We start from the raw sequence: 42760 nt of genomic DNA, 5'->3' as shown, positions 1-42760 counted from the left end.
GAAGCGGGCCACCCGGCCACCGGTGTCGAGAATCTTCTGCTTACCGGTGTAGAAGGGGTGGCACTGCGAGCAGACGTCGGCGTGGATCACGCCGTTCTCCGCGGTGGAGCGCGTCTGGAACGTGGCGCCACAGGTGCAGGTCACCGTGGTGTCGACGTACGTCGGGTGGATGTCGCTCTTCAAAGGGATCTCCTAGGTTCAGGTGCCCCGGGTCGCCCGCGGGCGCGAGCGTGAACCGGAACCGACCAACCAGTTTGCCACCGGACGGCGGCAAACTGGTAATCGAGTGCTTCTCAGTTGCCGTCGTCGGTGGAGCGGCCGCCCGCCGACGGGGTGGTCTTGTTGACCTGCAGCAGGAACTCGATGTTCGACTTGCTCTCCTTGAGCTTGCCGATCAGCAGCTCCAGCGCCGCCTGGCCGTCGAGGGCGCTCAGCACCCGGCGGAGCTTCCAGACCACGCCGGTCTCGTCCTTCGACATCAGCAGTTCCTCGCGGCGGGTGCCGGAGGCGACGACGTCGATGGCCGGGAAGATGCGCCGGTCGGCGAACTCGCGGCGCAGCCGCAGCTCCATGTTGCCGGTGCCCTTGAACTCCTCGAAGATCACCTCGTCCATCTTCGAGCCGGTCTCGATCAGCGCGGTGGCCAGGATGGTCAGCGAGCCGCCGTCCTCGATGTTGCGGGCCGCACCGAAGAACCGCTTCGGCGGGTAGAGCGCCGACGAGTCGACACCACCGGACAGGATCCGGCCGCTGGCGGGCGCCGCGATGTTGTACGCGCGGCCCAGCCGGGTGATCGAGTCGAGCAGGACGACCACGTCGTGGCCGAGCTCGACCAGCCGCTTGGCCCGCTCGATCGCCAGCTCCGCGACCGTGGTGTGGTCGTCGGCCGGGCGGTCGAACGTCGAGGCGATGACCTCGCCCTTGACGGTGCGCTGCATGTCGGTGACCTCTTCAGGCCGCTCGTCCACCAGCACGACCATCAGGTGCACTTCGGGGTTGTTCGTGGTGATCGCGTTCGCCAGCGCCTGCAGCACCATCGTCTTACCGGCCTTCGGCGGCGAGACGATCAGGCCGCGCTGGCCCTTGCCGATCGGGCTGACGATGTCGACGATCCGGGTGGTGAGCACGCCGGGGTCGGTCTCCAGCCGCAGCCGCTCGGTCGCGTACAGCGGGGTCAGCTTGTTGAAGTCCTGCCGCTGCTTGGCGATCTCCGGGTCCGCACCGTTGACGGTGTCGATCCGGACCAGCGGGTTGAACTTCTCCTTGCGCTCACCCTCCTGCGGCTGCTTGACCGCACCGGTGATCGCGTCACCCTTGCGCAGGCCGTACCGCTTCACCATCGAGAGGGCGACGTACACGTCGTTCGGGCCGGGCAGGTAGCCGCTGGTCCGGACGAACGCGTAGTTGTCCAGTACGTCGAGGATGCCGGCGGCCGGGACGAGGACATCGTCCTCGCTGATCGTCGGCTCCGGGTCGAACCGCTCGCCGCGGCCCCGGTTCCGGCTGGTGCTGCTGTCGCGGCCGGTCTGGCTGCCGTCGCGGGTGTTGCGGTCGCGGTCGCGACCCCGGCGGCGCCGGCGACGGCCGTCGCCTTCCTCACCGCGGTCGTTCTGGTCCTGCCGGTTCCGCTGGTTGTCACCGCGGTTGTCGCGGTTGCCGTCGCGGTTCTGGTTGTCCCGGGTGTCACGGTTGCCGTCGCGGCCCTGCGAGTCGCGGCCCTGGTTGTCGCGCTGGCCGTCCCGCTGGTTGTCGCGCTGACTGTCACGGTTGCGGTCGCGGTTCTGGCTGCCGTCGCGGGCGTCCCGATTCGCGTCCCGGCCCTGACCTTCGCGGGCCTGGTCCCGCTGGCTGTCGCGGTTGCGGTCGCGGTTCTGGCTGCCCTCGCGGGTGTCCCGCTGGCTGTCGCGGTTGCGATCGTCGCCGCGGTTGTCCGCGCCCTGCTCGAGCTGCGGCTCGGCGGTCGCGGTGCCGTTCTGGGCGGCGGTGGTCCCGTTCTGGGCAGTCGTCCCGTGCTCGGCAGTGGTCCCGTTCTGGGAGGCGGCCGGCACCTCGACGGCAGCGGCGGCCTCAGGGGCCGCGCCGTTCTGCGCGGCGGTGGTCTCGCTCTGGGCCGCGGCACGGGTCCGGCGGCTGCCGCCCTCGCGCTTGGCCGGAGCGGCCTTGGCCGCGGGCGCCTCGGTGGCACCTTCGTCCAGCGTCGGCTGGGTGACCTTGGCGCGGGCACCACCCGCGGGGCCGCCGGCCTGAGCGGCCTTGATCGCCTCGATCAGCTGGCCCTTGCGCAGTGCGCCGGTGCCCTTGATGCCGAGCGTCCCGGCGAGCTGCTTGAGCTCGGGGAGCAGCATGCCCTCGAGGCCGCCTCCGGCCTTCCGGCGACGCGTCGCGGTGGTGGCCGCAGCGTCGGTTCCCGGGGCCGACGTGGTGCCGGCTCCGCTGGAGGCTTCAACAGTTTCTGTCACGTGAGGTCCTTCCCACACGGATCATCGATGTCCCAGAGGGCACATCGATCAATTTCATCACCCACGACCGACGAAACGGCGACGCGGGACAAGAGGCTCTCGCTCGATCTGAGTCCCCCCGGACATCTCCAACGCAGGCGGCGCAAGGTCAAATCCACAGGAGAGTCGCCACACAACACAGGGTGCCGGGAGCACAGCCCGGATCGTGACGAGAGTTCACCGATCACCTGGAGGGGATCGGGTGAGTCGAGACTAGCACCACTACGGGTCGTTCTGCTGACTCGAGGGGTACAACGCGTGTCAGTTCCGGATCATTCCCCGGCCCGCGCACGACCTACCCCGCTTCCAGGGACCAGACCTGTACGCCGACTGGATCGATAGCCAGCTCGTACCGCGTCCAGCCGTCCGGTGGCAGCGGTGCCAGCCGGGTCGTCACTGGGCTGCCCAGGACGAGCACGGTCGGACCCGCGCCGCTGACCACGGCCGGCAGCCCACTCCCCCGGAGCTTGTGCACAAGCGCAAGGCTCTCCGGCATCGCGGGCTCGCGATAGTCCTGGTGCAGCCGGTCCTCGGTGGCGGTCATCAGCAGCTCCGGGCGCCCGGTGAGGGCCGCGACGAGCAGCGCGGCACGACCCGCGTTCGCCGCCGCGTCCGCATGCGGTACGGCGTTCGGCAGCAAGCCGCGCGCCTGTTTCGTCAGCACCCGGTTGTCTGGTACGTAAACCACCGCGACCAGCGGCTGCGCCGGTTCGAGCCGGACCGCTTTGCCGCTGCCGCCATCGGTCCACGCGATCGTGAAACCACCGAGCGCACACGCCGCGACGTTGTCGGGATGCCCCTCGATCTCGGTCGCGAGCTCGACGATCCGATCGCGGTCGAGCTGCACGCCGGCCAGCCCGTACGCCGCCGCGAGACCACCGACGATCGCCGCGGACGACGAACCGAGTCCACGCCCATGCGGAACGCGGTTCTCACACAACAGCGAGTAGCCCGGTACGTCGGCTCCGAGCGCGGCCAGGCCGGCCTGGATCGACCGCACCACCAGGTGTGACTCGTCCAGCGGCACCTCGCCCTCACCCGGACCGACCACCTCAACCCGGACCCCGGAACCACCCGGGGTCACGATCAGTTCGTCGTACAGCGTCAACGCCAAGCCGAACGCGTCGAAACCCGGGCCGAGGTTGGCGCTGGTAGCGGGGACGCGGACCCGCACCTGGTCGCAGGGGCGGCGGTCGCTCGTCTCCACCTGCTGCCCCATCAGGCCAGGCCGGCGACGCGCGCGACCGCGTCGGTGTCGGCCGGGGTGACCGGGGACTCGTTCACCTGGGCGTGATCGAGCGCGGTGTCGATGTCCTTCAGACCATGGCCTGTGACAGTGATCACGACGGTCGAGCCGCCCGGCAGCCAGCCCTGAGCCTTCGCGTGCAGCAGCCCGGCCACTCCGGCGGCCGACGCCGGCTCCACGAATACGCCTTCGCGGGCGGCGAGCTCACCCTGCGCGGTCAGGATCTGTTCGTCCGTGACCATCTCGATCCGGCCGCCGGACTCGTCCCGCGCGGCCTCGGCCAGCGTCCAGGACGCCGGGTTCCCGACCCGGATCGCAGTCGCGGCCGTGTCCGGCTTCTCGACGATTGCGCCACGCACGATCGGTGCCGCGCCCTCGGCCTGGAATCCCCACATCTGCGGCGTTTTCGAGGCGAGCTTGTCCTTCGCGTACTCCTGATAGCCCTTCCAGTAGGCCGCGATATTGCCCGCGTTGCCGACCGGGAGCAGATGCAGGTCGGGGGCGTCGCCGAGCGCGTCGCACACCTCGAACGCAGCGGTCTTCTGGCCTTCCAGGCGGACCGGGTTGACCGAGTTCACCAGGGCGACCGGGTAGTGCTTGCCGAGCTCGCGCACGATCCGCAGGCAGTCGTCGAAGCCACCGTCGATCGAGACCAGCTTGGCGCCGTGGACGACGGCCTGGGCGAGCTTGCCCTTCGCGATCCGGCCGGCCGGGATCAGCACGAGCGGGAGCAGTCCGGCGCGGACGGCGTACGCCGCGGCCGACGCCGAAGTGTTGCCGGTCGAGGCGCAGACGACCGCCTTGTCACCGGCCTGCGCCGCGAGCGAGATCGCCACCGTCATCCCGCGGTCCTTGAACGAGCCGGTCGGGTTGTTGCCCTCGACCTTGAGCCAGACCTCGCACCCGGTCTGCTCGCTGAGCCACTGCGCGGCCACCAGCGGCGTCCCGCCCTCGCCGAGCGTGACCACGGGGGTGTCCGCCGAAACAGGCAGTCGGTCCCGGTATTCCTCGATCACGCCTTGCCACTGGTGAGCCATTGATCTACTCGCCTTCTACCCGCATCACACTGCTGACTTCACGAACGATGTCCATGTCACGCAGGGTCTCCACGGTCGCGGACAACGCGGCGTCGGTCGCGGTGTGAGTGACCACCACCAGCTGCGCGTCACTGCCCCGGCCCTCCTGGCGGACGGTCTGGATCGACACGTCGTGCTCGGAGAACGCGTGGGCCACCGCCGCCAGCACACCGGCCTTGTCGGCCACGTCCAGCGATACGTGGTAGCGGGTCATCGCGTCACCCATCGGCCGCACGGCTCGCTGGGTGTACGACGACTCGCCGACCCCCGGCACTCCCTTGAGCCGGTTGCGCGCGGCGGACACGAGATCCCCGAGGACAGCACTGGCCGTCGGGGCGCCGCCGGCACCACGACCATAGAACATCAGCTGGCCCGCCGCTTTGCTTTCCACGAACACGGCGTTGTACGCGTCCCGAACACTGGCCAACGGATGCGTGGCCGGGATCATCGCCGGATACACCCGGGCGCTGACCGAATCGGTCGCCTCGTCCAGCTCGCAGATCGCCAGCGACTTCACCACGCAGCCCATCTCGCGGGCCGAGGCGATGTCGGTCGCGCTCACCTCGGTGATGCCCTCGCGGTGCACGTCGGCGATGGAAACCCTGGTGTGGAAGGCCAAACTCGCCAGCAGCGCCGCCTTGGCGGCCGCGTCGAACCCCTCGATGTCCGCTGTCGGGTCGGCCTCGGCGTACCCGAGGGCCTGGGCCTCCTCGAGCGCCTCGTCGAAGCCGGCGCCGGTGCTGTCCATCTTGTCGAGGATGTAGTTCGTGGTGCCGTTGACGATGCCCATCACCCGGGTCACGTCGTCACCGGCGAGCGACTCGCGCAGCGGCCGCAGGATCGGGATCGCGCCGGCCACGGCGGCCTCGAAGTAGAGGTCGCGCTCGTACTTCTCCGCGGCCGCGAACAGCGTCGGGCCGTCCTCGGCCAGCAGCGCCTTGTTCGCCGTGACCACGGACGCGCCGTGCTCGAGGGCGGACAGGATCAGGCTGCGGGCCGGCTCCAGTCCGCCGATCACCTCGATGACCAGGTCCAGGTCACCACGGGAGACGAGCGCCTGCGCGTCGGTGGTGACGAGCGACGGGTCGACGGCGATGTCGCGCTCGCGTCCGGCCCGGCGTACGGCGATGCCGGCGATCTCGAGCCGGGCTCCGACGCGGGCGGCAAGGTGGTCAGCCTGCTCGGTCAGGATCCGCACCACCTCGGTGCCGACCACGCCACAACCGAGCAGGCCTACCTTCAAGGGTTTCTCGTTCACTCCGCCCCCATGTCCAGTGCCAGCAGGTCGTCTTCGGTTTCCCGGCGTACGACGATCCGCGTTCGACCGTCCTTGACCGCGATCACCGGTGGCCGCGGCACGTGGTTGTAGTTGCTCGCCATCGACCGGCAGTACGCGCCGGTACCGGGGACGGCGATCAGGTCACCGGGCTGCACGTCCGACGGGACGAACTCGTCCTTCACGACGATGTCCCCGGCCTCGCAGTGTTTGCCGACCACCCGGGCCAGCGTCGGCTCGGTGTCGGAGTACCGGTTGGCGAGCGTGCAGGAGTAGTCGGCGTCGTAGAGCGCGGCGCGGATGTTGTCGCTCATGCCGCCGTCCACCGACACGTACGTCCGCGCGGCGCCGGCGTCGAGCTCGACCTCCTTGACCGTGCCGACCGAATAGACCGTGCACACGGCCGGGCCGACGATCGCGCGACCGGGCTCGATCGACACCTTGGGGACGTCGACCTGGAAGGCACGGCACTCGTGCTCGACGATCTTGCCCATCTCGGTGGCGAGCTGTGCGGGGTCGGACGGGTCGTCCTGCGTGGTGTACGCGATCCCGAAGCCACCACCGAGGTCGAGCTCCGGCATGTCCACGCCGAGCTCCTCGGAAACCCTTGCGTGCAAGGCGATCACGCGCTTCGCGGCAACCTCGAACCCGGACGAGTCGAAGATCTGCGACCCGATGTGCGAGTGCAGCCCGAGCAGCTCCAGCTCCGGCGCTTCGTTGACTCGGGCAACGGCTTCGAAGGCGGCGCCGGAGGTGATCGAGAAGCCGAACTTCTGATCCTCGTGCGCGGTCGCGATGTACTCGTGGGTGTGCGCCTCGACGCCGGCGGTGACCCGGATCATCACCGGTGCGACCGTGTTGCGCTCACCGGCGAGCTGGATCAGCCGGGTGATCTCGTGCTGGGAGTCGACGATGATCCGGCCGACGCCCGCGTCGAGTGCGCGGGCCAGCTCCTGCTCGGACTTGTTGTTGCCGTGGAACCCCAGGCGCTTCGGGTCGGCCCCGGCACGCAAGGCGACGGCCAGCTCTCCCCCGCTGCAGATGTCGAGGTTCAGGCCTTCTTCCATCACCCAGCGGACGATCGTCGTACACAGGAAGGCCTTGCCTGCGTAGTAGACGTCGAAGTCCTTGAACGCGTGCTTGAACGCGCGGGCCCGGGCACGGAAGTCGTCCTCGTCCAGCACGTACGCCGGGCTGCCGTGCTCGGCGACCAGGTCCCGCAGGTCGACGCCGCCGACCTCGAGGGCGCCTTCACCGTTCTTCTTCGCGGTGTTCGACCAGAGCGCGGTGACCAGGTCGTTGGGGTCCCGCGGCGCGCGCAGCCACGGCGGTGCCTTGTGGCCGATGTCGGCGTGCAGCGCGCCCGCCTCGTGCGCCCTCACATCCGCTCCGGAGCGGAGACGCCGAGCAGGTCCAGCCCGTTGGCGAACACGGTCCTCGTCGCGGAGACCAGGGTCAGGCGAGCCTTGTGCACCGGCTCCACCTCCTCGTCGCCGCGCGGGAGCACGCGGCAACTGTCGTAGAACTTGTGGAACGTCGCCGCGGTGTCCTCCAGATAGCGGGCGATCCGGTGCGGCTCGCGCAACTCGGCGGCGGTGGCGACGACCCGCGGGAACTCGGCCAGCGCGCGGAGCAGGTCGCCCTCGCGCTCATGGTTGAGCAGGCCCGGGTCGAACTCGTCCAGCTTGATGCCGAGTTCGTCAGCGTTCCGCAGGATCGACGCGAGCCGGGCGTGCGCGTACTGCACGTAGTAGACCGGGTTCTCACTCGCCTGGCGGGTCATCTCCTCGATGTCGAGCGTCAGCGGGGAGTCGGCCGGGTAGCGGCAGAGCGTGTACCGAAGCGGGTCGACGCCGCCCTCCTCGACCAGCTCGGCCAGCGTGACGATGGTGCCGGCTCGCTTGGACAGCCGCATCTCCTCGCCGCCCTTGAGGATCTTCACCAGCTGACCGATCAGGATCTGGATGTTCTGCTCGGGGTCGTCGCCGGCGCAGGCCGCGATCGCCTTCAGCCGGTTCACGTAGCCGTGGTGGTCGGCGCCGAGCAGGTAGATACAGAGGTCGAAACCCCGCTCGCGCTTGTTCACGTAGTACGCCGCGTCGGAGGCGAAGTACGTCGGTTCACCGTTGGAGCGGATCAGGACCCGGTCCTTGTCGTCGGTGAAGTCCGTGGTCCGCATCCACAGCGCGTCGTCGGCGTCGTACAGATGACCTTGCTCGCGGAGCTTCTCGATCGCGTGGCCGACACCGTCCTGCTCATGCAGGCTGCGCTCGGAGAACCACACGTCGAAGTGCGTGCGGAAGTGCTCGAGCTGACCCTGCTGCTCCTTGAGCTGACGCTCGTACCCGGCCTCGCGGAAGGCGACGAGCTGCTCGGACTCCGGCAGGTCGGTGATGCCGGGGACCTCCGCGACGATCTGCTTGGCGAGGTCGAGGATGTACTCGCCGTGGTAGCCGTCCTCGGGGACCGGCTGACCGTTCGCCGCGGCCTGCAGGCTGGCGCCGAACTTGTCCATCTGAGCGCCGCGGTCGTTGATGTAGAACTCGCGGCTGACCTTCGCGCCGGCGGCGGTGAGCACCCGGGCGAGGGCGTCGCCGACGGCGGCCCAGCGGGTGTGGCCGAGGTGCAGCGGGCCGGTCGGGTTGGCGGAGATGAACTCCAGGTTCACCGTCTGGCCGTGCAGGCTGTCACTCGTGCCGTAGCTCACTCCGGCGTCCAGAATGGACTGGGCGATCTTGCCCTGGGCGTCCGCGGCGACCCGGAGGTTGATGAAGCCGGGGCCGGCGATCTCGACCGCGGTGATGGCTTCGTCGCCCTGCAGCTTGGCGGCCAGCAGCTCGGCGAACTGGCGCGGGTTCATCCCGGCGCGCTTGCCGAGCTGCATGGCGACGTTCGTGGCGTAGTCCCCGTGCTCGGGGTTCTTGGGGCGCTCGACCTTCAGCTCGCGCGGCAGCCCGCCCTCGACGGTGATGGCGCCGTCGTCGGCGAGCGCGGCCAGGGCCTGCAGGATCTTCTCAGCGAGCTGTTCCGGAGTCACCGCCTCAGCCTAATGGCCCGCGCCCCGATCCCTTGACTCAGCATCCACAGCCCGGTACGGGGTCAGCGCCGGGCACTCACCGTGATGTGCGCGTTGCGGGTCAGCGGGGTGTCCCAGGGGGCAGCTTTGCCGTCGACGGTGACCGTGAGGGACTTGCAGGCGTCCGCCAGGCAGCCGGCGTCGTACTTGAGGCCCCAGAGGGTGAAGAACTGGGCCAGGGTGGGCTGTTCGGAGGTGGTTTTGGCTTCGACGTAGATCAGGCCGTCGGTGGTGTGGGTGTGGATGGCGGCCTGCTCGGCGCGGAGGCGGTCGATGCCGACCCCGGCGGGGACCTGGACGGGCTTGCCGTCGACGGTCACTTTCAGCGTCACGGTGTACGGCGAGGGGCCGGAAAAGTCGAGCGGGAGTCGCTCGAAACCGGCCTTGTCGATGTACGAGACCGCGTCGCGGGGTGCATCCCACGGTGGCGGACCGGTGCGGAGGTCAGCAGCTGCGGGCGGTGCGGGACCTACCTGGCAGCCGCCCGTCACGATGCTCATGAGGAGCAGGGCGGCTGCCGTCACGCCCGCCCGGCGCCACCTGCCTGCTCTCATGGAGAGCCAGGTTGCCATGCGGGCGCGGGCGGGCTGCCGGAGGGTCAGCCCTCCGAGGGCATCAGCACCCAGAGCACGATGTAGATGAGGAACTGCGGACCGGGCAGCAGGCAGCTGACGACGAAGATCAGGCGCATCGTGTTCGCCGAGATGCCGAACCGGCGGGCCAGTCCGGCACAGACACCGCCGATCCAGCGACCGTTGGACGGGCGGACCAGAGTGGTAGCCATGGGTACCGATTTCCTTTCCTTGACGGGCTTACATCCACTATGACGCCGCGTCACCGAAAGTCGATCCCGCCGCACCGCCCTTCCAGGGTCCGCTCAGGGGTCCCCCGGGCACCCTCCTCGGTGAGCCACCCGATTCGGGGAATGCCATAACCTCCTGCTACTGTTCTGCACGTTCCTGAGCCCCCGTAGCTCAGGGGATAGAGCACCGCCCTCCGGAGGCGGGTGCGCAGGTTCGAATCCTGCCGGGGGCGCGGACGATCTGGGCGATCCTTGCTCGCGGAAAGCGCGAGCCTTGGATCGCCCGTCGTGTTTTGTGGGGGTGCGACCCCCACGCCCCGCCCGGAGGGGCTTCGCCCCCGGACCCCCCGGGTTGGCTGTGGTTGCCGTTTGCGGTTGCGCCTGGGAGAGGTGGCTGTTTCAGGTTCGCGTTGTTCGGTCTGCGGCGGGGGTCCGGCCGAAGGCTTGGTGGTAGGCGCGGGTGAAGTGGGCGGGGCTGGTGTAGCCGACCTGGTAGCCGACTTCGGCCGCGGTGCCTGCCTGCGTCCGGAGCAGGACCCTGGCCTCCTGCAGGCGGATCTGCTTCTGGAACTGGATCGGCGTCATCGAGGTCGCCGCACGGAAGTGGCGGTGGAAGGTCGAGGGACTCATGCCGGCCAGATCGGCCAGGTCGGCTACCCGGATCGGTTTGCTGTGATGGCGGCGGATCCAGCGGATCGCTTGCGAGATGTGGGCGAGCATTCCGTCGGCCAGCCCGATCTGCCGGACCAGCGCTCCCTGTTCGCCGGTCAGCAACCGCCACAGGATCTCCCGCCGGATCCCCGGCACCAGCACGCGGACGTCGGCGGGCCGGTCCACGATCCGCAGCAGCCGTACGACGGGATCGAGCAACTCGGGTGTCGCGTCGCTGACCACGAGACCGGCGTACTGGGCCGGCATGGCCGGTGTCTCCAGCAGCAGTGGCGCGATCTCCACCGGATCGAGCCGCAGGCTGACCACGGCGAACGGCTCGTCCCGGCTCGCCTTCAGCGCCTGGCCGATCACCGGAAGGTCCACCGAGGTCACCAAGAACTGCCCGGCGCGGTACTCGTAGGCCACACCGTTGAGCAGCGTCCGTTTGACGCCCGAGGCAACGATCGCGACCGACGGCCTGGCCACTCCGGCGCTCGGCTCGGTCGGTTCGTCGACCCTGCTGACCTGCACCCCGTCGATCAACTGCCGGCTGTGCCCGCGCTGTCCGACGGCGTGCCGGGTGATGAGAGTCCCGAGCTCGGGCAAGAGGTCCACTTCCCCAGTGAACCAAGTCGGCAGGATCGCGCAAGCCGGCGCCAGGATCACGCTCACGCTCGAGGGCTCCGCGGTGCTGTGATCGAGAGGTCAGAGCAATCACGAGAAAGGCACCATGACCGTGCAACGCAGAACCCTCGGCGCCACCGGTATCTCGGTCAGCGACGTCGCCCTCGGCGCAATGATGTTCGGCGCGATGGGCAACCCGGACCACGAGGACTCGGTCCGGATCATCCACCGCGCGCTCGACGCGGGCATCAACCTGATCGACACGGCCGACGTCTACTCCGGCGGGGAGTCCGAGGAGATCGTCGGTACGGCGATCAGGACGCGACGCGACGACGTCGTACTGGCGAGCAAGTTCGGCCTGCCGATGGGCGACGACCCGAACCAGCGCGGCGCTTCCCGCCGGTGGATCATCCGGTCGGTCGAGCACAGCCTGCGCCGGCTCGGCACCGACCACCTCGATCTGTACCAGCTGCATCGCCCGGACCACGACACGGACCCGGCCGAGACGTTGTCCGCATTGTCCGACCTCGTGCAGGCCGGGAAGATCCGCGCGTTCGGTTCGTCGATGTTCCCGGCGGAGACCATCGTCGAGGCACAGTGGACGGCAGAGCGTCGTGGCACGCACCGGTTCCTGTCCGAGCAATGCATGTACTCGATCCTGACCCGCCGGCCGGAGGCGTCCGTCTTCCCGGTGGTCCAGCGGCACGGACTCGGCGTACTCACGTTCAGCCCGCTGAACGGTGGTTGGCTGTCCGGCCGGGCGAACCTGGCGTCGTCACACCGAGCGTCGACTCGGCCGTCCAGCTACGACCCGTCGAGTCCGACCGGTCAGGCGAAGACCGCGGCGGTGGCGAAGCTCACCGCGCTCGCCGGTGAGGCCGGGATGACGCTGCCGCAGTTGGCCACGGCCTTCGTCCGGGCGCACCCGGCGGTGACGTCGGTCCTGATCGGCCCGCGAACCCAGGAGCAACTCGACAGCCTGCTGCCCGCCGCCGAGATCGACCTGCCCGCCGACCTCCTCGACCAGATCGACGAGATCGTCCCGCCCGGCACCGAACTGGACCCGGCCGACAACTACAACGCCACTCCCCCGGCAATCGAGCACACCAACCTCCGCCGTCGCTGAGCCGCCACCGCCATGGTCTGGTAATTCCCCGGTCACGGTTCGAAACTGAGGCTGGGGGTGGGTTCGGATGGACGTGGTGGGGGCCGTGTCCCGGGATGCCGTGATCGTGATCCCGGGCATCATGGGGAGTTCGCTCGTCGATGTCGAGTCGCGCGATGTCCTGTGGGGCCTCGACGACGCGCGTTGGTGGGTCAGTGCGTGGACCACGGGTACGGCGCTCAAACGCTTGGCGGTCACAGACGACGAGCGGGCCGGCCGGACCGACCGTATCCAGGCCACCGGACTGCTGCGATTCCCGGCGTTCGCGCCCGTACTGAAGGGCTTCGAGCCGTATACGAAGTTGCTGACCGGCATCGGACGGGTGCTCGCACATCCGGACGCGCTGCGCGAGTTCCCGTACGACTGGCGTCTGTCCGTGGAACACAACGCGGGTGAACTCGGCCGACTGGTCGACCAGCACCTGTCCAGGTGGCGTGCGCACCCCGCGGGCAGTGCGGACGCCAAGGTTGTGCTGGTCGCGCACTCCATGGGCGGACTGGTCGCCCGGTACTTCACGCAGGTGCTCGGCGGAGCGTCCGACGTACGTACGACGATCACCCTCGGGACGCCGTACTACGGAGCCGTGAAGGCGGCGTACATCCTGAGTTCGGGACGCGGTGTGCCGGTTCCGCGCAAGCGACTCCGCAAGCTGGTCCAGCACATGCCGGGGCTTTACGACCTGCTGCCGTTCTACCGGTGCGTCGACGAAGGTGAGACAGCACGGTGGCTACAGCCCGAGGACATCGCGGGTCTCGAGGGCGACCGGGAACTCGCGAGCGAGTCCTTCGAGCGGCACAAGAGACTGATGGCAGGCGACGCCGGCAGTTTGCGACTGCTCATCGGCGTCGAACAGCCGACGATGCAGAGCCTGTCGGTGCGCGACGGCGTACTGACGCCTCTCAGGCACACGTGCATCACCGATCAGGCCGGAGTGATCAAGGAGCGGCTGGATCTGGCCGGCGACGGCACTGTGTTCCGCCGGTCCGCCGCCGGGTTCGGCCTGTCCCCCGGCACACTCCCGCAGTCCCATGGCGCCGTTGCCGCGACTGAGGAGGCCATCTCGCATGTGCGCGACGTACTGACCAACGACACCGCCGGTCCGCCGCTCGGACCCGGGGAGATCGGGATCGACGTACCCGACGTCGTATCTGCGGCCGAGCCGCTCACCATCACGGTGACCGGTGCGGACGCGACCGGTACCTCGTGCCGGGTCGTCGACGCCTTCACCCGCTGGCAGGTCGCTGTGCCTCCGTTACAGCGTCGCGAGGGTATGGTCACCGCATCGGTGGTACTCGGAGAGCCAGGGGTCTACCGGGTTGAGGTGAAGGGCGGTGGCGCGTCGGCCGTCACCGAACAGGTCCTGGCGGTCGCACCCGAGGACTACGTGCTGGATGAGGCCGGCGAATGACCGAGCAGGGCTTCACCATCTACCCCATTCCGATCGCTGCCTACAGCACCGAGGTACAGCGGCCCTTCCCGCCGATCGCGGCCGACGACGATGCGCAGGCGATCGCCGACCTGCTCACGCCGTACGGCGGGGTGGTGCATCACTGGACCGACGGCCAGCGCGACGCGGCCTGGGTGCAGCGCGAACTGGGTGCCTGGGCCGATCGGGACGGGCCGCGGAGTTCGGTCCTGGTCTGGGTCGGCCACGGCGAGTCGGACACCGAGGATGCCTGGCTGGCGTCGTTCAACAGCGCGCAGCGCAAGAAGGGCACCGGCCACCACGCGCAGGAACTGGCGAACCACCTGGCCGACGAGTGGGCCGGCCGCAGCGAAGACCCCGAGGCGTGGACGCTGGTCGTGATCGAGGCCTGCGGCGCCGAGGTTTTCGTCCAGCGGCTCGCGAGCGAGGTCCTGTCCAAGATGAATCCGGCCGGTCGCTTCGCGCTGCTCGGCGGCGGCGGCACCGGCTCGAGCTTCCTGAAGGTGGTGCCGAAGGCACTCCGGGAGGCGCTCGAGTCGTACGCCGACAACGACGAGGTCATCCGGGTGGACGACCTGGTCGGCCGGCTGGAGAACCGGCTGGCGTTCGGCCAGTCGATCCGGGTCGGGCTCGCGCGGGCCCGGCCGCTGACCCGGCCGCCGCGGTTGCTCGGTGCGGGCGTGACCGCCCCGCAGGATGTCTATGTCGAGTTGAAGGCGTTCCTCGCCGGTCTGCCGGCCGACCAGCGCAGCTTCTTCGTGCCCAAGGCGCAGGGGACGGAGCTCGGCGAGCCGACCTGGTACTTCGAGGGGCGTGGCCGGGAGCGTCGTGAGATCGCCGAGTGGCTGCGCACGACCAGCCCCGGACTGCTCGCTGTCACCGGGCCGGCCGGCTCGGGCAAGTCCGCGGTCCTGGGCAACCTCGTCGTCCACACCAACCCCTCGCTGCGCGAGCTGCTGATCCGCACCGGCCAGGTCGAGAGGCTGGCCGCGGAGGAGCAGCCGGCGGACAACGTGTTCGACGCCTCGGTCCTGCTCACCGGTCTGTCGACCGCCGACGTGATGCACCGGCTGGCGACCGATCTGCAAGCGGAGTCTGCAACGCTCGACGGGTTGCGCACCGCGGCTGAGGGCCGGACCGTGATGGTCGATGCGCTCGACGAAGCCCAGGATCCGCTGGAGACGGCCGGCGTACTGCGGCAACTGGCCAAGGTCCACGGCTGCCGGATCGTCGTCGGCACCCGCCGTTCGACGCACGAGGGACCGGACCTCCCGGAGCCGGAGGACGCCAACCTGCTCGACGCGCTCGGCCCGACTTCGACTGTGACGGTCGACCTCGATGCCGAGGCGGTGACGAAGTACGTCGAGCACCGGCTGAGATCGCTCCCGATCGACGCGGGCATCGCGGCCGGAGCCGCCCGGAGCGTCGGCGCGCACAACCGGCACTTCCTGTACGCCCGGCTGGCCGTGCACGAGATCCTCGCCCGTCCGGAGCTGCTCGCCCCCGCAGCGCAGCCCGAGCTCGCCGAACTGCTCGAGCAGGATCACCGCGGCCTGTTCGCCATCGCGGTCCGCCGGCTGACCGTTGCTGACAGCAACTTCCGCCCGCTGCTCGAGGCGCTCGCCCACGCTCGCGGCCGGGGCCTGCCGCGGGCCGACGACGTCTGGGCCACGGCCGCCCGCGCGTTCACGGACAGCCGGCCCGGCGAGTCCGACCTCGACCGCCTGCTGGTCGCGGCGGCGCCGTACGTCATGCTCGACGGAGAACACGGCCAGAGCACCTACCGGCTCGCCCACCAGACGTTCGTCGAGCACTTCCACGCCCAGCCGTCGTACGCCGAAGGCCACCGGCGAATCGCGGGAGTGCTGGCCGCGCAGTACCGATGGGCCCCGGACGGATGGTCGGACGCGAACTTCTACGTCGTCCGCTACCTGGCCGAACACCTGGTCGCCGACGCGGACCGGATCCCACCGGCCTCCGCAGCCGTCGTCGACCTGGTGACCGACGCCGGCTGGCTGACCCGCGCCGTCGAGCTGCTGGGTGCCGATGAGACCGCCGAGGTGATCGCCGCGGCCAAGACCGTGACCGACCTGGACCGGTTCCGCGACGACCCCGCCTCGACGATCCGGTGGGTGACCACCTCCCAGCCCGTCGACGTCGTGGAGCGGACGCTGCGCCGGAGCCGGATCCCACTCAGCCGCGATCCCGCCCAGCTCGCCGGTCAGCTGCACGCCCGGCTCAAGGAGTACGCCAACACCGAGATAGCCGAGTTGGGCGACGCGATCGGCCGGCTCGCGACCGCTCCGTGGCTGCGGATGGTCGAAGGCAGCCTCGACTGGCGAGCGGATCTCGAGTCGACCTACGGTACGGCGGACAAGATCCGTGGCCTCGGCTTCGGCCACGTCGACGATCTCCCGGTCGTCGCGATCGCGCTCGACACCCGGATCGAGCTGTGGGATCCGCGGACCGGCGCACCCGACGCCATGTCCACGATCGAGCTCGGGCACCGGGCGACCGCGGTCGCGATGTCGGTCATCGACGGGCGCCCTGTCGTCGTGACTGCGGCCGGGTACGACAGCATCCTCGAGGTGTGGGACGCCCGCAACAAAGAACGGCTCGCCGCGGCGCCGATCGGCCTCGGCCACGTCCTCGGGATCGGCCGGATCAATGGTCGGCTGGTGATCGCCGGCGTCCCTTTCGGTGGGGCGCTGAAGCTCGTCGATGCAGTGACCTTGGAGCCCCTCGATGTTCCTGAGGCGCTCGAGGCGCTAGACGTTCGGGGTTTCGGGGTTGCGGAGGACGGCGCACTGCGGATCCTGGCGGTGGAGGACGAGCCCCCTCCGGTCCGGGCTCATCGCATCCTTCTGATCGACCCCTCCCACGGTCGCGAGATCCAGCGGACCGATCCGGTCGAATCCGACTCGGGCAGCATGCGGGACGTGATGACCGGGGCCTGGATCGGGCTGCCGTTCGTGGTCGCCGCCGGGATCGAGGACCGGCTGTTCTGGTTCACCGAGGGACACGCGCAGGAGCAGGTGTCGCCGTACGGCGTGCCCACGCGGGCCATCGCGGTCGGGCTGGTCGGCGGACGCGCGATCGTCGCGTTGGCGCCCGACTACGACGACACCGCCTTCGTGCAGCTGCAGCAGATCGAGTACGACGCGGACCGCCAGGGCGTCACGCTCTCGCGGCCCAACAGCGCGGGCACGGCGCCGAAACGATTCGACCGGCTCGCCGCGGTGCCGGTTCCGGACGGGCTCGGCGGCCCACCGCCGCGGAATGAGGCCGGCCTGCGGCCGCTCGACGTGGACCGGCCCGAGACCTGGCCGCAGTCGGTCGCGGTGACCGGTGAGCTGGACGGTGTACCGGTCGTCGCGACCGGATCGGTGGACGGCGCCTTGTGGATCTGGGACCAGCGGACGTTGGCGCCGGGCGAGCATCCCCGCGCCGTCGCCGGACCGTTCGTCGAGCTTCCGCAGTACGTCCTCGAGATGGGCTGGGAGCTGCTGAACGCCAAGCCGGGTCTGGAACGCGTCACATCGGTGGCCTTGGGCAACCTTCCCGGCCGGGGTGCGGTCGTCACCGCCGCGTGCGGCGGACAGGCGCGGGTGTACGCGATCGCGACCGGAACGCGGATCAAGAACCCGGCCGACGACGCCGCGGCGGTCAAGTGCGTGGCGATCGGAACGCTCAACGGGCGGACCGTGCTCGTCACCGGGTCGACCGGCGGCAATGTCGCGGTGTGGGACCTGACCGCAGGCACCCGGGTCGCCGGCCTGGCCCTCGATGACCCGATCACGAATGTGGCCGTCGACTCCGACCGCGTGCTGCTCCGGACCGCCACCGGCGACTACGCCCTCGAACTCAAGGAGCCGTGACCGTCAGCATCCACAGGTGTCCGTCGGGGTCGGTGAGCGTCGCGGTGTAACCCCACGGGTGTTTGGTGGGTGGGGTGACTTCCTTGGCTCCAGCGGCGATGGCCCTGGCGGCGAGAGCGTCCAGGGCGGCGTCCGAGTCGGCAGGGATGCTGAGGATGCACTCGCTGGTGCCTTGGGGTGCGGCCGGCTGGTCGCCGAGGACCCAGCCGAAGCCGCCGGTCGGGATCAGCATCAGGTTGACGCCCTCGGCCAGGGCGAACTGGAGAGGCTCGGGTACGCCGTCCTCCGCGAGCTCACCGATCGGTTCGAAGCCGAACGCCTCCTGGTAGAAGGCGTACGAGCGCTGACGGTCTTCGATGGGGAGGCTGATGATCATCGGGTCACTCCGGCGGTGAAGCGGTCGGCGGCCGGGCCGGTCAGGTGGTGGGGCGGAAGGGCTCGTCCGCAGAGGACCAGGAGGAGGTCCTGGGCCGAGCCGCTCAGGACCTCCGTGCCGGTGCCGTGGGTCCAGTCGAGGTCGGTGGCGCGGAGTTGGAGGTTGGTGAGGTCTACGCCGAAGTACTTGAGTTGGCGTGGGTTCAGGTCGTCGAGGATGAGGCGCAGGCGGTCCGCGGGGACCTGCCTGTCGATGCCGAGGGCAACGGTTACGTCGAGTCCGTGGATGACGTCGTGCGACAGTGCGCCCTGGTAGCCGCCGCCCGGCGGTTTCCATGGGTGGTTGATGTTCTGGCGCAGGCAATCCACGAGTTCTGCGGCCGACAGCTCACGGGCGTCGCGGCGGGCCTGGCGGTCGGCGTACCGATTGAACTTGCCGCCGGCCCGCACCATGCCGGCCAGGAACCGAGGCATGGAAAGCCGGAATGGCATGGTGATGTGCGCAACGAGCTCGCGTACCCGCCAGCCCTCGCACAGCGTCGGCTTGTCCCAGTCTTCTTCCGGTAGTCCGGCCAGCACGTCGGCGAGGTCGGCCCGCTCCCCCGCCACGGCCACTCTGATGTCCGTCATACCCCACCGACGAACGGATCAGCCCCGGACAGACACCTCATTCAGCCTTCTTTGCAGGTACCGGCGTTCTGCGTCGGTCGTGGAGAGCTCAAGAGCCTCCCGGTACGCCGATGCTGCCTCGGACGCCCGCCCGAGTCGTCGGAGGAAGTCGGCGCGCGTCGCGGGCAGGAGGTGGTAGCCGGCCAGCGGTCCGGCGGCCAGGTCGTCCACCAACCGCAGCCCTACGGCGGGTCCGTCGGCCATACCGATCGCAACCGCGCGGTTGAGCGCGACCACGGGCGTCTGCTTGAGCTGCCCGTACAGTCCGGCGATCTGCGGCCAGTCCGTGTCCGCCGCCGTACGCGCGGTCGCGTGACAAGCAGCTATGGCGGCCTGCACCTGATAGGGCCCTGGTGTGCCACGGCGGAGCGTCGCATCCAGCAGATCCACGCCCTCGGTGATCCCTGCGTGATCCCAGCGAGTGCGGTCCTGTTCCTCCAGTGTCACGAGCACGCCGTCCGCGGTCAGCCGTGTGTCACGCCGTGCGTCATGCAGCAGCATCAGTGCGAGGAGTCCGGCGGCCTCAGGCTCGTCGGGCATGAGTTGAACGAGCAGCCTGGCCAGTCTGATCGCCTCACTGCTCAGACTGGTGCGGACGACGTCGGAGTACCCCTCGTTGAACAACAGGTAGAGCACAGCCAGTACGGCGGGCGTCCGTTCGGGCAGCAGGTGTGCGGGCGGGACGCGGTACGGGATACCGGCGTACCGGATCTTCTGCTTGGCCCGGGTCAGCCGCTTCGACATGGTCGTCTCCGGGACCAGGAACGCCCGTGCGATCTCCGCCGTACTCAGTCCGGCCAGCGTGCGCAGCGTCAGCGCCACCCGAGCCTCCATCGCCAGCGCGGGATGGCAGCAGGTGAACATGAGCCGCAGCCGGTCGTCCGGTACGTCGTACGCCGGTTCGGACTCGTCACGCATCGCAGCCACCTCCTTGAGCTTCTGAGCGCCCACGGCCTCACGGCGCAGCCAGTCGATCGCACGGTTACGTGCGGTGGTGGTCAGCCAGGCACCGGGCCTGTCCGGTACGCCGTCCCGCGGCCACCGCTCGAGCGCCGCGGCGAACGCCTCCTGGGCGCACTCCTCGGCGAGCTCCCAGTCCCCGGTCAGACGGATCAGAGTGGCGACCACCTGGCCCCACTCCTGCCGGTAGATCTCCTCGAACGAGGTCACACCACGCCCGGGGGCGGCTCCAGCACCGGACGGATCTCGATGGTCCCGTAACCGGCCGCCGGGTGCTTGGCGGCGATCTCGATCGCCTCGTCCAGGTCGGCGCAGTTGATCAGTACGAATCCGCCGATCTGCTCCTTCGTCTCGGCGAACGGCCCGTCGGTGAGGAGGAGTTCGTCGTCCCGCACCCGGACCGTCGTCGCCTCGCCCGGCGGCCGCAGCCCGGCCCCGCCCTCGACCACGCCGCGGCGCTCCATCTCCTCCGACCAGCCGCCACAGCCGTCGTTCGCGTGCGACTCGTCACCACAGATCATCAGTAGGTACTTCACAGTCCTCCTCAGAGCCGGTTTCACCCCACCGACGAACACCGAAGCCGGAAACAGACACCTCCACGGTAGTCGCCGAGGTCTGGAGGCGACGGCGTACCGGGTCTAGCGTCAGAAGGACAGAGACCACCAGGGGAGGGTGTGCGATGGCAGGCCGAGTGGTGCATTTCGAGGTTCCGTTCAGCGACGGCGACCGGGCGCGGGCGTTCTACGCGGAGGCGTTCGGCTGGAACCTGATGGTGATGCCGGAGCTGAGCTACACGATGGCTTCGACCGGACCGGTGGACGAGCAGGCGATGCCGACCGAGCCCGGCTTCATCAACGGCGGCATGTTCGAGCGCACCGAGGCGCTGCGCGGACCGATGATCACCATCGACGTGGACGACCTCGACGCGGCGCTGAAGACGGTCGAGAGCCTCGGCGGCAAGCAGGTCGGCGAGAAGCTCCCGGTCGGGGACATGGGCTTCGCCGCGTACTTCGAGGACACGGAGGGCAACATCCTGGGACTTTGGCAAACTGCCTGACGCCTGAGCGTCACGATCGGCACCTACACTGCGGATGTTGGCTCCGGTGGCGTCCGTGGGAGGACTGAATGCCTGACCGTACCCAGACCATTGCGTACCCGGCGCCGGGTTCGCGCCCGTCGCGACGGGACCAGGAGCCGCTGGCGCCGCACGTGATCGTGCTGTTCGGGGCGACAGGGGATCTGGCCAAGCGCAAGCTGCTGCCCGGGCTGGCGTACCTGCAGCAGTCCAAGTTCGCGCCCGACGTACGCATCATCGGCGCGGCGATGGAGGAGCTCACCTGCGACGAGTTCCGGGCCCGGGCGCGGGACGCAGTCGAGCGCTTCGGCACGCACCGGATGTCCGACGAGGAGTGGGCGCAGTTCGCCGACCGGCTCGAGTACGTGCCGGTGACGGCCGGCCCGGCGGCACTGGCCGCGGCAGTCAAGTCGGCGGAGGACAAGCTCGGCCCGGACACCTGCCGGCTGCACTACCTGTCGGTGCCCCCGAAGGCGGCCCAGACGGTGATCGCGATGCTGCGCGACGCGGACCTGGTCGACCGGGCCCGGGTGGTGATGGAGAAGCCGTTCGGCGACGACCTGGCCAGCGCGATCAAGCTGAACGACTTCGTGCACGAGACCTTCGACGAGTCGCAGATCTTCCGGATCGACCACTTCCTCGGCAAGGAAGCGGCGCTGAACATCCTCGCGTTCCGGTTCGCGAACGGCCTGTTCGAGCCGATCTGGAACCGTAACTTCATCGACCACGTGCAGATCGACATCCCGGAGTCGCTCGGCCTGGACCAGCGGGCCACCTTCTACGAGCCGACCGGCGCGTTCAAGGACATGGTCGTCACGCACCTGATGCAGGTCATGTCGTTCGTCGCGATGGAGCCGCCGACCGCCCTGGAACCGCGGGCGATCTCGGAGGAGAAGAACAAGGTCTTCCGGTCGATGCTGCCGATCCAGCCCGGCGACGTGGTCCGCGGTCAGTACTCCGGCTACCGCAACGAGGACGGCGTCGCGCCGGACTCCGACACCGAGACGTTCATCGCGCTCAAGGTCGAGATCGACAACTGGCGCTGGGCCGGCGTACCGATCTTCCTGCGCACCGGCAAGCGGATGGCCGAGGGCCAGCGGATCATCTCGATCGCCTTCAAGGAGGCGCCGAAGACGATGTTCCCGGCCGGCTCCGGGGTCGGCTCGGAGGGTCCGGACCACCTGACCTTCGACCTGGCCGACTCGTCCCGGGTCTCGCTGTCCTTCTACGGCAAGCGGCCCGGGCCCGGTATGCGGCTGGAGAAGCTGTCGATGCAGTTCTCGACCCAGGAGACCGAGAGTGCGGGCGACGTACTGGAGGCCTACGAGCGATTGATCCTGGACGCGATGCGGGGCGACCACACGCTGTTCACCACCGCCGAGGGCATCGAGTCGCTGTGGGACCGGTCCGCGATGCTGCTGGACGACCCGCCGCCGGTCAAGCCGTACCAGCCGGGCACCTGGGGGCCGAACGCGATCCACCAGCTGATCGCGCCGCGGGCCTGGCGCCTGCCCTTCGAACGCGAGTGGCGCGAAGCCAAGCTGTAAGGCATTGCCGCCGCGCAGCCCTAGGCGCACTATCGAGGCGTGATGTGAGTCACATACGCCTTCGAGCGGTTAGGGGGTGGGAGGATGACGGGCACAAAAACGCATCTGACCGGGGAACGGGCTCCGTGCGGGCGGCTGGGTGATGCGAACCGGAGCCAGGAGGACGACTTCGAGGGCTTCCGGCTGGACGACATGCACTACGCCTGTGGATGCCGCAAGATGCGGCACGAGTTCCATGACGGCAGCGTGCGGAACCGGACAGTGCGGCACGACGGCAAAGTGCTGATGGACGAGCACAGCGGCGAGCACGAGGCTTAACTGTGAGCATTTATCACGACGTCGTGGTGATCGGGGGTGGCGGCGCCGGGTTGCGGGCTGCCATCGCGGTGGCGGAGACGAACCCGGCGCTGCGCGTTGCTGTCGTGTCGAAGGTGTACCCGATGCGCAGCCACACGGTGTCCGCGGAGGGCGGCGCCGCGGCCGTCGCGGCGCCTGACGATAGTCTCGACGAGCACGCGTACGACACGGTGTCCGGCAGCGACTGGCTCTGTGACCAGGACGCTGTCGAGGCGTTCGTCGCCGAAGCGCCGCGCGAACTGCTCCGGCTCGAGCACTGGGGCTGCCCGTGGAGCCGGCAGCCCAACGGCAAGATCGCCGTCCGCGCGTTCGGCGGGATGAAGAAGAAGCGCACCTGGTTCGCCGCCGACCGGACCGGGTTCCACCTGCTGCACACGCTCTTCCAGACCGCGCTCTCGTACTCCGACATCGTCCGGTACGACGAGTGGTACGTGACGAAGATCCTGGTCGACGACGGCCGCGCGTACGGCGTTGTCGCGATCGAACTGGCCACCGGACGGATCGAAACGATCACCGCGAGCACGGTGATCGTGTGCACGGGTGGCTGCGGACGCGTGTACCCGTTCACCACGAACGCCAACATCAAGACCGGTGACGGGATGGCACTGGCCTACCAGGCCGGGGCGGCGCTCAAGGACATGGAGTTCGTCCAGTACCACCCGACCGGCCTGCCGTTCACCGGCATCCTGATCACCGAGGCCGCGCGGGCGGAGGGTGGCTGGCTGCTCAACAAGGACGGCTATCGCTACCTGCAGGACTACGACCTCGGTACGCCGTCACCGACACCGCAAATGCGCAGCATGGAGCTCGGACCACGGGATCGGTTGTCGCAGGCCTTCGTCCACGAGCATGCCAAGGGCCGGACGATCGACACGCCGTACGGGCCGATCGTCAACCTGGATCTGCGGCACCTGGGTGCGCAACTGATCGACGCCAAACTTCCGTTCGTCCGGGAGCTGTGTTCGAAGTACCAGAACATCGACCCGGTCAAGGAGCTCGTGCCGGTCCGGCCCGTCGTGCACTACATGATGGGCGGGATCCACACCGACATCCGTGGCGCGACGTCGCTGGAGGGCCTGTACGCCGCCGGCGAGGTGGCCTGTGTCAGCATCAACGGCGCCAACCGGCTGGGCTCGAACTCGTTGCCCGAGTGTCTCGTCTTCGGCAACCGGGCCGGCCGGGCCGCGGCGGTCTTCGCCGGCCGGTACGGTCGCGCCGTACCCGCGGCGATTCTCGCGCAGGGCCGGGACGAGGAGCGCCGGCTGACCGCCGAGCTGGACCGGCACGCGCAGGGCCACGAGAAGATCGCGGACATCCGCACCGAGATGCAGACCGCGATGGAGAACGGCGCCGGGATCTATCGCGAAGCCGGTTCGCTGACCAAGGCGGCCGACCAGCTGAGCGAGCTGCGGTCGCGCTTCACCCACGCCGCGATCGACGACCACAGCCGGAACTTCAACACCGAGCTGATCGCGCTGCTCGAGCTGGGGTTCATGCTCGACGTTGCCGAGAGCATCATCGCGTGTGCGGCACGCCGGGAGGAGTCGCGCGGAGCCCATCAGCGGACCGACTTCCCGGCCCGAGACGACGACCGGTTCCTCGCGCACTCGCTGGTCCGGCGCCAGCCCGACGGCAGCCGTCGCATCACGTATCTGCCGGTGACCATTACCCGCTGGCCGCCGGGCGAGCGGGTCTACGGGAGGTAGTGATGGCAGACGAGATCACCCTCGAGGTCGCGCGCTACCGGCCCGAAGTGGATTCCGAACCGGTGATGCAGTCCTACCAGGTGCCCCTGCGCGAGCACTGGGCGATCCTCGACGGTCTGACGTACATCAAGGACCAGTTGGACGGCACGCTGTCGTTTCGATGGTCGTGCCGGATGGGGATCTGCGGCAGTTGCGGGATGACGGTCAACGGTGACCCCCAGCTGAGCTGTGCGACCTTCCTGACCGACTACGCGCCCGGGCCGATCCGGGTCGAGCCGCTGCACAACTTCCCGGTGATCCGGGACCTCGTCGTCGACATCGACGACTTCATGGCCAAGCTGCCGACCGTCAAGCCGTGGATCGTCCGGGACGTGCACAGTCCGGTCGAGGAAGGTGAGTACCTGCAGACGCCGGAGCAGCTGGACGAGTACCAGCAGTTCAGCATGTGCATCAACTGCATGCTCTGCTACTCGGCCTGCCCGGTGTACAGCCTCGACCAGGACTTCATCGGCCCGGCGGCGATCGCACTGGCCCAGCGCTACAACCTCGACTCCAGGGACGAGGGTGCGGACGAGCGTCTCGCCGTACTGTCGTCGCCGGAAGGGATCTGGGCTTGCACGTTCGTCGGCGAGTGCAGTGCGGCGTGTCCGAAGGGGGTTGATCCGGCGGGGGCGATCCAGCGGTACAAGCTCACTGCGGCGACTCAGGCGATCAAGGATCTGTTGATGCCGCGGAGTAGGTCGTCTCGGAGCAGGCGGTGAGCGTGTACCAGCGGCCGGTCCACTTGTTCTGGTGGCTCGAGCGCCGGTCGTACCTGCTGTTCGTCCTCCGGGAGCTGAGCAGCGTCTTCGTCGCGTGGACGGTGGTCTATCTGCTGCTGCTCGCCAACGCGGTCAGCGACGGGCCGGCGTCGTACGAGCGCTTCCTCGACCGGAGTGGGCAGTGGTGGATGGTCGTGATCAACGTGATCGCGATGCTGTTCCTGCTGCTGCACGTGGTGACCTGGTTCGGGCTGGCGCCCAGGGCGATGGTGATCAAGGTGCGCGGCGCCCGGCTGCCGCCGCGGCAGATCGTTGCCGCGCACTACGCTGCCTGGTTGGTGCTGTCGGCAATCATCGCCTGGCTGGTGCTCCGATGAACCGCCGCCCCTCCCCCGAGCCGTTCCTCTGGATGCTGTTCAGCTCCGGCGGCATGATCGCCGCACTGATGCTGCCGATCCTGCTGTTCCTGTTCGGCATCGCGTTCCCGCTCGACTTGTTGACACCACCAACGCATGCGCATCTGTACGCCGTACTGCACAATCCGATCACCCGGCTCGTGCTCTTCGGCGTGTGCGCCCTGGCCCTGTTCCACTGGGCGCACCGCTTCCGCTACACCCTGTACGACGGCCTGCAACTCAAGCGGTACGCCGTACCGATCGTGATCCTGTGCTACGGCGGCGCTGTGCTCGGCACCGTCATCGCCGCCGCACTGCTGCTGACGGTCTGACATAGGCTGCGCCCATGCGGGAGATCGTGGTGGTCGGCGTTGGCGCGGGCGATCCGGAACAGGTGACGATGCAGGCCGTGTCGGCGCTGAACCGGGTCGACGTCTTCTTCGTGCTGGACAAGGGCGAGGTCAAGCAGGAACTGGTCGACCTGCGGTCGGAGATCCTGCGGCGCTACGCCACTGACTACCGGGTGGTCGTCGGTCAGGATCCCGAGCGCGACCGGAGCAGCAGCGCGTACGTCGAAGCCGTCGACGACTGGCGGAGGCGCCGGGCCGATGTGTGCGCGGGATTGATTGCGTCGGAGCTCGGCGAGGATCAGGTGGGGGCGTTCCTGGTCTGGGGCGACCCGTCGCTGTACGACAGCACGCTGGCGATCCTGGACGACATCCTGGCGCGGGGTGAGCTGGAGTTCTCGGTCGAGGTCATCCCTGGGATCAGCAGCGTGTCTACGCTGGCCGCGCGGCATCGGGTCGGGTTGAACCAGGTCGGGCGACCGATCCAGATCACGACCGGGCGGCGGCTGGCGAAGGGGTGGCCGGAGGACGTGGACGATGTGGTCGTGATGCTGGATGCGCAGACGGCGTTCACGGAGCATCTCGATCAGGACGCCGACATCTACTGGGGTGCTTACCTCGGCACACCTGATGAGATCCTCATCTCGGGGCGCTTGAGCGAGGTCGCCGGCGAGATCGAGAAGGTCCGCGCCGAGGCTCGTGATCGTAAGGGCTGGATCATGGATACCTACCTGCTGCGCAGGAAGAAGTAGACGCCGCCTTCGGCGGCGGGGGTGAGGGCGAGACGTAGACCAAAGGTGTAGGTGGCTTCGTCTTCAGGCCGAAGCGGGAGTGAGCGGGTCACGGCGACGCTTCCGGCATGACAAAGAAACTCTTGGTGATGCTGGCCGCGGTGGTCGCTCCGGCCGGGCTCCTGGTGGGTGCGGCCGAGCCGAGCACAGCTGCCCAACAGGACGTCGTACGGACTGATGCCGGGCTGGTGGCGAGCAAGACGGTCGGGCAGGCGCGGGTCTTCGACGGCATTCCGTACGCCGCTCCCCCGGTGGGCGCGTTGCGGTGGAAGGCGCCGCAGCCGGTGAAGCCGTGGGACGGGGTGCGGGCGTCGAACGTCGGCAATCCGTGTCCACAGCAACCGAACTCCGAGGCACCGGACGGCGGCACGAGCGAGGACTGTCTCTATCTGAACGTCACGACACCGGTAGCCCGGTCACCGAAGCCCCGGGCCGTGGTGGTGTGGATCCCCGGCGGCGGGTTCTTCCCCGGCGCCGGCAGCAGCTACGAGGCGTCCAAGTTCGCCACCCGCGGCGACGTGGTCGTCGTGACGGTCAACTACCGCCTCGGCACCTTCGGGTTCTTCGGATACCCGAGTCTGCCGGGCTCGGGCACGTACGGCATCCAGGACCAGCAGGCCGCCCTGCGCTGGGTACAGCGCAACGCCCGCGCCTTCGGCGGCGACCCGCACAACGTCACCATGGCCGGTGAGTCCGCGGGCGGCATGAGCGTCTGCGCACAGCTGACCTCACCGACCGCCACCGGCCTCTTCGCGAAGGCGATCATGCAGAGCGGCTCGTGCGCGTTCAACTGGGCCGACAACAGCCAGTACCCGGGCCAGGCGGCGGACTCCCCGTGGATCCCCGCCCGCACGGTCCAGGCGAACGGCAAGGAGTGGGCCGACGGCAACAAGGACCGGTTCGGCTGCAAGCCCGGCCAATCCATGCTCGACTGCCTCCGCGCGGCGAAGTCCGACGTACTGGTGGAGGACCTGCTGCAGTTCACGCAGGTCGGGTACGGCGGGACTGCCGCCGTACCGCTGGATCCGGCGAAGGCGATGAAGGCCGGTCTGTTCCACCGTGTGCCGATCATCTCCGGGAACAACCATGACGAGGCGAGCGCATGGCTGCCTGCGTTCGGGGACATTACGGACTACCCGCAGTTGGTGACGAACATGGTCGGCGCGGACAAGGCTCCGCAGGTCCTGCGGCACTACCCGCTGGATCGCTACGAGTCGCCGGCGGCAGCGTGGGCCGCTGTCACGACGGACCGAATCTGGTCGTGCACTCAGGTCGCCAACGACCAGCAGGCTGCTCGTAAGGTGCCGGTGTACGCGTATGAGTTCGCGGACAAGCACTCGCCGATCGCTGCGCCCGGGTTGGGCGCCGCGCACGCCATGGAGCTCCCGTACCTGTTCCGCCTCGGTGGCTACGACTTCCCGATGTCGGAGGCACAGCAGCGGCTGTCGAACCAGATGATCGACTACTGGACGGCCTTCGCCCGCACCGGCAACCCGAACGGACCGGACCGGCCGCAGTGGTCGCCTACGGCCGGTCACACGATCAAGGGTCTGTCATTGGCTCCCACGGACCAGAGCGGCATCCAGCCGGTCAACCTGAGCACCGAACACCAGTGCGCGTTCTGGTCCGGGCTCAGCTGACCTTCTGCGGCAGCCTGTCCCACACGCGCAGCGTGATCGGCGACAGGAGCAGCAACAACAACGCGTAGAAACCCACTCCGGGAACAAAGGCCGCCAGAATGAACGCGACCAGGGTCAGCCCGGTCAGCCCGAGGGAGCCGGCCAGTTCCCGACTGCGGACCGGGTTGTCCGGGTTCTCGATCTCCTTGTGCCCGTGGATCAGCCAGGCGAGCGCGGACTGGCAGAGGCTGAGCGCCAGGATCGTCCCGGTGTAGAAGCCGGCCGTGAACCGGTCGCTCTCGTAGACGCCCACGATCTCGGTCGGGAACGGCAGGATCACGATCGTGAGCAACCAGAGCAGGTCTCTCGTCTTACTCACGGCCGGTAACAGTAGCCAGTGTGAGGGCTGCCAGGACAAACGCGGCCGCTGTGAGCCACGCGACGCCGTACCCGTCCCGCAGCGCCAGTACGTCGCTCGCACCGTGAGCCAACCGGCTTGTGGTGGTGGATGCGGCCAGTGTCGCGAGTACGGCGGTCCCGATAGCCGCACCGGCCTGCTGAGCGGTGTTGTTGAGTCCTGAGGCCAGTCCGGCGTCTTTGGCGTCCGCACCGGACATGGCGATCATGATCGCGGCTGGGATGGCCAGTCCGATCCCTGCGCCCATCACCGCGAGTACGGGGGCGACGTTGACGACGTACGAACCGTCCACTGGTGCTTGGCTGATCCAGAGCAGTGCCACCAGGAACGCTGCGAGGCCGATGATCAGCATCTTGCGCGGGCCGAAACGGACGGTCAGCTTTGGCGCGATGGACAGCGACATCAGGGCGTTCATGATCGGTGCGGGCAGGAACGCCAGTCCGGTGGTGAGTGAGTCGTAGCCGAGCACCCGCTGCACGTAGAGCGCAGTCGTGAACTGGAAGCCGAAGCCGGCCGCGAAGAGCAGCACAACCACGACGTTCGCCACGGTCAGTCGGCGCTTGCGGAAGATGTGCAGGGAGAGCAGGGGGTTCTTGATCCGCGCCTGGCGCAGTACGAACGCGGCCAGGAGGATCGCGCTGGCGGCTGCGAGGGCGAGCGTGCGCCAGAGTGTCGCCTGCGGCTCGGCGGTCTGGACGATCGTGTAGACCCCCAGCGACAGACCGGCCGTCACCAGCGCGGCGCCGAGCACGTCAGCACCCTTGCCGATCCCCAATCCGTTCTGGGCGTTCAGGAATCGCAGGGCCGCGGCCAGGGCGGCGAGCCCGATCGGGACGTTGATCAGGAATGCCCAGTGCCAGCCGATGGTCTGGGTGATCACGCCACCGAGGATCAGGCCGATGGACGCGCCACTGGCCGAGGTGAAGCTGTAGACCCCCATAGCGCGCGCCTGCTCGCCTGGAGCCGGGTAGAGGTTGACGATCATCCCGAGGACCACCGCCGAGGCGAGTGCACCTCCAACCCCCTGCAGGAAGCGCCCGGCGATCAGGACCTCGGCGTCTCCCGCGACACCACAGAGCAACGAGGCCGCGGTGAAGAGCCCCAGCCCGGCCAGGAACACCCGCTTGCTCCCAACCAGATCCCCGATCCGCCCGGCGAGCAACAGAAGCCCGGCGAAGGCGATCAAGTAGGAGTTCATCACCCAAGCCAGCCCTGCCTGCGAAAACCCCAGATCCCCTTGAATCGTAGGCAACGCCACCGTTACCACAGTCCCATCCAAGATGATCATCAACTGCATCACACACAGCACGACCAGCGCCTTGACCCGCCCCCGCGCAACCCGCTCAACCCCACCCACAACCTCTGCCGCCACCAGCCATCTCCCGTCTCCGAACTCAACAAGAACGACCCTAACAGATAGTCCCATAACAGACGATCCTTTAACGGATCACCTCCTGTCTGCTGCACGAGAGGACACCGCTTCGCGGCGGCTGCCCTTCTGGCCCCCTCCGGCGGCGCCCGCAGACCGGTGTCACGGACCAAGGTCATCGGCGAGCGAACCGTGGAGCCGGCCGAGACGCACGCCCCGCCCCGCCCCGGGGAGCCTCATGGCAGCAGGACACCGGTACTGGGCCGGTTGATGCCGCACCGACCCGGGAAACCACTGAGCACCCACCGACAAAGAACACCCACCACAGGAGCGATCGGCGAGTCGTGCATCGAGGCGCGGACCACCGGCGGTGGGCGGTCGTCGAGTCGTGGATCCCGGCACCGGACACCGGCGTGTCGAGGACCGCTATCCACGAATCGGCGCCGGGCCAACGGTGCAGAACCTCGCGGACACATCCACCCGGGACTCGACTCAGCGCCCGCCACCGAAAGCGCCAAGAACAGCCACCGCAGGAGCGGTCATCGAGTCGTGCATCCGCGTGCGGACCACCGGCGACGGACGGTCGTCGAGTCGTGGATCCGGGCGCGCATCACCGTGACAGACCAGGGACGCGGGGCGTACCAGGCCCTCTAGCTTGTCGCCGAGGATGTCGGCTCGCTGATGTCGACGGGCTTTGCCCGCGCACCGTTGGCCAACAGATCCATCAGCAGCCGGCCGAGCTGCGGCGGGAAGACTGTCTCCGTCACCTCAGCCAACTCCTGCGCCCGCCACCACCGGAACCCCAAGATGCTGCGAGCTTCACCCTCAGTCAACTGCGCCGGCGCCGGCTCGAAGCGACCAACCGCGCACATCAGCCACTCTTCGTGGACCTCGACAACCCGGCCGTCGTACTCGTAGATGTGATCGCGTCGCTAAACCGGAAGCCCCAGCGGCAGATCGACCAACCCGGTCTCTTCATACGCCTCGCGAGCCGCGGCTACCTGCACCGTTTCGCCAGGCTCGACACCCCCACCCACGGGGTACCAGCACTCGGCCTGTGTCCGCGGGTCCCTGGCGTGGATGAGTAGCAGCCGATCGTCTTCATCCAACAACAGCAGCTTCACCGCGAGTCTCGCCACGACCTGAACACTAGAGCCAGAGATCCCAGCGGATGCTGACCCGAGCCAAGACCCGCCATCTCCCCTGAACCCACAGCTCAGACGCCGATCACTTCACCCCGGAACACCGCGATCCACGAATCAGCGCAGGGGCCGAAGCTGCAGCGCCCGCGTCGCCGGTGAACCGCCCGGGACACGGGTCAGCTTCCGCCGCCAACGGCGCCACGGAATAGCCATCGCAGGAGCGGTCGCCGAGTCGTGCATCCAGGTCCGGACCACCGCCGGCGGGCGGTCGTCGAGTCGTGCATCCGGGTGCGGATCACCGCCGGCGTGGGTCGTCGAGTCGTGGATTTGAGTGCGGATCACCGGCGTGTCGAAGGCCGCGATCCACGAGTCGGCGCTGGAACGAAGGTGCGGAAGCTGCGCCGATCAGATCGCCCGGGCCACGGGTCAGCGCCGCGTGAAGGGGCCGGGCTGGAGGGAAATCGGCCGCGGGGGCCGGGGGAGCCGGAGGTGCTTAGGGGTGGGAGGTTCGCGGGGTTTGGCGAAGGCCTGCCTATGTCGTGCATTGGCGGGCTCGCTGGTGCGTTGGCGGGCCAGGTGGTGCGTTGCCGGATTGGGTGGTGCCAGGCGGGTTAGGTGGCGCGTTGACGGAATAGCTGGTGCCGGGCGGGCTAGGTGGTGCGTTGGCGGGGGCGACGTATGGGTTGGGACTCGGTGGGGGTGGAGAGGTGGCCGTCGACCAGGGTGGTGAGGGCTTCTATGAAGGGTTTGCGTTGGGTGGTGGGGAGGGCCGATAGGGCTTCGGCGTGGACTTGGTCGACTATGCGTTGGCCTTCGGCGGCGATTTTGGCGCCGGAGTCGGTGACGGCGATGATGCGGGCGCGGCGGTCGGTGGCGGAGGGTTTGCGTTCGGCGTACCCGGCCTTTTCGAGGGCGTCTACGGTGACGACCATGGTGGTCTTGTCCATGTAGGCGAGTTCGGCGATCTGGATCTGGGTGCGTTCCGCTTCGAGGGCGTGCCGCAGGACGCATTGCATGCGCAGGGTCAGGCCGACCTCGGCGAGCGCGGCGGAGAGTTGGGTCTCCAGCACATGACCGGCGTGCGTGAGGTAGCCGGTGAGGTCGGGAACCGTGCGCGGTGGGGTCTTGGCCATGTTTCGAGGATAACGCGGGATTATCTACTGCTAGATGATCCCAAGTCGGATCATTCTCCGCGGGCGCCGTCGATCAGTTCGCGGACGATGTCGAGGTGGCCGAGGTGCCGGGCCGACTCCTGCAGTACGTCCATCAGCAGCCGCTCGATCCGGATCGGCCCACGGTAGCCCTCGATGAAACCGGACCAGTCGACGTCGCGCAGCGTCTGTTGGGACAGCTCCCACTCGGCGTCGTACGCCGCCAGCACCGAGGCGACCGTCTCCTCCGACCTGATCCGGAACTCGTAGTCGTGGTCGTCGGATCGCCACAGGGACGGGAGATCCTGGCGGCCGATCGTCCGTTGGATGTGCTGCCGCTGGACCGCGGTGAGGTGCTTGATCAGGCCGAGCGGGTTCATGACGGGTGAGGTTGCGAGTGGTGTCGCTCGGGCTTGTTGCTCGTCCAGGCCGTCCAGCTTGTTCACCGCGGTCGTGTGGATGAACTGGAAGTACCCGACCACCGACTGCCGCAGCGTCGAATCATCCGCCGGCCACGGCCGGTCCCTCAGCACCATGCCGCCGACCCTGCCAGCACCCACCGACAAGTCAGCACACCCGAGGCCGACGCGGCGCTGGCGAGGCAAGGGCGGAAAGGACGGCGTGATGGCGCGGGTATGGAAGGCGCCGACTGGTGGCGCCCGGTGGCGGCGCGGCCGGGGGCGGCCGGGGTGGCGGCACGGCCGGGGCGGCCAGGTTGCCGGGGTGGCGGCACGGCCGGGGCGGCCAGGTTGCCGGGGTGGCGGCACGGCCGGGGCGGCCAGGTTGCCGGGGTGGCGGCACGGCCGGGGCGGCCAGGTTGCCGGGATGGCGGGAATGCGACGTTGAGGTTGCGGGCAAGGGCACTGTCGCAAAGTCGCGAGGTTGGGGGGTGGTGGGGCGGTTGGGTGGGGGCGTGACAGTTACTGCGGAGCGTGTCGGTGTGGGGCGGTGGGTTGGGGTTGTGGCGGTGGGGTTGGGGATTTGGGCCATCGTGACTACGGAGATTCTGCCGATTGGGTTGTTGACGCCGATTGGGGCTGATTTTGCGCTGACGGCGGGGCGGACCGGGTGGTTGATGACGATGCCTGGGCTGGTCGCGGCGGTGGCGGCGCCGGTGGTTACGGTCGCTACGGCTCGGGTTGATCGGCGGTTGATGTTGTGTGTGTTGATGGGGCTGCTGGCCGTGGCTGGGTTTCTGGCGGCGGCTGCGCCGGTGTATTGGCTCGAGCTCTTTGCCCGGTTCGTGGTCGGGCTCGTCATTGGCGGGTTTTGGTCGATTGGTGCGGGGCTGGCGGCGCGGCTGGTGCCTGAGCGGTGGACTGTTCGGGCGACTGCGGTCATCTTCTCCGCGGTTCCGCTCGGGTCGGTGCTCGGCGTGCCGGCGGGGACGTTCGTGGGTGAGTTCGCCGGGTGGCGTACGTCGTTCGCGGCGCTGGGAGTGCTCTCACTGGTGGTACTGGGTGCTCTGTATGTGTCCGTGCCGCCGCTGCCGCCGCTGCAGGTGACACGGCCTGCCGTGCTGCGGGAGGCCTTGCGGGGCAGCAAGTACGCGTTGATCGTGACCTGTCTGATTGTGACGGCGCACTTCGCGAGCTATACGTACGTGACTCCGTTCCTGCGACACGTCGTACGGCCAGAGCTGATCGGTGTGCTGCTGTTGATCTATGGCGCTGCCGGACTGGTTGGGAATCTCGTTGCGGGTACGGCGGCTGGCCGGAACCTGACCGTCACGTTTGCCGGCTGCGCTGCGCTCATCACGCTGGCGACGCTGCTGATGCCTGTGGTGGGGCACAGTACGGCGGGGGCGCTGGTGCTGTTGGTGGTCTGGGGGCTCGGGTACGGCGGGGTGCCGGTGTGCTCGATGGGGATGTTCGCGAAGGCGGTGCCGGGGTCGCGGGAGGCTGCGACTGTGTTGTTCACGGCGTCGTTCCAGGCGGTGTTGTCGACTGGGGCGTTGCTGGGTGGACTGGTGGTCGACTCGTGGTCGGTGTCGGCGGCGATGGTGGGTGGCGGGTTGTGCGCGATGCTGACCGTCGGCGTGCTGCTGTGGTCCAGAACACAGGAGGTGCCGGGGACGTAGCATCACGCCTGTGGCGAGGACTCAGACCGATCGATGCCCCGGTGTGCTGGCGGTACACCAGGCGGCCGACGGCGGGCTTGCCCGGATTCGCGTGCCTGGTGGGGTGCTGAGTGGTCAGCAGCTGGACGTACTGCGGCAGGCTGCGCTCGAGCTGGGTGATGGGCGATTGGAGCTCACCTCGCGTGGGAATGTGCAGATCCGCGCCCTGACGCCGGATGGGCCGCGAGAGCTGTCGGACCGGCTGTTCGAGGCTGGGCTGTTGCCGTCTATCAGCCATGAGCGAGTACGGAACATTCTCGCTTCGCCTTTGTCCGGTCTGGACCAGGACAGCCGGTACGACGTACTCCCGGTGGCGACTGTGGTTGACCGGGAGTTGTGCGCGCGGCCGGGACTGGCTGCGTTGCCGGGGCGATTCCTGTTCGCACTGGACGACGGGCGTGGGGATCTGGCTGGGGTGCGGGCGGATGTGGGCGTTCGGGCGGTCGATGGGCGTGAGGCGCTGCTGAGTCTCGGGGGCGGGAGTCGTGGAGTCCGGGTGGGGTGGGGCGAGGTCGCCGGGGTGATGGTTGCGGCGGCTGAGGCGTTCTTGAGCGAGCGTGACGGGGAAGAGTGGCGGATCGCTGAGCTCGAACGCGGTGAGGATCGGATCCTCGGTCGGCTCGGGGTGCAGGCGACCGAGGAACTGCCGACGACCAGTACGACGATCGACGCCGGGCTGCACGGCGACGCACTCGTGGTGACTGTGCCGCTGGGAAGCCTCACGCAGGAACAGGCTGCCGCGATTGCGCAGGCCGCCGGTGCCGCGGGCACGGCGGACGCGTTGAGCGCGGCTGGCGAGGTCGGGGTGGGGGTGGCTGGCGTGGCCCAGGTGGGGGTTCGGATTACGCCGTGGCGGTCTGTGGTGGTGCCTGCGGTGGCGGGCGAGCAGTTGGAGCGCGTTGGGTTGGTCACAAGGCCGGACTCGGTCTGGAACGGTGTGACAGCGTGTGCGGGGCGGCCGGGGTGCGGCAAAGCGCTGGCGGACGTTCGGGCTGATGCTGCGCGGATGACACCCAACATGCGACGGGATGGGCGGCGGGTGCACTGGTCGGGGTGTGAGCGACGGTGCGGGAAGCCGGCCGGAGAGTTTGTGGATGTGCTTGCGGTAGGCAACGGGTATCTGGTTGACGGGGAGCCGATGTGAACGAGTACGTGCGGGATGGTGCCGAGATCTACCGGCGGTCGTTCGCGACCATCAGGGCCGAGGCTGCGCTTGATGATCTGCCGGCTGACGTGGCGCAGGTCGCCGTACGGATGATCCATGCCTGCGGGATGACGGATCTGGTTGCGGACCTGGCGTGGTCGGCGAACGTCGTGAAGAACGCGCGGGCAGCACTGCAGGGTGGTGCGCCGATCTTGTGTGACGCGCAGATGGTGGCCGCGGGGATCACCCGGCGACGGTTGCCGGCGGACAACGAGGTCATCTGCACGCTGCAGGATCCACGGACCGTCGAGCTGGCGCAGGAGCTGCAGACCACTCGCAGTGCCGCCGCGGTTGATCTCTGGCGCGACAAGCTGAGCGGCTCGGTAGTTGCTATCGGCAACGCTCCGACCACGCTCTTCCGGCTGCTCGAACTCCTCGCCGAAGGCGGACCGCGGCCGGCCGCGGTCCTCGGCATCCCGGTGGGGTTCATCGGGGCGGCCGAATCCAAGGAGGCGCTCAGAGCGAACGCCCTTGGCCTGGAGTATCTGGTGGTGCGCGGCCGTCGGGGTGGGAGTGCGATCACCGCCGCCGCCGTCAACGCGATCGCAAGTGAGGAAGAATGACAGGACGACTGTGGGGTGTCGGGCTGGGGCCCGGCGATCCTGAGCTTGTCACGGTGAAGGCGGCGCGGCTGATCGGGGACGCGGATGTGATCGCGTTCCACAGTGCTCGTCATGGGCGGAGCATCGCCCGTTCGGTGGCGGCGCCGTACCTGAGCGACGGCCAGATCGAGGAGCACCTGGTCTATCCGCTGACCACCGAGACCACTGATCACCCCGGCGGCTACCAGGGCGCGATGGACGACTTCTACGCCGACTGCGCCGGCCGGCTCGCCGCGCACCTCGACGCGGGCCGCGACGTGGTCGTACTGGCCGAAGGCGACCCGCTGTTCTACGGCTCCTACATGCACATGCACAAGCGGCTGGCCGACCGGTACTCGTGCGAGGTCGTCCCCGGCGTGACGTCGGTCAGCGCGGCGGCCGCCGTACTCGGACGGCCGCTGTGTGAGCGGGACGAGATCCTCACCGTCCTGCCGGGCACGCTGCCACCCGACGTGCTCGCCGACCGGCTGCGCAGCACCGACGCCGCCGCCGTCATGAAGCTCGGGCGGACGTTCGGCAATGTCCGCGAGGCCTTCGAGCTCGCCGGCCGCGCGGACGAGGCCTGGTACGTCGAACGCGCGACCACCGACGCCCAGCGGACGGCTCCGCTCAACGAGGTGGACCCGGACGACGTCCCGTACTTCTCCCTCGCCCTGCTCCCGAGCCCGATCAACAACACCTTCACTCCCCCGTCGCCCAGGACAGCCAAGGACGGATCGGTCACCGTGGTCGGCCTCGGACCGGCCGGCCCGGAATGGATGACCCCCGAGGTCCGGGCCGCGATCGCAGGTGCCGACGATTTGATCGGCTACGGCCCGTACGTCGACCGCCTGCCGGACCGGGCCCGTCAGCGCAAGCACGGCTCGGACAACCGGGTCGAGTCGGAGCGGGCCGCGTTCGCACTCGATCTGGCGCGCAAGGGCTCCGCGGTGGTAGTGGTCTCGTCCGGTGATCCCGGGGTGTTCGCGATGGCCAGTGCGGTCACGGAGGTCGCGTCGGAGCCCGAGTACGCCGACATCGCCGTACGCGTGCTCCCCGGCATGACCGCCGCGCAGGCCGTCGCGAGCCGGGTCGGCGCACCACTCGGCCATGACTACGTCGTACTCTCGCTCTCCGACAGGCTGAAGCCGTGGGACGTGATCGCTCAGCGGCTGACAGCAGCTGCCACGGCGGATCTCGCGATTGCGATCTACAACCCCGCCTCCAAGTCGCGCACGTGGCAGGTGGAGGCAACCCGCGAGCTGCTGCTCGAACACCGTTCGCCAGACACTCCGGTAGTCATCGGGCGGGACGTGGGCGGTCCTCAGGAAGCGATCACTGTCACAAGCCTGGCTGAGCTCGATCCGCAAACGGTTGACATGCGATGCCTCCTGCTGGTCGGGTCGTCACAGACCCGCACCATGCCCCGCCAGGCCGGTCCCTTGGTTTTCACTCCGCGTCGATACCCGGCCACACCGAGTGAGCCCAACCCAGAGGCCGGTTAAGTCCGCCCCTCAGCTGTGTCAGACGCGCTCGAGAGGGTAGAGACCCCCCGCGCGAGGCTGACCAGTGAGGAGAACAGCGGACATGGCTCAGCAGTACGGCGAGACTGCCACGATCACGACGCCCACGGGCGAGGCAAACCCGACCGAGCGGTACGAGGAAGTGCGGGCTGCGGCCGCCCGGGCGATGAGCAACGTCGCGATCGTCCCGGAGCAACCACCCACCACCCTGGGGACAATCACGGCGATCGAGCCGGAGGTCGATCCAGAGCTGCTGTCGTACCGCGGCTTCAAGTTCGGCGCGGCGTTCTTCGGCTGGCTGATCTCGATCGCCATGTCGGTCCTGCTGCTGGCTGCCGTGTCGGCGGCAGCCCTCGGGAGCGCCGAGGTTCTCGACTACAGCACCAGTGACGCCAAGGCGGATCCCGCCGCGGCAGCCCTCACCGCGGCGGCTGTCGCCGTCCTGATGCTGACGCTGGCCTTCTACGTCGGCGGGTACGTCGCCGGCCGGCTCGCCAGATTCGACGGTGGGCGGAACGGCTTCGGCGTGTGGATGCTCGCGCTGCTGGCCTCGGTCGTCGCGGCCGGCACCGGAGCGCTGCTCAACAACCAGTACGACTGGGTCAGCGATATCAACCGCCCGGACGTGGCGCTGTCCAACGACACGCTGACCATGGGCGGCATCAGCGCCGCGGCGGCCCTGGTGCTCCTGACCCTGGTCGCCGCGATCCTCGGCGGGAAGAGCGGCAAGCGCTACCACGACAAGATCGACCGCTTGCTGGACTAAACGCATGGCTCGGTTCACGGCGGGTACCGGAGCGGTGACACGGGGCCTGTCTGCGAGGAGAACCGAATCATGGTCCAGTTACACCGTGAGGACACCGAGACACGGGACCTTCACAAAGACACTCAGTACGAAGACACACAACCGCTGCACCGCGCGGATGTCCGGACGTCGGCTGCCACCGAAGTGGATCCGGCGTACCGGGGCTTCAAGGGCGGTTCCGCGTTCTTCGGCTGGCTCGTCGCGATCGGCCTGATCGCGCTGCTGACCGGGATCGCGGGCGCGATCGCGGCAGCTGTCGATTACGCGACCGCGATCGACTGGACGGCAGCCAAGGGCGACGCGGGCACGATCGGCGTCGCGTCCGGCGCGGTCCTGATCGTGATCCTGGCGATCGCCTACTACAACGGCGGGTACGTCGCCGGCCGGCTGGCCCGCTTCGACGGTGCGCGGCAGGGCTTCGGCGTCTGGCTGATCGGCGTCATCGTGACGGTCGTCGTGGCGGGCATCGCCGCACTGGCCGGTTCGCAGTACGACGTACTGGACCGGGTCGACCTGCCGTCGGTGCCGATCGCGGATCACACGCTGACCACCGGCGGACTGGTCGCGCTCGCCGCGGCCGTCGTGGTGACGCTGCTCGCCGCGCTGATCGGCGGCAAGACCGGCCAGCGGTACCACCGCCGCATCGACCGCAGCGTCGACTGACCTAAAGCAAACCCGGACCGAAAGCGAAACCCCGGCTGAAAGCCGGACCCGGACGGCGGATAGCTCCCATCCGCCGTCCGGGTCTTCCTTGTGCGGGCCGCCGCGCCCGAGCAGGATTCCGGGCATGTCAGCCCGCACCGCGCTCGTCGTCGGAGGCACCAGTGGGATCGGCGCGGCCACGGTACGGCGCCTCACCGCCGACGGCCTGCACGTCGTCGCGGCAGGCCTCGGCGCCGGACCCCAAGAGGTCGAGCTCGACCTCCGTGAGCCCGGCGCACTCGAGGAGCTGATCAGTGACCTCGACCGGCTCGACGTCCTCGTGAACACGGCCGGCATCATCCGGCGCGGTGCCGAACACCGGCCCGAAGTGTTCCGTGAAGTGGTCGAGATCAACCTGACCGGCGCGATGCGCGCGGCCGAGGCGGCCCATGACCTGCTCGCCGCGAGCCGGGGCTGCGTCGTCAACGTCGCGTCGATGCTGAGCTACTTCGGTGGTCCGCTCGTACCGGCGTACAGCGCCAGCAAGGGCGGGATCGTCCAGCTGACCAAGTCGCTCGCGGTCGCCTGGGCCGCGGACGGGATCCGGGTGAACGCGGTCGCACCCGGCTGGATCGCCACCGACCTGACCGCCGCGCTACAAGCCGATCCGGTCGCGGCCGACCGGATCCTGTCCCGTACGCCGATGGCCCGCTGGGGCACGCCCGACGAAGTCGCCGGGGCGATCGCCTTCCTCACCGGACCGGACGCGGGGTTCGTCACCGGCGCCGTCCTGCCCGTGGACGGCGGCTACCAGAGCATGTGAAGGAGCAGTCGATGATCCCGGTTTCAGCAGGTGTGCCCGCGGAGATCGCCGTACCGGCGGTGCCCGACGACGACCGGCTGTGGGTGCAGCAGGCGCCGGACGTCTGGTTCCGGCCGTTGATGCTGAACACGATCACCGGTCAGTGGTGCAACCTGCTCAAGGTCACCCGGTCCGGCATCGTGTCGCGGCACCGGCACCCGAGCGCGGTGTTCGGCTACGTGATCAAGGGCAAGTGGCAGTACGACGAGCACGAGTGGGTCGCGGAGACCGGGTCGTTCGTGTACGAGCCGCCGGGTGAGATCCACACGCTGCGGGTGCCGGAGGACTGCACGGAGATGATCACGTTCTTCAACATCTCCGGCGCGATGATCTACCTCGACGACAACGGCAACCAGATCGGGTACGAGGACACCTTCACCAAGATCCAGCTGTGCCGCGATCACTACGGCGCCAACGGCCTCGGAGCCGACTACGTGGACCAGTTCATCCGCTAGCCCGGACGACGAGCTCGGTCGGCAGGATCCGGGGAGCCACGTCGTCACCCTCGATCCGGTGCAGCAGCACCTCGATCATCTCGCGGGCGACCAGCTCGAGCGGCTGCCGGATCGTGGTCAGCGGGGGATCCGACTCCCGGGCGATCCGGGAGTCGTCGAACCCACCGACGGCCACCTCCTCCGGCACCCGGCGACCGGCCCGGCGTAGCTCCACCAATGCCCCGGAGGCGAGCAGGTCGGACGCGGCGAAGACGGCTGTCAATCCCGGGTGGGTGAGGACGAAGATGAGCGGGTACGCCGCTCCGCTGACTGTTGCCCAGGGCGCCGATACACCTGCCTGGCTGGCGGTTTCGGAGGAGCCGGCGGCGCTGGTCAGCGGGACGTTCTTCCAGGACCGCAAGGCGATCGAAGTGAATCCGCAGGCTTACGATCGTGCCTTGCAAAACGCTTTGCTGACTCGTTGCCTCGAGCTCTGCGGGGCCTCACTCTTTGGCCAGGTCGGTGGTGGCACCGCGTGGACGGCGGTGATGACCTGCTCCAGGGCCGGCGTACGCGGGCGGTCGCGATGGACGAAGAGGGCCACCTGCCGCTCGACGTGCGAGTCGCTGATCGGGACCAGGCGTACGCCGGTGAGGTTGGCGGTGGTGACCGCGAGTGCGTTGGTGACGCCCGTACCCAGGCCGTGGCGGACCAGCGAGAGCAGGGTCTGGGGCTGATTGGTGCGGAAGACACTCTCCGGGCTGAGCCCGGCGGAGGCGAAAGCCAGGTGTGACTCGAACTGGCGTGCTCCCGAGGTCTCGCCGATCGAGATCAGCGGGAGCTCGGCCAGATCCCCCAGGCTGACCTCTTGTGCCGCGGCCAGCGGGTGGCCGTCCGGGAACACCGCGACCAGCGGCTCGGTCCAGAGGATCGCGTGTTCCAGCGACTCCGAGGCCACCAGCGGATGCACCGGCCGGATCGCGAGGTCGACCTCACCGCGGCCGAGCGCGCCTTCGAGGTCGATGCTCGGGCCTTCGACCAGGTGCAGCCGGACCTCGGCGGGTACGCGCTGCGCGACCCGGGGGAACAGCCAGGCCGCGGCACTCGGGTACGCGCCGAACCGGACGTGACCGCGCGCGGCGGACAGATCGCCGAGGCGGTTCAGGATCTCCTCGGCGTGCGGCAGCAGCGCGCGTCCCTCCGGTGTCAGGGCAGCCGGGTGCACAGTACGGTCGAAGAGCTGGACGCCGAGGGCCTTCTCGAGCTCGGCGACGTGCTCGCTGATCCGGGACTGGCCGCGGAAGACCGCCTTGCCGGCCGCGGAGAAGCCGCCGTGGCGGGCGACGGCGACGAAACTGACGATCCAGTCCATCCGGAAGCCGTACGCCGCGGTGAGATCCATGCCGCTCACGCTAGCCGGGAAGAGCAGCGGCGGCCCGGATGTTGGATCTGGTGTGCTCGAAGTAGTGGTGATCGGCGCCGGCCAGGCCGGGTTGTCGGCTGCGTACCACCTGGTGCGGCTGGGATTCACGCCGTACGACGAGGTCGTCGTACTGGATCGGAACCCGGCACCGGGCGGGGCGTGGCAGCATCGGTGGGACTCGCTGACCATGCACGACGTCCACGGGATCGCGAACCTGCCGGGGGTGCCGGTGCCGCCCAGCACCTCCGATGCCCGCGCCAACGCGTTCGTACCGTCGTACTTCGCGGACTACGAGAAGCGTTTCGACTTGCCGGTGCTGCGGCCGGTCGTGGTGTCCAGCGTGCACGCGGTGGATGGCGGGTTCGAGGTGCGGACGGACGGCGACACCTACCGCGCCGCGGCGCTGGTGAACGCGACCGGGACGTGGAACCGGCCGTTCATTCCTTGGTATCCGGGGATCGAGAGTTTCCGCGGGCGGCAGCTGCACACCGCGGACTATCGCGGGGCTGCCGAGTTCGCGGGTCAGCACGTGCTGGTGGTCGGGGGTGGTGCGTCAGCCGTGCAGTTGCTGGCGGAGATCTCCGAGGTGGCGTCAACCACCTGGGTGACTCGGCGGGAGCCGGAGTGGCGGACGGGTGAGGACTTCAACCCGGAATACGGCCGGCAAGTGGTCGCTAAGTGGTCCGCACCGTAAGTTCGTCGGGGGTTACTTGGGCTGCCAGGCTGTGGGGTCGTTCAGGTAGAGGCCGCAGGCGCAGTCGAGTGCT

Annotated in this window: 42 protein-coding genes and 1 tRNA gene; 22 read left to right on the top strand and 21 right to left on the bottom strand. The window is 68.9% G+C overall.

The genetic code is table 11. The annotated features are described in order from the left end of the window. The 9 genes from rpmE to AB0E63_RS38365 form a co-directional block, all read right to left on the bottom strand. Window positions 1-183: 50S ribosomal protein L31 (rpmE, locus tag AB0E63_RS38405; protein ID WP_360377347.1), on the bottom strand; the 183-nt coding region annotated here is incomplete at its 3' end. Window positions 184-293: 110 nt separating this feature from the next. Then, window positions 294-2459 (bottom strand): transcription termination factor Rho, encoded by a 2166-nt coding sequence (gene rho / locus AB0E63_RS38400; RefSeq protein ID WP_360377345.1) that lies wholly within the window; start codon window positions 2457-2459, stop codon window positions 294-296. A gap of 334 nt (window positions 2460-2793) precedes the next feature. After that, the gene (gene thrB / locus AB0E63_RS38395) at window positions 2794-3717 is read right to left on the bottom strand and encodes a homoserine kinase (protein ID WP_360377342.1); all 924 of its coding nucleotides are present in this window, start codon (window positions 3715-3717) and stop codon (window positions 2794-2796) included. Further along, window positions 3717-4781, bottom strand: coding sequence for a threonine synthase (gene thrC, locus AB0E63_RS38390; protein ID WP_360377339.1), 1065 nt, complete (start codon window positions 4779-4781; stop codon window positions 3717-3719). The genes thrB and thrC overlap by 1 nt, the downstream gene beginning before the upstream one ends. A gap of 4 nt (window positions 4782-4785) precedes the next feature. Then, window positions 4786-6063 (bottom strand): homoserine dehydrogenase, encoded by a 1278-nt coding sequence (locus AB0E63_RS38385; protein ID WP_360377337.1) that lies wholly within the window; start codon window positions 6061-6063, stop codon window positions 4786-4788. Between the two features lie 11 nt (window positions 6064-6074). After that, entirely contained in the window at window positions 6075-7478 is a 1404-nt protein-coding gene (gene lysA / locus AB0E63_RS38380) for a diaminopimelate decarboxylase (RefSeq protein ID WP_360377334.1), read from the bottom strand. Continuing rightward, window positions 7475-9133 carry an arginine--tRNA ligase gene (gene argS, locus AB0E63_RS38375; protein ID WP_360377331.1) on the bottom strand — a complete coding sequence of 553 codons (1659 nt, stop codon included), beginning with the start codon at window positions 9131-9133 and terminating at the stop codon, window positions 7475-7477. Before argS ends, lysA begins: the two co-directional genes overlap by 4 nt. A 62-nt stretch (window positions 9134-9195) precedes the next feature. After that, a complete protein-coding gene (locus tag AB0E63_RS38370; protein ID WP_360377328.1) occupies window positions 9196-9672 on the bottom strand; it encodes a hypothetical protein in 477 nt (158 codons plus the stop codon). A gap of 98 nt (window positions 9673-9770) precedes the next feature. Then, complete coding sequence (locus AB0E63_RS38365) at window positions 9771-9956, bottom strand: PspC domain-containing protein (RefSeq protein WP_328519087.1); 186 nt, start codon at window positions 9954-9956, stop codon at window positions 9771-9773. 179 nt (window positions 9957-10135) lie between these two features. On the opposite strand from AB0E63_RS38365, the gene AB0E63_RS38360 reads away from it, so the two are divergent. After that, a tRNA-Arg gene (locus AB0E63_RS38360) sits at window positions 10136-10207 on the top strand. A 166-nt stretch (window positions 10208-10373) separates the two neighbouring features. On the opposite strand, the gene AB0E63_RS38355 is transcribed toward AB0E63_RS38360, so the two are convergent. Next, window positions 10374-11240 (bottom strand): AraC family transcriptional regulator, encoded by an 867-nt coding sequence (locus AB0E63_RS38355; RefSeq protein WP_360377325.1) that lies wholly within the window; start codon window positions 11238-11240, stop codon window positions 10374-10376. A gap of 115 nt (window positions 11241-11355) precedes the next feature. Between AB0E63_RS38355 and AB0E63_RS38350 the strand changes: the two genes are divergently transcribed. From AB0E63_RS38350 to AB0E63_RS38340, 3 genes are all read left to right on the top strand, one after another. Next, window positions 11356-12375, top strand: a complete 1020-nt coding sequence (locus AB0E63_RS38350; protein WP_360377322.1) for an aldo/keto reductase — start codon at window positions 11356-11358, stop codon at window positions 12373-12375. A gap of 67 nt (window positions 12376-12442) precedes the next feature. After that, window positions 12443-13822, top strand: coding sequence for a hypothetical protein (locus AB0E63_RS38345; RefSeq protein ID WP_360377320.1), 1380 nt, complete (start codon window positions 12443-12445; stop codon window positions 13820-13822). After that, window positions 13819-17718 (top strand): AAA family ATPase, encoded by a 3900-nt coding sequence (locus AB0E63_RS38340; protein ID WP_360377317.1) that lies wholly within the window; start codon window positions 13819-13821, stop codon window positions 17716-17718. The genes AB0E63_RS38345 and AB0E63_RS38340 overlap by 4 nt, the downstream gene beginning before the upstream one ends. Here AB0E63_RS38340 and AB0E63_RS38335 read toward each other — a convergent pair. Genes AB0E63_RS38335 through AB0E63_RS38320 form a run of 4 tightly spaced genes read right to left on the bottom strand, consistent with a single transcriptional unit; the run spans window position 17705 to window position 20258 of the window. After that, window positions 17705-18094 (bottom strand): VOC family protein, encoded by a 390-nt coding sequence (locus AB0E63_RS38335; RefSeq protein ID WP_360377315.1) that lies wholly within the window; start codon window positions 18092-18094, stop codon window positions 17705-17707. The genes AB0E63_RS38340 and AB0E63_RS38335 overlap by 14 nt on opposite strands. After that, a complete protein-coding gene (locus AB0E63_RS38330; protein WP_360377312.1) occupies window positions 18091-18723 on the bottom strand; it encodes a maleylpyruvate isomerase family mycothiol-dependent enzyme in 633 nt (210 codons plus the stop codon). The genes AB0E63_RS38335 and AB0E63_RS38330 overlap by 4 nt, the downstream gene beginning before the upstream one ends. Before the next feature lie 18 nt (window positions 18724-18741). Beyond that, window positions 18742-19932 (bottom strand): RNA polymerase sigma factor, encoded by a 1191-nt coding sequence (locus AB0E63_RS38325; protein WP_360377310.1) that lies wholly within the window; start codon window positions 19930-19932, stop codon window positions 18742-18744. Further along, a complete protein-coding gene (locus AB0E63_RS38320; protein ID WP_360377307.1) occupies window positions 19929-20258 on the bottom strand; it encodes a YciI family protein in 330 nt (109 codons plus the stop codon). The genes AB0E63_RS38325 and AB0E63_RS38320 overlap by 4 nt, the downstream gene beginning before the upstream one ends. 143 nt (window positions 20259-20401) lie before the next feature. Here AB0E63_RS38320 and AB0E63_RS38315 point away from each other — a divergent pair, with 143 nt between their 5' ends. The 9 genes from AB0E63_RS38315 (at window position 20402) to AB0E63_RS38275 (ending at window position 28341) form a co-directional block, all read left to right on the top strand. Then, entirely contained in the window at window positions 20402-20779 is a 378-nt protein-coding gene (locus AB0E63_RS38315) for a VOC family protein (protein WP_360377304.1), read from the top strand. Window positions 20780-20847: 68 nt separating this feature from the next. Continuing rightward, window positions 20848-22344 (top strand): glucose-6-phosphate dehydrogenase, encoded by a 1497-nt coding sequence (gene zwf, locus AB0E63_RS38310; RefSeq protein ID WP_360377301.1) that lies wholly within the window; start codon window positions 20848-20850, stop codon window positions 22342-22344. 84 nt (window positions 22345-22428) lie between these two features. Beyond that, entirely contained in the window at window positions 22429-22662 is a 234-nt protein-coding gene (locus AB0E63_RS38305; protein WP_360377299.1) for a hypothetical protein, read from the top strand. A gap of 2 nt (window positions 22663-22664) precedes the next feature. Continuing rightward, window positions 22665-24407, top strand: coding sequence for a fumarate reductase (quinol) flavoprotein subunit (gene frdA, locus AB0E63_RS38300; protein ID WP_360377296.1), 1743 nt, complete (start codon window positions 22665-22667; stop codon window positions 24405-24407). Window positions 24408-24409: 2 nt separating this feature from the next. Continuing rightward, on the top strand, window positions 24410-25168 hold the full coding sequence (locus AB0E63_RS38295) for a succinate dehydrogenase/fumarate reductase iron-sulfur subunit (protein WP_360377294.1): 759 nt from the start codon (window positions 24410-24412) through the stop codon (window positions 25166-25168). Beyond that, the gene (locus tag AB0E63_RS38290; protein ID WP_360377292.1) at window positions 25165-25545 is read left to right on the top strand and encodes a fumarate reductase subunit C; all 381 of its coding nucleotides are present in this window, start codon (window positions 25165-25167) and stop codon (window positions 25543-25545) included. The genes AB0E63_RS38295 and AB0E63_RS38290 overlap by 4 nt, the downstream gene beginning before the upstream one ends. After that, on the top strand, window positions 25542-25895 hold the full coding sequence (gene frdD / locus AB0E63_RS38285; RefSeq protein WP_360377289.1) for a fumarate reductase subunit FrdD: 354 nt from the start codon (window positions 25542-25544) through the stop codon (window positions 25893-25895). Before AB0E63_RS38290 ends, frdD begins: the two co-directional genes overlap by 4 nt. A 14-nt stretch (window positions 25896-25909) precedes the next feature. After that, the gene (gene cobF, locus AB0E63_RS38280) at window positions 25910-26662 is read left to right on the top strand and encodes a precorrin-6A synthase (deacetylating) (RefSeq protein ID WP_360377286.1); all 753 of its coding nucleotides are present in this window, start codon (window positions 25910-25912) and stop codon (window positions 26660-26662) included. A gap of 107 nt (window positions 26663-26769) precedes the next feature. Beyond that, entirely contained in the window at window positions 26770-28341 is a 1572-nt protein-coding gene (locus AB0E63_RS38275) for a carboxylesterase family protein (RefSeq protein ID WP_360377284.1), read from the top strand. Here AB0E63_RS38275 and AB0E63_RS38270 read toward each other — a convergent pair. The 5 genes from AB0E63_RS38270 to AB0E63_RS38250 all read right to left on the bottom strand — a co-directional run bounded on the left by AB0E63_RS38270 (window position 28334) and on the right by AB0E63_RS38250 (window position 32936). Next, window positions 28334-28699, bottom strand: coding sequence for a hypothetical protein (locus AB0E63_RS38270; RefSeq protein ID WP_360377282.1), 366 nt, complete (start codon window positions 28697-28699; stop codon window positions 28334-28336). The two genes, AB0E63_RS38275 and AB0E63_RS38270, sit on opposite strands and share 8 nt — an antisense overlap. Continuing rightward, window positions 28692-30164 (bottom strand): MFS transporter, encoded by a 1473-nt coding sequence (locus tag AB0E63_RS38265; RefSeq protein WP_360377279.1) that lies wholly within the window; start codon window positions 30162-30164, stop codon window positions 28692-28694. Before AB0E63_RS38265 ends, AB0E63_RS38270 begins: the two co-directional genes overlap by 8 nt. Window positions 30165-31039: 875 nt before the next feature. Then, a complete protein-coding gene (locus tag AB0E63_RS38260; RefSeq protein ID WP_360377276.1) occupies window positions 31040-31246 on the bottom strand; it encodes an NUDIX hydrolase in 207 nt (68 codons plus the stop codon). Between the two features lie 653 nt (window positions 31247-31899). Continuing rightward, window positions 31900-32382: a MarR family winged helix-turn-helix transcriptional regulator gene (locus AB0E63_RS38255; RefSeq protein WP_360377273.1), complete on the bottom strand. Its 483-nt coding sequence runs from the start codon at window positions 32380-32382 to the stop codon at window positions 31900-31902. 50 nt (window positions 32383-32432) lie between these two features. After that, complete coding sequence (locus AB0E63_RS38250) at window positions 32433-32936, bottom strand: DUF664 domain-containing protein (RefSeq protein WP_360377270.1); 504 nt, start codon at window positions 32934-32936, stop codon at window positions 32433-32435. A 353-nt stretch (window positions 32937-33289) separates the two neighbouring features. Here AB0E63_RS38250 and AB0E63_RS38245 point away from each other — a divergent pair, with 353 nt between their 5' ends. The 8 genes from AB0E63_RS38245 (at window position 33290) to AB0E63_RS38210 (ending at window position 40591) form a co-directional block, all read left to right on the top strand. Then, window positions 33290-34480, top strand: a complete 1191-nt coding sequence (locus AB0E63_RS38245; protein ID WP_360377268.1) for an MFS transporter — start codon at window positions 33290-33292, stop codon at window positions 34478-34480. A 10-nt stretch (window positions 34481-34490) separates the two neighbouring features. Further along, the gene (locus AB0E63_RS38240; RefSeq protein WP_360377265.1) at window positions 34491-35663 is read left to right on the top strand and encodes a precorrin-3B synthase; all 1173 of its coding nucleotides are present in this window, start codon (window positions 34491-34493) and stop codon (window positions 35661-35663) included. Then, complete coding sequence (locus AB0E63_RS38235; RefSeq protein ID WP_360377262.1) at window positions 35660-36286, top strand: precorrin-8X methylmutase; 627 nt, start codon at window positions 35660-35662, stop codon at window positions 36284-36286. Before AB0E63_RS38240 ends, AB0E63_RS38235 begins: the two co-directional genes overlap by 4 nt. Continuing rightward, complete coding sequence (locus tag AB0E63_RS38230; protein WP_360377260.1) at window positions 36283-37809, top strand: precorrin-2 C(20)-methyltransferase; 1527 nt, start codon at window positions 36283-36285, stop codon at window positions 37807-37809. The genes AB0E63_RS38235 and AB0E63_RS38230 overlap by 4 nt, the downstream gene beginning before the upstream one ends. 82 nt (window positions 37810-37891) lie before the next feature. Then, a complete protein-coding gene (locus AB0E63_RS38225) occupies window positions 37892-38593 on the top strand; it encodes a hypothetical protein (RefSeq protein WP_360377257.1) in 702 nt (233 codons plus the stop codon). A gap of 69 nt (window positions 38594-38662) precedes the next feature. Continuing rightward, complete coding sequence (locus tag AB0E63_RS38220; RefSeq protein ID WP_360377254.1) at window positions 38663-39295, top strand: hypothetical protein; 633 nt, start codon at window positions 38663-38665, stop codon at window positions 39293-39295. Between the two features lie 124 nt (window positions 39296-39419). Continuing rightward, window positions 39420-40097 carry an SDR family oxidoreductase gene (locus AB0E63_RS38215; RefSeq protein WP_360377251.1) on the top strand — a complete coding sequence of 226 codons (678 nt, stop codon included), beginning with the start codon at window positions 39420-39422 and terminating at the stop codon, window positions 40095-40097. A gap of 11 nt (window positions 40098-40108) precedes the next feature. Continuing rightward, the gene (locus AB0E63_RS38210) at window positions 40109-40591 is read left to right on the top strand and encodes a 2,4'-dihydroxyacetophenone dioxygenase family protein (protein ID WP_360377248.1); all 483 of its coding nucleotides are present in this window, start codon (window positions 40109-40111) and stop codon (window positions 40589-40591) included. Here AB0E63_RS38210 and AB0E63_RS38205 read toward each other — a convergent pair. Together AB0E63_RS38205 and AB0E63_RS38200 are read right to left on the bottom strand one after the other, a co-directional pair. Continuing rightward, window positions 40581-40991 carry a substrate-binding domain-containing protein gene (locus AB0E63_RS38205; protein ID WP_360377245.1) on the bottom strand — a complete coding sequence of 137 codons (411 nt, stop codon included), beginning with the start codon at window positions 40989-40991 and terminating at the stop codon, window positions 40581-40583. The two genes, AB0E63_RS38210 and AB0E63_RS38205, sit on opposite strands and share 11 nt — an antisense overlap. Window positions 40992-41015: 24 nt before the next feature. After that, the gene (locus tag AB0E63_RS38200; protein WP_360377242.1) at window positions 41016-41972 is read right to left on the bottom strand and encodes a LysR family transcriptional regulator; all 957 of its coding nucleotides are present in this window, start codon (window positions 41970-41972) and stop codon (window positions 41016-41018) included. Here AB0E63_RS38200 and AB0E63_RS38195 point away from each other — a divergent pair. Next, window positions 41971-42687: an FAD-dependent oxidoreductase gene (locus AB0E63_RS38195; protein ID WP_360377239.1), complete on the top strand. Its 717-nt coding sequence runs from the start codon at window positions 41971-41973 to the stop codon at window positions 42685-42687. The genes AB0E63_RS38200 and AB0E63_RS38195 overlap by 2 nt on opposite strands. Window positions 42688-42760: the final 73 nt, after the last annotated feature.

The organism is Kribbella sp. NPDC026596, from assembly GCF_040638415.1.
In the GTDB taxonomy this organism is placed as follows: domain Bacteria; phylum Actinomycetota; class Actinomycetes; order Propionibacteriales; family Kribbellaceae; genus Kribbella.
Note: the sequence above shows the minus strand (reverse complement) of the source record. Positions and strands in the feature narration are given on the sequence as shown.

Bases quoted from the DNA above. Each gene is read 5' to 3' on its own strand.
- thrB (WP_360377342.1), bottom strand. From the start codon at position 3,717: ATGGGGCAGCAGGTGGAGACGAGCGACCGCCGCCCCTGCGACCAGGTG.
- thrC (WP_360377339.1), bottom strand. From the start codon at position 4,781: ATGGCTCACCAGTGGCAAGGCGTGATCGAGGAATACCGGGACCGACTG.
- AB0E63_RS38370 (WP_360377328.1), bottom strand. From the start codon at position 9,672: ATGAGCATCGTGACGGGCGGCTGCCAGGTAGGTCCCGCACCGCCCGCA.
- AB0E63_RS38365 (WP_328519087.1), bottom strand. From the start codon at position 9,956: ATGGCTACCACTCTGGTCCGCCCGTCCAACGGTCGCTGGATCGGCGGT.
- AB0E63_RS38350 (WP_360377322.1), top strand. From the start codon at position 11,356: ATGACCGTGCAACGCAGAACCCTCGGCGCCACCGGTATCTCGGTCAGC.
- AB0E63_RS38345 (WP_360377320.1), top strand. From the start codon at position 12,443: ATGGACGTGGTGGGGGCCGTGTCCCGGGATGCCGTGATCGTGATCCCG.
- AB0E63_RS38340 (WP_360377317.1), top strand. From the start codon at position 13,819: ATGACCGAGCAGGGCTTCACCATCTACCCCATTCCGATCGCTGCCTAC.
- AB0E63_RS38335 (WP_360377315.1), bottom strand. From the start codon at position 18,094: ATGATCATCAGCCTCCCCATCGAAGACCGTCAGCGCTCGTACGCCTTC.
- AB0E63_RS38330 (WP_360377312.1), bottom strand. From the start codon at position 18,723: ATGACGGACATCAGAGTGGCCGTGGCGGGGGAGCGGGCCGACCTCGCC.
- AB0E63_RS38315 (WP_360377304.1), top strand. From the start codon at position 20,402: ATGGCAGGCCGAGTGGTGCATTTCGAGGTTCCGTTCAGCGACGGCGAC.
- zwf (WP_360377301.1), top strand. From the start codon at position 20,848: ATGCCTGACCGTACCCAGACCATTGCGTACCCGGCGCCGGGTTCGCGC.
- AB0E63_RS38305 (WP_360377299.1), top strand. From the start codon at position 22,429: ATGACGGGCACAAAAACGCATCTGACCGGGGAACGGGCTCCGTGCGGG.
- AB0E63_RS38295 (WP_360377294.1), top strand. From the start codon at position 24,410: ATGGCAGACGAGATCACCCTCGAGGTCGCGCGCTACCGGCCCGAAGTG.
- frdD (WP_360377289.1), top strand. From the start codon at position 25,542: ATGAACCGCCGCCCCTCCCCCGAGCCGTTCCTCTGGATGCTGTTCAGC.
- cobF (WP_360377286.1), top strand. From the start codon at position 25,910: ATGCGGGAGATCGTGGTGGTCGGCGTTGGCGCGGGCGATCCGGAACAG.
- AB0E63_RS38275 (WP_360377284.1), top strand. From the start codon at position 26,770: ATGACAAAGAAACTCTTGGTGATGCTGGCCGCGGTGGTCGCTCCGGCC.
- AB0E63_RS38265 (WP_360377279.1), bottom strand. From the start codon at position 30,164: ATGGGACTATCTGTTAGGGTCGTTCTTGTTGAGTTCGGAGACGGGAGA.
- AB0E63_RS38255 (WP_360377273.1), bottom strand. From the start codon at position 32,382: ATGGCCAAGACCCCACCGCGCACGGTTCCCGACCTCACCGGCTACCTC.
- AB0E63_RS38250 (WP_360377270.1), bottom strand. From the start codon at position 32,936: ATGGTGCTGAGGGACCGGCCGTGGCCGGCGGATGATTCGACGCTGCGG.
- AB0E63_RS38230 (WP_360377260.1), top strand. From the start codon at position 36,283: ATGACAGGACGACTGTGGGGTGTCGGGCTGGGGCCCGGCGATCCTGAG.
- AB0E63_RS38225 (WP_360377257.1), top strand. From the start codon at position 37,892: ATGGCTCAGCAGTACGGCGAGACTGCCACGATCACGACGCCCACGGGC.
- AB0E63_RS38220 (WP_360377254.1), top strand. From the start codon at position 38,663: ATGGTCCAGTTACACCGTGAGGACACCGAGACACGGGACCTTCACAAA.
- AB0E63_RS38215 (WP_360377251.1), top strand. From the start codon at position 39,420: ATGTCAGCCCGCACCGCGCTCGTCGTCGGAGGCACCAGTGGGATCGGC.
- AB0E63_RS38210 (WP_360377248.1), top strand. From the start codon at position 40,109: ATGATCCCGGTTTCAGCAGGTGTGCCCGCGGAGATCGCCGTACCGGCG.
- AB0E63_RS38195 (WP_360377239.1), top strand. From the start codon at position 41,971: ATGCCGCTCACGCTAGCCGGGAAGAGCAGCGGCGGCCCGGATGTTGGA.
- AB0E63_RS38200 (WP_360377242.1), bottom strand. From the start codon at position 41,972: ATGGATCTCACCGCGGCGTACGGCTTCCGGATGGACTGGATCGTCAGT.